Raw genomic sequence first — 57,520 nt, forward strand, 5'->3', positions numbered from 1 at the left:
CAGCAGTGTACTTACTGCGCAGCAAGTGGCGGGCCGTTAGTACTAACTGCTGGGCGTCGTCCGTGTACTCAATGCCGAGGTGCTTGACAAAGATATCGGCAATGTCAAGCTTGCTCAGGTGCATGGCCGGCGTCACAATATGGTAGGGCCGCTCGCCATTTAGTTGCACAATAAACTCGCCCAGGTCTGTTTCTACCGACTCGATACCGCGCTTGCCCAAGTACTTGTTCAGGTGAATCTCCTCGGTGGTCATGCTCTTGGCTTTCACTACCGTGCGGGCCTTGCGACGCTCCATAATCTTGCCTACCTCAAACAAGGCCTCCTCGGCGTTCTGAGCCCAAACTACCTTACCGCCCCGGGCCGTGAAGTTCTGCTCAAATTGCAGCAAGTACTGGTCAAGGTTATTGATAACCTGCGTTTTGAGGTACGACGCCCGGGACCGGGCTAACTCATGGTCTTCGTAGAAACCCAGGCCCGTTTGCACGGCCGTGTTGTACTTACCAATGTTGAAACGGATTTTACGGCGGTGCTCCAAGTCGAAGGCCTTGCGGTCGGCATCGGTCAGGAATTGGGCAGCTTTGGTAGGGGCGGTGGTCGGCTTCGGCGAGTTCATGGCGGGCAACAGGGTAGACCAGAGTTGTATACAAATATAAAACCCGCCGGACCAGATCGGGTTCGGCGGGTTCTAGAGAACGAGAAAGCCAGAAGAAAATTCTTACTTCTTGTTCGAGTCAACTACAATACGCTTGTCGCGGTTGGCTAGGTCCCAGGCGGTGTAGAACACTAGGCGGGCCCGCTTTTCCATCTTCGGAAACTCAATCTTGTCTACTTCATCTCCGGGGCCGTGGTAGTCATCGTGCACTCCATTAAAGAAGAAGGCCACCGGAATGCTGTGCTTGGCGAAGTTGTAGTGGTCGGAGCGGTAGTAGAAACGGTTTGGATCTTCCGGGTCATTGTAGCGGAAGTCCAGGTCCATCTGCGTGTACTTCTGATTAGCATTCTGCAGAATGGTGTGCAGCTCCGAGCTTAGCTTATCCGAGCCGATAACGTACACGTAGTCGCCCTTGCCTTCGTGGTCTTTATCCGTGCGGCCTACCATGTCGGTGTTCAGGTCTACCATGGTGCTGGCGAGGGGGAAAACCGGATGGTCGGTGTAGTACTCCGAGCCTAGCAAGCCTTTTTCCTCACCCGTCACCGTCAGGAACAATACGCTACGGCGGGGACCGTGGCCTTCGGCTTTGGCCTTGGTGAAGGCTTCCGCCATTTCCAGTACCGTTACCGTACCCGAGCCGTCGTCGTCGGCCCCATTATGCACCTCCCCGTTTATTACCCCAATGTGGTCGTAGTGGGCTGATAGTACCATGACCTCCTGCTTGAGGTCGGTGCCTTCCATATAACCCAGCACGTTTTCAGTAGTGAAGTCCTCGGTTTTCTTGGCGGCTTTCACCAGCATTTTAGCAGGCTTGAAAGTGCCCGCTACGGGCTTGCCTGCCTTGTCAACGCTGGCGGTGTACTTGGTTACGGCAGGGGCGGTGGTACCTAGTAGCTTATACCCAAGCGTCGGCGACACAAAGAAGGCTGTGGCGCGGTTGCCCTCGGGCTTGGCATCTTTGAAGGCAATGCTGGGGCGGCTGATGTAAGGCGTCATGCGCGCGGCCAGCTTCTGGAAGTTGCTGTTGGGGTTAAAATCCACGAAGAATACCGAGCGGGCGCCTTTCTGGCTGGCTAGCTGCAGCTTAGCACGGAAATCTTGGCCCCACTTGCTGTTCTGGCCTTCTTTGCCAAGCAGAGCGGTGCCTTTGCTGGTTTGGGGCTCTCCCAGCAGAATCAGCAAATCCCTGCCCTTCACGTCGCCCAGGGCAGCGTAGTCGGAGTAGCCTTCCTGCTCAATGCCGTATCCGGCAAATACTGGCTGTACGGCAGTTTCTTGGGCAAAGCCCGTGGTACCGTAGGCGTAGAAGTCCGTCAGCCAGGCGTAGCTCTGGCCGCCTACTTTCAGCGTAGCGCCATCGGCCCAGGTGCTGCGCACCATGGTAAAGTGCTGCAAGTAGGGATTATCGGAACCCTGTACCGGACCCGTCAGGCCCAATTCTTTAAAGCGGTTAGCAATATACTCAGCGGCCATTTTCTGGCCTTTTTCGCCGGTTTCGCGGCCTTCATACGCATCAGAGGCCAGTACGGTGAGATGCTGGCGCAAGTCGGCCTGCGTGATGGTTTCGGCGTAGTTCTGTGCCCAATCGGCCGGTACGGGGGCTTGCTTGGTAGGCCCAGCTTCCGGGGCCGTAGTAGCCGACGCTTCGGTTTTGGCCTTGCGCTTTACCTTGGTTTTGATTTTTTCGGGCGCCTGCTGGGCCATGGCGGCGGTAGTCATGCCCGCAGCCAGCAGCAGCGCCAGGAAGGAAGGTTTGTGCATATGTACGTGGGGGTATATAAGTCGGGAAAGAGGGCGGTTGTAGTTCAAGCAAGGTGCTGCATCTGCCAAAGGATAGACGCGGCCTTGCACAAATTCACCGTTTTGCCTTTTAGGGTTGCACAATCAGCACGGAAGCGTAGGCTGCAACTCCTTCGCGACGGCCCACAAAGCCTAGTTTTTCAGTGGTAGTGGCCTTAATGCTGATGTCGTCTGCGTCAATGCCCATTACCTCAGCCAGCACCCGCTGCATTTCCGGGATGTGGGGGTTTACCTTGGGCGCTTCAAGGCAGATAGTGGAGTCGATATTGGAAATGGAGTAGCCGCGCTCCTGGAGCAGGCGCACTACCTCGGCCAACAGCCGCTTGGAGTCGATGCCCTTGTACTGCGGGTCGGTATCGGGAAAGTGGAACCCAATATCGCGCAGGTTAGCGGCCCCCAGCAGGGCGTCGCAAATCACGTGAATAAGCACATCGGCATCGGAGTGGCCTAGGGCGCCGTGGGTGTGAGGAACTTGGATGCCGCCGAGCCAGAAGGGGAGGCCCGCCTGCAACTGGTGAACGTCGTAGCCGAAGCCGGTACGGATTTTCATGGAGTCGAAACGATGGGTAAACGATGGAGCAGCAAGGTACAACAACCCACGCCACTTACCGGAAACGGACTGCCCTGCGCCGTACCAAGAAAAAAAGTTGGGCTTGTCTAAAGTAAAAGGGCAGCGTGTTCGTCAGAGGAAAGAGTACGCCTCCAAGTCGGGAAATTAAATAGCAAAAAAGTGATGGAAACTTTGAACACATTAAAAGTTTCCATAGTACCTTTGCTTCCGCAGACATGGAAATAAAAGACCGAATCTTACTAGCAGCCCAGTCCCTGTTTATCCGCAATGGGATAAAGAGTGTATCGATGGATGACATAGCCACCCATCTGGGCATCTCGAAAAAGACACTGTATAAATGGTTTGACAACAAAGACCAGATTGTGTCAGCCGTTATTTCTAGCCACTTACATGGCGTGCAGGGCGAATGCGAAGGCATCATTATACAGGCGCAAAACGCCGTGGATGAGATGCTGCAAATGATGAGCTGGACGGAACGTCAATTCTCGGGAATGAACCCCACCGCTCTTCACGACCTCCGCAAATACTATCCGGTTGCTTGGGACTTATTTCACGCGCACAAGAACAAGTACATCCTCAATCAAATTCAAGCCAACCTGCGCCGGGGAGTAGCCGAAGGCCTCTACCGTTCCGACTTGGATGTAGAGGTGCTCTCACGCCTCCGTTTATCGCAAATAGATGCGCTTTTTGACCCCGATGTATTCCCACATACCGAGTTTGAACCGCTCCGAGTGCAGATGGCCTGCAACGAGCATTTCCTGCTGGGCATGGTGACTCTGAAAGGCCACAAGCTCATTAATGAGTACCGTCACGTGACGGAAGAAGAATAGAACTAGCTCCATCACCCGCTTTCCTGTATATGAAGAAGAACCTACGCGTGTTGCTGCTGGCTGCCGGGTCGGGCCTATTGGCTCCTGCTGGTACCGCCCTAGCGCAGACGCCCACGGCCACTCGGCCGGGCCTCAGCAACCAGTTAGCCGCAGTGGACAACATGCCTCTGTCGTTGCAACAGGCCGTTGATTACGCTATCAAGAACAAGTCGTCGTTGCTGGCTACCCGCCTGGGCGAGCAGACGGCTAAGGCGCGGGTAGGAGAAATTCGGTCGGCGGGCTTGCCCCAAGTAAACGTAGCCGCCAACCTGGCCGACAACTTCAAACTCCAGAAAAGCTTAGTAGACTTCGGGGCTTTTGCCGGCGGTAACTCAGCTACCACGCTCACGCCCAGTGATATTGCGGCCGCTCAAAGTGGTCAGACGGTAAACCTGGGAACAGTTACGCTACCCGCCGAGCCTGTACCCCCACAAGCTCTGGCCTTCGGACTGCGCCACGCTGGTAACACCAGTGCTTCGGTATCGCAGCTGCTGTTCGATGGCTCGTATCTGATTGGCTTGAAAGCCGCGAAGGTGTATGAGCAACTCGCGCAAAAACAAACCCAGCAGGCGGAAATTGACGTGGTGGAGCAGGTGAGCAAAGCCTACTACAGCACGCTGGTAGCTCGTGAGCGGCTGCAGTTGTTAAGCCGCAACGTGCAGCGCCTCGACACTATCCTGTACCAGACCAACCAAACCTTTAAGGCTGGTTTTGCCGAGAAGCTGGACGTGCAGCGCCTGCAAGTACAGCGCAACAACTTGGTAGTGGAGCAGCAGAAAGCTCAGCGCCTCACCGAGTTGAGCGTAGCCCTGCTGAAATTCCAGATGGGTCTGCCCCAAGATCAAACGGTACAACTCACCGACTCGCTGAGCGCAGCGGTAGTAGATGCAGGCTCTCTGCGCCAGCGCTTAGGCGTAGCCAACCTCGCCACGGGTGCAGGGGTTACGGGCTTAGGCGGGGTGCCAAATGCGCCAGCACCTACTGCAACCAACACGCCTGAGCAGAACCGCCAAGATCAACAAACGGCCCTCAGTGGTGCCCGCACTGGCCAGCTGGCCGCCGCCTTCAACTATAACAACCGTATTGAGTTTTCGACGCTGGAAACGCAGCAGGCCTTGGCTGGCCTGGACCTGGCTAACCGCCGGGCAGGCGCGTACCCCCGCCTAGTGGCTACGGCGGCCTATGGTTTTACGGGTTCGGCCAACAACCGTCGTGACTTGTTTGCTTTCCGCGGGCCCGACTCGCGGGCGGCCAACGGCTTCCCCAACCAGAATTGGTTTGGTTTCGGCAACGTGGGCCTGAGCCTAAATATTCCGGTATTTGATGGCTTCCGCCGCAAATATCTGGTGCAGCAGGCCCGTATTGCGCAGCAGACGATTGAGCGTGGCTTCGAAACCCTGCGCCAGAGCATTGATTTGCAGGATGCGCAAAGCCGCACGACGCTCATCAATGCCTTGGATGTGCTGGACAACCAGCGCGCTAACCTTGACCTAGCTGATGAAGTGGCCCGGGTGTCGCGCATCAAGTTTAAGGAAGGAGTAGGCTCCAACATTGAAGTGGTAACGGCCGAAACCTCCCTCCGCGAAGCGCAAACCAACTACTACTCTGCGCTGTACGATGTGCTGGTGGCTAAAGTAGACCGCGACAAGGCTACGGGTGAGTTGTACAACCAAGCCAAGAAATAGAAGCTAGGCGTCAGAAGCTAGGAGCTAGCAGCTTCTGACCCAGCCGTTCCGCCATCAACGTCTAGCTCCCAACTCCTTGCTATAAGCTACTAGCTTCTCCTCAAATGAAATACGCTGCTTCTGCCTTACTCCTGACTCTGGGCCTCCTGACCGCTTGCGGCGAAAAAGACCCCAAGGCCGAGTTGGCTCAGTTGAAGAAAGAACAAGCTGCCAACCAGGCAAAAATTGCCGATTTGGAAGCCAAGACTGGCGCTAAGGCCGAGGGTGCGGCCGCCCAGACTACCCCAGTGTCGGTGATTAAAGTGGCTCCCGAAAGCTTCAAGAGCTATCTAGAGTTACAGGGTCGCGTTGATTTCGACCAGAATGCCAACGTAGCGGCCCGGGCTGCTGGTACCCTCACCAGCTTGCGCGTACAGCGCGGTGACCAAGTTCGGAAGGGCCAAACCTTGGCTACCGTGGACGCCTCCGTGCTTGACGCCAGCATTGCCGAACTGCGGACCCGCATGGACCTGGCCCGTGTGGTATATGAAAAACAAGAGCGCCTCTGGAAGCAGGAAATCGGCACCGAAATCCAGTACCTGCAGGCCAAGAACAACTATCAAGCCCTGCAGCGTAACCTGGCTTCCCTGAATCAGCAGCGCGCCCTGTATAGCGTAGTGGCACCTTTTGCCGGCACCGTGGATGACGTACTGCCTAAATTAGGTGAAACGGTGGCCCCTGGTGCCCCGGTGGTGCGGCTGCTCAGCAACAGCGGTACTGGTAAAATCTTGGCCGATGTTTCCGAAGCCTATGCTTCGCGCATCAAAGCCGGAGACAAGGCCTTGGTAACTATTCCGGACCTGGGTGCCGAGGAACTCCCCGCCACGGTACGGGTGGTATCTAGCACCATTAACCCCACCAGTCGCACTTTCACCACAGAGCTGCGCTTAAGTAGCAACAAGGCCAGTCGGCTGCGCCCCAACATGGTGGCCAATGTGCGCATCCAAAACTACGACCGTCAGAACGCTACCGTACTCCCCGTAGACCTGGTACAGAAGGACGAACAGAATACTTACGTGCTGGTAGTAAGCGACAAAGGCAACCAAAAAGTGGCCGCTAAGCGCGTTATCCAGACCGGCAATACTTATAACGGTAAGGTGGAGGTGACCAGCGGCCTCCAACCCGGCGACCAAGTGATTTCAGCCGGCTACCAAACCCTGAACGAAGGCCAAATAGTGACGCTGTAACCAGCGTTACTTAACGTCAAGAATCAAAGCCATGCAGGATTTAGAGAAAGAGTTTGGGCCAACCAGTTGGTCTATCAATAACAAAACCAGCATTTACATCATTACGGTGCTGCTGTGCGTGGCGGGAATTTTTGCCTACATCAAGCTGGGCAAAGAGAAATTCCCCGACATCGTAATCCCGCGCATCATCGTGGCTACCATTTACCCTGGTACCTCGCCGGCCGACATTGAGAACCTAGTGACGCGCCAGCTTGAGAAAGAGCTGAAAAGCGTAAACGGGGTTAAGAAAATCAACTCCACCTCCAACCAGGACTACTGTATCGTTGATATTGAGTTCAACTCGGGGGTAGACGTGCAATATGCCAAGCAGCTTATCAAGGATGCGGTGGATAAGGCCGCGCCCGAACTGCCGAACGATTTGCCTTCCCCGCCCACGGTAAACGAGGTGAACATCTCGGAGCAGCCCATCATGTTCGTGAACCTGAGCGGTAACCTGCCGGCAGTACAGCTCAAGAAGTACGCCGACGACTTCCAGGACAAGATTGAGGCCCTCCCCGAAATTACCCGCGTGGATATTGTGGGTGCCCTCGACCAGCAGGTAAACGTGGATGTAGACCTAAACAAGCTACGCGCCTCACGTCTGGGCTTCTCCGACATCAGCAATGCTATTGCCCGTGAAAACGTAACTATTTCGGGCGGCTCCATTGATGTCGGCTCTCAGAAGCGTGCCGTGCGTGTGGCTGGCCAGTACGTGCGCGCCGAGGACATTGCCGACATTCAGGTAAAGAACCTCAACGGCGCTGCCGTGCGCCTCGGGGATATTGCTACCGTGCAGGATGGCTTCAAGGACCGGGAATCGTATGCTCGTCTTGATGGCAAGCCTGCCATTACTCTGAACGTAGTAAAACGCCAGGGCGAAAACCTGATTGACGCCTCCGATAAGATCAAAGCACTCATTGCCGAGTCGGAGAAAACGCTGCCCAAGGAACTGAAGGTGACCGTAACCGGCGACACCTCCAACGACACCCGCGTAACCCTGCACGACCTGATTAACACCATTGTTATCGGCTTCCTGCTAGTAACGGCCATCCTGTTGTTCTTCATGGGCACTACCAACGCTATGTTCGTGGGCCTGTCGGTGCCGATTTCGATGTTCCTAGCCTTCCTGATTATTCCGGGCTTCGACTTCTCGCTGAACATGATTGTACTCTTCGCCTTCCTACTGGCGCTGGGTATTGTAGTGGACGACGCCATTGTGGTAATTGAAAACACGCACCGCCTGCTGCACGAGCACCCTGAACTGAGTACCGAGAAGGCTGCCAAGTTTGCGGCTGGTGAAGTGTTTGTACCCGTATTGGCGGGTACGCTTACGACGGTGGCGCCCTTCGTGCCTCTCATGTTCTGGCCTGGCATTGTGGGCTCGTTCATGTACTACCTGCCCGTAACGCTCATTATTACCCTGATGTCGTCGCTGGTAGTAGCCTTCATCATGAACCCGGTGTTTGCCGTGAGCTTCATGGAGCGCGAGGAGCACTTCGAAGAAGACCTGCACAGCAAACCCAAGCTGAGCAAAGGCCTCAAAATTGCCGTAGGCGTACTGGTGGTACTGGGCATTCTGTTCAACGTGCTGGCTCTTGGAGCAACGCCTGAGGTTGGGCCCGACGGTGAAACCAGCGGCCTGCTGGGCCACTTCATCGGCAACATCTGCCTGGCCCTGGCCGGGTTCATCCTGCTCGACAAGTTTGTGCTGGTGAAGATGATTGCCTGGTTCCAAACCCGCGCCCTGCCGAAGTTTCAGAATGGCTACGCCAGCCTGGTACGTTGGTCCATCAATCACCCGGCGCTGGTAATGATTAGCGTAGTGGTGCTCTTCATCGGCTCGTTTATCGCCATCGGCATGCGCAGCCCGAAGGTGGACTTCTTCCCCAAAGGCGACCCGAAATTCATCTACACCTACCTGAAAATGCCGGTGGGTACTCGCGTAGAAATCACCGACTCTATTACCAAGGTGCTGGAAAACCGCATCTATGGCGTGATTGGGCGCAACAACCCCGATGTGGAATCGGTGATAACCAACGTGGCCATCGGCGCTGGTGACCCCGGTGACGTTTCCTCGGCGAGTGGTACGGCTATGTCGAACATGGGCAAGGTGGCCGTGGCCTTCAAAGAACTGAGCGACCGGACCGGCCCAACCACTGGCACCTACATGGATAAAATCCGGGAGGTAGTGAAAGGTATTCCCGGCGCCGAAATTTCGGTAGACCAGGAGGCCAGTGGCCCGCCTCAGCAGAAGCCTATTGCCATCGAGGTTATCGGCGATGATTACCCTACGTTGGCTAAGCTTTCGAAGAAGGTAACCCGCTACGTTGACTCGCTCAACATTGGTGGCGTAGAAGCCCTGCGTTCCAACCTGGAAGACCGCAACCCCGAAATTGCTGTGAACATCGACCGTACCCGCGCTAACCGGGAAGGCATCAGCACCGGCCAGATTGGTTTGGAAGTGCGGACGGCCATCTACGGCTCGGAAGCCAGCAAATTCAAAACCTCTGACGATGAGTATCCCGTGCAGGTGCGCTACGCCAAGCCCTACCGCAACGATGTGGACGCCATCATCAACTCCCCGCTGACCTTCCGCGACGCCACCGGCGCCGTGCGTCAAGTGCCTATTTCGTCAATTGCCCAGGTAAGCTACGGCTCCACCTACGGCGGTATCCGACGCAAGGACACGAAGCGTGTGATTACCATCTCGTCTAACGTGCTCAACGGCTACACTGGCCCCGACGTGGTAGCTAATATCCGGACGGCCCTTAAGTCGTTCCCCACGCCCGCTGGCTACACCATCAAGATGGGTGGTGCTGAAGAAGACCAAAAGGAAACGACCGACTTCCTGCCCATGGCTGGCCTAGGGGCTCTGGCCCTCATCTTCCTGATTCTGGTAACGCAGTTCAACTCGTTCAGCAAGCCGGTTATCATTCTTTCGGAAGTACTGTTCTCCATTGCGGGCGTGTTCTGGGGACTGGCCATTACGGGCATGAACATCAGTATCGTAATGACGGGCGTGGGTATCATTGCCCTGGCCGGTATTGTGGTGAAAAACGGCATTCTGTTGGTGGAATTCACCGACATTCTACGGGCTCAGGGCATGCCCCTGCGTGAAGCCATTGTGCTAGCTGGCCGCACCCGCCTCAACCCGGTAATCCTGACGGCTACGGCCGCCACACTGGGGTTGATTCCGCTGGCTATCGGTCTGAACATTGACTTCTACGAGCTGTTCGCGTCCGGCAACCCGCACTTCTTCATCGGTGGTGAGTCGGTAGTGTTCTGGGGCCCGCTGGCCTGGACTATCATCTTCGGCTTGGTGTTTGCGACTGCCGTTACCCTGTTGGTAGTGCCTGTAATGTATCTGCTGAGCGAAAGCCTGAAGCTGCGCGTGAAAAAAACGCCCGATGCTCCTGCTACTACGGATGAAGTAGAAGCCGCTAGACCTCCGGTTCTGGCCGAATACTAAATTTTGCTGCGGCGCTTGCAACCATTTCTCGGCTGTGCGGCCTCTTTCGCCCGAAAGGGCGCGGAGCCCCAGCCGGGGACCCGACGCCTACCTTTCATCGTTCTCCCCGTTTCTGTCGTTTCTCATGCTAGTTACTGCAACGACCCCCAAAACCATTCAGCAGCAGGTGCTGCGTATCATCAGCAAGCGCAAAGCCATTAAGGCGCGGCGCCTGCGTATCGGCAGCAACCTCAGCAACGAGCTGGGTTTCGACACCGTGGATGTCGTAGATATCATCTTGGAGCTGGAGCGCAATTTCCACATTACTATCCCCGACGAAGTACCCCTGGCTACTGTAGGCGACTTTGTGGATTATGTAGTATCGCACGCGAAAGCCGCGTAACACGTCCTCGCTCCTACACGCAAAAGGCCCCATAACCTAGGTTATGGGGCCTTTTGCGTGTAGGAGCGAGGACGTGCTATCGAACGTTGCCGCCAGCATCTCCGCCGCTCGGGCGAGAATCGGTGGAGGTGTTAGGCTCACGGCTGCTATCGGTGGTGTTGGCAGCAGTATCAGAATACACCGTTGCCGACGTTTCAGCATCTTCGTGCTTGCCAGGGGTAGGCTGTGAGGCCGATGGCTGCTCAACGGGAGGGGTAGCTGCCGATGTGGCTTCGGTTGGCTCGCCGGTAGTTTCTACCACTGTGGGGCGCGTCTTCTCCCACTCAGCAAACTTGTCTAGCTCTTCTTTGATCGTCGTGCTAAACCAAGCAACTAAAGCTACGTCGTCCAACAGGCCCAGTACTGGAATGAAATCTGGGATCAGGTCAATTGGGCTGAGGAAGTAGATGGTCACGGCTATAGCCGCAATTACTGTGGAATTGGGCAGGCCTGTGTACTCACCTGCTACCGATGAGCGAATCAGACGGAACATTGTCTGCAAGGTATCCCACGCTTCATGCGCTAGCGACCCAAGGTCCTTCTTCTCACTCGCTTTAGTATACGCATCGTTCAGCAACTGCTTCATGCGTGTAGGCTTCTGCAGATAGTCTTCGGCTTTGCCCAAGAACTTTTTGAACAGGGGGGAGGAGGCAATCTGGTCGCCCTGGGGATTTTGCTTATCCATGAGTACGGGAAAGTAGGGAGGAGTAGAAATGTCAAATTGAGGGCATAAGCCCAGCGGTTTGCTATACTATTTCAGGGCAAAATAGTTTTGCTGAGCTTTGAGTGCTCTTCAAGCAAAAGCCCCGTTTCAATGAAGAAACGGGGCTTTTGCTTGAAAAGTCAGGGGTACACTAGTCTAATTGCTTTCCACGCGGCCAGCGGCGTAGAAATTGCGGCTATAGTAGGCCTGTGTGAGGGAGCTTACCATAACGCCACCACCGCAAGCAGAGTGAGCAAATTTGCCATCCTTTAGATAGATGCCAACGTGGTAGATGGGCTGTCCCGGACCCCGGCGGAAGAACACTAGGTCGCCGGTTTGCATTTCGTCTTTCTGCACGTGCTTCACCTTCTCAAACATGGAGCGGGAACTGCGTTGCAGTGTAATGCCGTATACTTCCTTGAAAACCCGGGTTACAAAGCCGGAGCAGTCGGTGCCGCTCTTGCTATTACTACCGTAACGGTAAGGAGTGCCCAACCAGGAAACTACTGTAGCTAGGAGGGTCTTGTTGTCATCGTAGCTAGGCTCAATGCCCAGACGAGTCGCGTATTTAGTGTATTCTGTTGAGTCAGAAGAAGTAAGCAGGCCAGTAGCATGAGGTTCCTCGGTGGCAAAGAGGCCGCTGAGCAAAGAAGCTTGCTGGGATACTAAGGATGCCGAACTTTGAGCAGTAGTGGCAGGTGTGTTTTCGAAGAAAAAGGAGAGGACCATCGAGGCCGCGGCGAGGCAATACAGAATGCTGTTTTTCATTGTCCGTCGAGGGGTGGTAAAAAAACTAATCGGGGGCTACCGACGAGCTGAACGCGTACTACTTCTTTCGATAGGCTAAAAACCTGGGAACACGAAAAAGAAAGACAAAAAGGAGTTTCTTCTGTCGGGTTTTTGCTCCTGTTGAGCTACTTGCCGATTGTTAAAGCTAACCCTAAAGAATTGGCTAGTCCAAACTTTTAGGGTGAATTAGGTGAAAAAACATGATTATGTACAATGTTTTTGCCTAAAAATTCAAGAGGAAAATGCAACCTGGTTCGTCATCTTGCACGTATAGACTGCCCTGTTTTTTTGTATATATGGAATTCCCACGTATTGTTGAAAATTCGCCCTTTGCCCGGGTGGCTCGCCTCAAGCTACGGGCCCGTAGCGTTGCTATGGTGCTGGGACAGAGCATACATTTAAGTGGCGCTACCCGCGAAGAATTCTTGCAAGACCCCTACTGGGTAGCCCACGAAATGGAACACATTCGGCAGTTTCAGGAACATGGCAGGATGGGCTTCTTATGGCGCTACCTCCGCGACTGGGCCCGGCACGGCTATTACAATATTCCCTTTGAGGTTGCTGCCCGTGAAGCAGGGGAGCGGGACGCTCATCTGTATGCCCAAGGCCGAGCCCTGCCTACTCCAGATCAGCGCCATCCCTCACCTGCCGTAAAAAGCAAAAACAGCTAGTCCCCACCCGTCTCTGCATCAAGCAGAGTAGGCAGGAAACGAGCTGTTGTCTACTCTGCCCTATTTATCTATAGGGAAGCAAGGCGGCCTCCATCGAGCACCAGCGTTGTGCCGTTCATAAAGTTGGCTTCGGAAGAAGCAACAAAGCAGATGGCTGCGGCCAGCTCCTCCGGAGTGCCTACTTGGCCCGTTACTTTTTCCTTTCCACTTTTCACATTGGGGTTACTCCAAAGCATGGCTGTATCAACGGCTCCGGGGGCCACGGCATTGATGCGGGCATGGGTATGAGGAATTTCGAGACTTACGCCGCGGACGAAAGCCTCAATAGCTCCTTTGCTGGCAGCGTAAGGAGCCACGTTAGGAGTAGACTGGTGAGCGTGGACTGAGCTAACCGCTACAATGGCGCCGCCTTTCATGTGGGGCAGGCAAAGCTGAGTTAGTCGGAACAAGGCCCGCAGGTTAATATGCATGAGCGTATCCCACGCCTTCGGTTGGAGCTTTAGGATTGGCTCAAACGTCATCATGGCTGCATTGTTGACGAGCACATCAATTCGTTGCCACGTCTTGCAAATGCGCTCTACGGCCCGTACCAAATGAGCATCTTTGCCTACGTCGGCGCTAATGAAGATTGCTTGGCCCCCGGCCGCTCGAATAGTGCGTACTACTTCGCGGCCCTCTTGGGCATCACGCCCCAGCACAGCCACGCAACCTCCTTCTTGGGCTAGGCGCAAAGCCGTAGCCCTTCCTATACCCGCGGTACCTCCCGTAACGAGGCACACCTTGTTTTGAAAACGCTGGGGAAATGAGGGGGTAGACATAAAATCAAGCTAACGTGCAAGCACAACAGTGTGGCTTAGCAAACGTGCCTGGGCTACACTAGTTGCGCAAGCACCAATACCGCGGTTCTGTCAGTACGTATTGGCCTCACTTAGCTGCTATTGTTTTAATGACTACCAAAGTCGCATCGGGCTAGGATAGCATTGAACTTCAGAGGAAAGAAGCGAAGCAGCCACAACTTTTCGGGGCGTTTTCACGAATAGGGGAGGGGCACGCTTCTAGCGAGCCAGATATGTATTTATCAAACCTAACATTGCCACCCATCATGGAAAACAAGCAAAACCAGCCCTCGAATGGCTCTGCCCAGAATGGTTCTTCTAATAGCAAATCGGCTTCTTCGCAGCAACCAGTAAACGCCGAAGTAAATTCTGACAGCATTCCTGCTACCTCAGCCTCTACTGCCGACAGCAGCCGCGCACCTCGTCCATCAGGTAGCCGCGGTAAAGCAACAAGCACCGCAGAAACGTCGGACCAAGCTAGCAGTCAGGAAAGCCAGTCAGGTCAGCAAGGCCAGCAGAAGTCATGGCTGGATCAGCAGCAGTGGTTAAAAAATATTGACGTAAACCAGCTACCCCAGCAGCTAAAAGACATCAGCAGCAAAGCCGCTGAGCAGGTGAATAAACTCACGCCCACGCAGAAAGTGATTGGGGGCGCTATCCTGGTAAGCGGTCTGAGCTGGCTGGCTCTGCGCTCCAAGAGCAACTCATCGAAAGGAGAAATCTATCAGCCCTACCGCGGCGCTAAGGATAGCTCTTCGAAGTGGAACAGCAGCAATGAATCGGTATACCGGGGCGCTTCCCAAGGCTACGCCGACGACGATTACGCTTCCGACTTGTAAGCAACGATAGGCAATAAGCCATACAATAGCTGAGTAAAAGCCGTGGATTTAGGCAGTACTACTCGGTAAAAAGACACAAAAAAGCCCTGATAAACAGCGTTTATCAGGGCTTTTTTATCGAGAGCCTCTTATTGGACTCGAACCAACGACCTGCTCATTACGAATGAGCTGCTCTACCAGCTGAGCTAAAGAGGCATTTCCTAGCCGGCGGATCCGGTAGGGGCAGCAAAGATAGGAAGGCTGGTAAACAACACGCAAGCCGCCGCCGTATTTTTTTCGGGTCCAGACTCATTAACTACCCCCTAACTACTGGCTGGGGTTAGGTTATCAACGTAGTAGGTATATGAAAAACAAGACAACCTCCGCTCACATTGTGCAGGCACTGGGCAGCGGCTTAGCCGGAGCACTAGCTCTGAATGTAGTGCACGAAGCCATACGGCAGGTGCGCCCGCAGGATGCACCACGTATGGACATCTTAGGAAAGCGCGGCCTTCGTCGGCTACTAGCGAAGGCCAACGCCTCGCAGCCAACCGAGGACACGGCCTACGTGCTCACTATGCTAGGCGACCTAGTGAGCAATGGCTTATACTACAGCTTGGTAGGTAGCGGCCCAGGAGTATGGTGGCGCGGAGCAACTTTAGGAATAGCAGCCGGCGTGGGTGGAGTTGTGCTGCCTGGCCCCATGGGTTTAGGACAAGCTCCTAGTAACCGCACCCCTCAAACAAAAGCCATGACCGTAGCTTGGTACTTACTGGGTGGATTGGCTGCGGCTGGCGTTTCTCAGGCATGGAGCAGCAAGCGCCGCTAGCTTAGCCGCTGGCTTTACATATCAGACTTTGCGCCCTGGTACCATGTATTGTACTGCTGCACAATCTTAGCAATGTCTCGTTTGCGGTAGCGGCCAGCTCGTAAATCGGTGGCTAGGGCTGGGTAGTCGGCAAAATAGGTAGCTGCGTCTTGGCGTAAATCCCACCAGGAAACCTCTTCTAAGCGTTTTGCCCCGGCCCGGTAAGCTACTATGCAACGGTTAGAGCTTTGGGAAGCAAACTCCGCTTCCTTACGGCTTAAGGGCCCAAAAGTGGGGTATTTCTTATCCCAGCTCTGCGGAATTAGGAGCAAATCTGCTTGCCTACGAGGCCAAACCGGCAGGTACGCGTAGTCGTAGAGTTGCACCTCACCAGCAACAAGTTGTCGCAAAAAGCCGCGGGAAGGAATGTTAGACCCGTCCTGGTAGAACGGTAAGGCTACGTAGCGTATCAGCTTGTCCTGCTCGTAGTAGCAATACCCCGCCAATTGATACGCATCAAGCACCAAAACTTCTTCTCCGCGAAGAGGCACAAACTCGACGCGCATCTGCTGTAATAATCTATCGCGCAAAATGATAGCGCCCTTTAGCGTGTCGCCGCCAGCTGTAAGCACGTAGCCGAATGCCGGCTTCTGGGCCATAGCCGTGGTTCCGGCGAGGAGTAAGCAACTAAATGCGGCTGAATGAACCAGCGCGGGTAATAGCTTGGGTAACATAACGGACGGATAGAAAGGGTGACAAGAAACCAGACCTAGTATAATGCGTGCTGGTTCTGGTGGCTATATACGTGATAATGTATGGTTTTACTACAAGTTTGCCATGGTTGATTGCGTTGGGAGCGTGCACAGGCAAAGCTGATTGACTCGGCCTGGAAATGCGCCACAGCACCCATCCGCATGGCTACTCTTCCAAACGGCGTGCTGGGCGGCTATTTTTCAGTGCATAGAAGCTGTTGAGTTAGTCAAGTAAACGCAAACAACCGGATTTCAGGTGATAGGAGCAGTAGTGGGCCAATGCTAAGCCGCGCCGCCTGTTACCTTTGCCGCCGCTATGATGAAACCTCTCCGCAAACTCCTGATTCGTGCGCTTGGCTTCGAGCGGTATATCCGCTTTGTGAGCCACGTATACCTGCGGCTGGTAGGGGCTGGCTGGGGTAAGAAGCAGTACCCCGAGCTGTTTTTTCTGCAGAAGATAGTACGCCCAGGTTTCGTTTGTATTGATATCGGGGCCAACCTGGGGTACTACTCCGTCGCGCTGTCTCGCCTAGCGGGCCCAAGCGGCAGGGTGCTGGCCGTAGAGCCCATCCCCGATTTTCAGGCTATTTGGCAAGACAACGTGCGCTTAAGCGGAGTGGACAACCTTACGCTGCTACCTTATGCCCTGGGCGGACAAGCCACTATAGTACAGATGGGAACCCCGGAGCGCGACGGGCTGCTGCATCATGGCATGACGAAGGTGGCCGCAAGCAACACACAAGAGCATTATGCCCGCACCTACGACGTACCTATGCGAGTTCCAGACGAACTGTTTGGGGGCCTCGGGCGCTTAGATTTTGTGAAATGTGATGTCGAAGGCTTCGAGTTTGAGGTGTTTCGGCACATGCAGCACACGCTCCGCCGCTTTCAGCCGCTCATCCAGACGGAGCTAAACGGGCTGGAAAACCGACAGGCAGTCACTACTTTGCTTGCCGAGCTTGGCTATAAACCATTTGTGCTTTCCGAGCGTTTGGAGCTTATACCGTGTTCTGCTGCACAATTAGCCAGTGCAGTCACAGCCGATTTTTACTTTCAACCTGAATCATCCCCCATTTCCTCTGCTCGCCCATGACCACGTTTCTTTTCGTCCTCCTTGTCCTGTTCTTCCTTGCTCGCTTTGTGCTGCCGGTTGTGCTACGGCTGGTGGTGGGCAATTTCGTGAAGCAACAGGCGCGGCGCTACGGGCAAGGGTTTGGCGGCGCACAGCCGTTTGAGGGCGGCTATACTGAGCCACAGCGCCCCACCAACGGGAGCGGTTCTTCCGTGCACGTTGACTATGTGCCGCCGCGCCAGAAACCCCGTCCATCTAAAGACTTCAAGGGGGGCGAGTACGTAGAATTTGAAGAAGTCAAGTAAGACTGTTAAGAAAGCAAAAAGGGCCTTCTGCACTACGCAGGAGGCCCTTTTTTTGTATGCCATCCTGCTGCCTCCTAGAAGCCTAGACCTACCCGTACCCCGGTACCCGCCTTCTGCCCCGATTGTAGGCTGGTATAAAAATCTAGGCGCCCTACTTTTAGAATGTGCTCAATTCCTACGCCAAGCTCGAGGTAGTGACCCGCCGTGGGCGTGGTCAGGTAGTTAAGCGAGGCAACCTCTTGCCATTTCAGGCGGCGCAGCATCGGCACTTTGTTCAGGATAAACCCATTGAAATGGTGGTTATAGTGCGCTTCTAAGAACTTGTCGGCGGTGCTGAACCGGTAGTAGTCTAGCAACTGAAACTGGCTGAAGTCGGCGGCGAGGTAGGTGCGGTTGCCGCTGAAATGGTGGAAGTCCATGAACGACAAGCGCGGGGAGCCGGGAAATATACCCGCAGCAATGCGGTAGTTGCTGGTGCCCAGTAAGCCTAGGCTCACGGAATGCCGCAAGCCAGCTTCCAACATGGTGTAGCGCACATCGGAGGCCAGAATACCTCCTATTCCTTGCCGCCATCTTAGCAGCAGGGTGGGGTATTTGGAGCTTAAGTTGAACTTGCCATCCGGGCGGGTAATGAAGCGCTGCCCTGGCCGGAAGGACGCTTGCACCTCCGTAGTGAGGGCTTGATTGCGGCCAAAGCTGGTACCGTCGGGCCGCTCTAGCGCTATGGGGGCATTGGGCGTGAAAGCCTGACCCTCCCGATCTACCCACAGCTTAAAAGTGGTGTTGAACAGCTCCTGGCGGTTGAAATAGCTAGCGGATGTTTGCACTGTTAGTCCATTCAGTAGCTCCCACTGGTAGCCCAGTTCTAGCCCGTCGCGGCGGTATAGCTTGGCGTAATTGCGGTTTTCGAGCAGCGTATAGTAGCTGTTGATAAAGGGAGTGAGCTGGCTACGCGGATCGAAGTTTTCAATGATGCGGCCCGCACGAACACTTAGGCGAGCAAGCTTTACAGCATCAAACTGCCACGAAGCCGCAAGGCTGGGACTGAATAGCTTATTGGAAAAGCCGTAGCGCAGAGCAGGCGTCACAGACCACGTACGCCGGTCGTCGGTGCGTTGTGTGAAGGTGGCTTCGGGGTTAAGTACTGTGCCTTCCACCGTGTTGTAGTTCAAAATGTTGAACACAGGTGCCACGTACCACTGCTGCTTGCGGAAGGTATTGTTGTACACGTAGCCCGTAAACAAGAACTTGCCTACCGAAGGCTCATTCCGCTTGTGGTCCAGGGAATCTTGGTAGGGGCGCGAGTTTCGGATGACCTCGGTACTATCTTTCACCTGGTAGTCCTTCACTTCTTCGGCGGTGAGTGGAATAGGGCGCACTTGGGCCCAGTAGCTGGTGTCCCGCTCATTTACGCCTTTCTCTACCAGCATTACTTCCCCGCGCTTCATCTTACCTAGGCTCATGCTCTGCCCGGTAGTGTCACGGGCGGCTTGGCGGCTCTGGCGGCGCACTTCCCGGCTCAAGCCCGCTAGTTTAGGCTTCTGCCTTTTCACGTCGGCTACCGATTCGCGCGTTACGGGGGCATCCTCCGGTTCTTTGCCACTTGGTGGGGGCGGGGCTACCGTAGGGGTAGGGCGGTTGGGGAAGGTAGGCGTAACGCGGTAGTTAGACAGGATGGCGGTGATGTAGCCGCTGCCCTTAAAGCCAAACGCCGTGAACCCAACCGTCACCTTCTGGGACTGCATCACCCACACATCGGAAGAGCCAGGGGACGGGGCAAACAGCTGCTCAATGCGTAAGTTATCAACGTAGTCGAGCTGGGCGTCTTTAGTCAGGTTCAGCGCCACGGAATGTAGGCGCCAGGTGCCATCCACAATGTAGATGTGGCCGCTAAAAACGGGGTCGGTGCGGCGCCGTGGCGTCACCCGGATTTTGTGAATCAGCAGGGCACCCTGTTGGGTGCTGCCTTCTAGCTCGTAGCGGTAGAACAAGGGCGCTTTGGATGCGATAGGAGACACAAACCCCCGCTCCGAAAACCCACTCTTGAGCACATTTTGGTAGAAGTTGAGGCCCCGGCCCGCACTGGCTCGGTTGAAGCTGATGCCTTTGGTGTCGCCGCTCACGCGGGAGGAAATCATGCGTTCCTGCACCACATTGGGTTGGCGGAAGCTCATCTCCGACACAGTTTCGGATAAATAAAAAATGCCTGGCTTAAAATCGGGCCCTATCTTCACCAAACCCAAAATCTTGCCTGGCACATCTGAAAAGCGGGCCAGCGTTTTGATGTAGGCCCGAGCCTTGAAAGCGGCTACCTCGCGCTGGTGATAACGCCGCCACTGCATGGCCTGCTGCACAATAGTATAGGCGGGGTCTTTGTCGGTAGCGCGTACTACCACTTCTCGCAGCTTATAGCTTTCAGGGTCGAGCTTCACATTGAGCACTGTGGCTGTGTCGCCGCCGAACACGCGAATGCTTTCCAGATGGGGCTTGTAGCCCACGTACTGAAATACTAGCTCGTAGCGCCCGGCCGGCAGCCGCAACTGGTAATTGCCTTGCTCATTGGTAGCTGTGCTGGTTGTAGTACCCCGAATGGCCACGTTGGCAAAAGCCAGGTTCTCATTTTTTTCGTCCGTTACCCGCCCGCGCACTACTCCACCCCAAGACCACCCAACACTCAGCAGAAAAGAGCAAAAAAACAGGAAAATAGTGCGCATAAACGGAGTAGCCATAGATGGTGTCAAGATAGATATAATCTGCTACCAACCGGTTGCCTCAGTACCCCGCATTACCCACAAAAAAGAAGGACTGCTCCTGGAGCAGTCCTTCTTTTTTGTGGATGCGAAATAGGGAGTGGCCTTACACGAACAAGCCGCTGGAAGGCACCACAAAATTGCGGGCTATGGACTTCACCGTAGCGGGGTCCAGAGGCTCATCAAACGCTTCCGTAGCGGCATCCATGGTCATCGTGACGCCCGTCGTGTTCGTCATGATGTTGACGTTTGCCTGGGTGATGTTGCTTTCGGCGGGGAAGAAGAGGTCAGTGGGGCCACCTGAGGCCGGTACGCCAGCGTTGTAAACCGGTGCCGTAGATGGGTCAGTAGAAGGCGAAGGGCCACCATTCTCAATACCCGAAACCCAGTTCTTAGGCCGGCCCGTTTTGCCGCTTAGGTTAGCTAGGTCGCCCGCTATGGTAGTGGCAGCCTGCCCACTTTGGGAGGCCGACAGACCCCGGCGAATGGTGCGCACGTGCGAAGAGTGGCGTGCTTCCACAGAGTGGATATTGAGGGCTGCTTCCAACAGATCAGGATTGGGCATCAGGGTAGGAGCGCCGCCTTTATAGGCTCGCACACCAGTGTCGACAAAGGCCTGCGAAGAGCCCAAGTACAAGGCGTAGTCGTTTACCAAAGCCGGTGCGAATGGCCCCGTCATGCTACCGCGGCCACCGCTGTAATCGAAGGCCGCTGCTGTAGGATCGGGAATGGCGGCGTTGCCCAGGGCTCCGCGCAGCACCTTAATGTGCCCCGACTCGTCGTTGCGAATGGTTTCGAAGGCGGGGCGGTCGGCGGGAGCAATAAGACCGGGTGTGTTGAGGCCTTTATCGTAGAAATAGAACTCTAAGTATTCTAAGCTCAGGGCCAGGTTGAGAACCGCAACAATATCGGGTGATAGAGAGGTGGTTTGGCCGTAGGCGCGCTGGAAGATGCCGCTTACCAATCCGGGTAGTACGGCGGCAGTTACGGCTTTACCAGCCATGCCGAAGTGCTTAAATACTCGGCGGCGCGAATCGAGACGCTCGTACACTTCCGGGTCAACTTTTTCTATAGCTGAAATTATTTTGAACAGATCCATGAGAAAGGGCGACGTGATAGGTGAACTAAGGGATTATACTAGGTTATTAGCGCTTAGCTTAGACCCCTCTTTGAGGAAGGCGTTGGCGGCGTTTACTACATCGGTGGGCTTCTTTGAAATTTCTTGGCCAGTGCCTTCGCCCACTCCAGGCGTAGAGGGAGAGGATGTTGGCACAAACAGGTTGACAACATCGGAGCCAACGAAGGTATTGTACCCAATCAGGTCGCGAATCAGGGCTGCGTGGCGTGCTTCTACCGATACAATTTTGCCAGCAATAGCCAGGTAAGCCGCCGTTTTAATGTAACGCCCGGCGCCGTTGTAGGCTGCAACGCCCAGGTCTTCAAACGTCCTGGCAGCCATAAGCACGGCGGTACGGTCGTTGAAATTGATGGCCGAAAAATCAGGCTCTAGCGCTTTAATAGCATTAGAGCCTAAAACCGTTTTGAAGAAGTCGGCGTGAGCTTTTTCGTGTAGGGCCAAATCGTCAAAGATCTGCTTCTCGGCGCTGTTAGCTCCCTTGTAGTAGTCACCAGCCTGTACCCGGGCGTAGAAGGCCGCTTCTAGCTGCTCTAGAGCGTAGGCATAGTTTAATACACCGTTGTCGTCTCTACCTACGTCAATGGTAGAGCCCATATCGTCGCTGTCATCATCACAGCCAGCTAGAAGCAGGCCGCCAAGGGCGAGGCCCGTGCTGGAGTAGCGCAAAAACGAACGGCGCGCTATAGGAGAAGAAGTTGCCTCCGCAGCTTCTTGGGGTGGGGAAAGGAGTTTGGTCATAGCGCTATGTAGATGCTAGTGGAACATGCCTCGTTGTACGCCTGCCCTGGCAGCCCCGCCCAGCTTATAAGGATAAATACGTGTTAATACCCCATATAATCAGTACTTAATCGGATGTTCTAATTAGCTTACTGTTAAGCTTATACAATGCTAGAGCTAGGAAGAGCGCTCTGTTCGAACGTTTACTAGCCGGTATGCGTCGTGTAGTACTAGCTTAGAATTGTCTATTTTCCCCAAGCATGATTCAGCCCAAAAAGAAGTTCTACACCCCCGCCGAGGCACTGCAAAAAATTCTGGCTTACTGTACTTACCAAGAGCGCACGCACAAAGAGGTAGAAGCCAAACTGCGTGAGTATGGTCTTGATGAAGATGAGGCGGGCGAAATCATCATCCGGCTCGGCCGCGAGAATTTTCTTGACGAGGAGCGTTACGCCAAAAGCTTCGTGCGTGGCCACGTGCGCCAAAAGAAGTGGGGCCGTCGTCGGATCCAGCAGGAACTGAAGCAGAAAGGGTTGTCAGACTACTGCATCAAAGCAGGTATGAAGGAAATCGACGGCGACGAATACTACCAAAACCTGGTAGACCTATTGGAGAAGAAAGACCGCCAAGAAAAGGAGAGTCACCCTAGCAAGCGCCGCCAGAAATTGCAGCTATTCCTGACCGCAAAGGGCTACGAGCAAGACCTGATTCGGATAGCGCTAGAAGATCTGGGGAAAGCACCCGAGGAAGAATAAGAGGTGTAGTTGCTACTTTCCCCTGAAAGCAGGCGTACCACGGCCCACAACCACGCGTGCCTCTTTACCTGCGGGCGGGGCGCACCGGGTTTTGCATCTGACGAGTTAGTATTACCCGGCGGCCCGTCATGGTTTCCAGCATGGGCTTAAGAATTTTCTCAGCATTCTGCTCAGTTTGAGCTAAGATGCCTGACTGCAGGGCTGCCTGTCGTACGTTTTGCTCAGCGTACTTGTAGCCAGCATCCACTAGTTCAGCATCCTGAAAAAAGCCGTTTTCTACGCTATACACGCGGCTTTGTGAGTGATCAACTTGCCAGGTGCACAACTCTGGTGCTGGCAGGGCGAGGCGTACTATGGAGTCGCCTTCTAGCACTACATCCTGGGGCCGCACTTTGCGCAGGTCGAGGCAGCCCACAGCGTCGCCGGCTACAATGAGGGCAACTTTCGCATCGGGCAGGAAGCGGTACGTGCTTTTCTTGTACTCCACTACATCCTTGAAATGGTAGCGCACCAGTTCTAGCCGGCCCAAGTCCTCTACTTTTTCGAGTACCGTATTATGGGTCACAGTAACGCGCGGTTTCGGATCCAAGGGGTTTTCGAAGGTAGAGAGGGCAGGACGAACCTTTGTCCAGAGAAACCAACCTAGACCCAGTAAAAAGGCAAGGGGCAATAGGCGGCGAAGTAGGCGGGCAAGGGGCATAGCAGAGGAAACAGAACAGCAGAGTCTATGCACAACGTACGGGCCGGCGCCAATAGGGGTGCGTAGTCAGGGCAAGCAAGCGCCTTGGTACGGATAGATGGCAAACCTTTTTGCCTCTACCTTTACCCTACCGTATGCCTGCTCCCTCCCCACTGACTATGTCTTCTGCTAGCGCGCCACTACCCGCTTCAACTGCGCCCGGTCCGGCATGGCTGCAACGTTGGCACGGTTGGCTACTAGTGGGAGTATGGGTGTTAGTACAGCTTTCGTTGCTGTGGCAGCATCACGGCCCCAGGTACGTGAATGATAGTGGGCGCTACTTGGCCTACGGTACGCGCATTGCGCAGGAGTGGCACTTTGAGCACGACCACAACCTTCGCTACGTTGGCTACCCTTTGTTTATTAGCCTATGGATAAAGGTAGGGGCCGACCGGTGGGGAATTGTGCTGGGGCAAATGGCGGTGAGTGGCTTAGCTGCTTGGGCTTTCTATGCCGCACTACGCCAACTCACGCCCGACCGTACCGACTGGCGACCGGCAGCACTTGCCACCGCCGCTCTGATAGGCTGGCGTGATGTGCAGCAGTTCAACGTGTATATCCTAACAGAGTCCTTATTCTGTAGCTTAGCCATTTTGGCTTTCTGGGCCTTGGTGCGGGCCCGAGAGAGAGGAGCGTGGGGGTGGGTACTCCTTGGCGTGGTAGCAATACTAGCGGGCATCGAGCGGCCTAATGGGTTTGTAGTGGCGGGCGCAAGTGGTGTGGCGGCCTTGGTAGCGTTGCGCCAACGGCCTGATAGGCGGGCATACCGCCGGGCATGGTTAGCTATTGGGGTGCTGTCTCCACTGCTTTGGGTAGTGCTGAACAAGCTCTTGCTAACCTTCACGCTGGTAGAGACTTACTTGCGAGGTGAAATTATTTATGGGTATACGCCGTGGGTAGTAGAACCCACCGAGCCCCTTATGTTGCCACCGGCTAGCCTGGCGCCAGTCATACGATTAGCTTACTTCATTCTCGGCAATCCGGTGTACTTCGCCAAGCTCGCGTTATTGAAGGGCCTGTTGTTTATCAGCTATGTCAAGAGCTACTACTCCTGGTTTCATATCGTGATGATAGTAGTCTTTATCTATCCATGCTATTGGATGGCCTGGCGCGGAAGCCAAGTGGCCGCCGTGTGGCTGCCGGTGCGCGTGTTTCTAGTAAGTGTTATTCTACTACAGGGCCTGATTGTGATGATGACAGTAGAAGACTGGGATGTACGGTTTCTACTACCGGTTCTGCCCTGCACATTTGCATTGGCTGGGATAGGCATTGCCAACACCCCAATCTTTACCCGAAAAGGCCAGTAAGTAACAGCCTTTATACTCCTGCCCTAATGTTAAGGGTAGACCAAGCTGATGGATACGTTGCTACACGCCAAGTGGAACTATTGCTCCAAAGCCAGCCCAAGCTTGTAGTCCCCCCGTGTGCACTGCTACCACTGTGCTACTGGGTTGGAAGTATCCTTGCTCTAACAAATCTAGAATGCCTACCATCATTTTGCTGGTGTAAATGGGGTCGAGCAAAATGCCATGCCGTTGCTGAAACTCGACAATGAACTGCCGCAAAGCAGGTGAAAGACGAGCGTAGCCACCGCCGTGGTAGGCCGTCTGTAGCTCCCAGTTGGTGTAGGTGTAGCCAGTAGCGTGTTGAGTTAAGCTATGAATATCCGCGCGCAGAAAATCAGCTCCTTTTAGAGCCGCAAATCCTACGGCGTAGTGCTGATGGTGCAAGCCCGTTAGCAAGCCCGCAAGGGTGCCGCCAGTTCCACAGGCCACGCACAGGTAGTCAAACGCAGTCTGGGTTTGAAGTTCAGCTACCAGTTCGGCGCATCCGGGAAGGGCCAGTGCGTTGGAGCCTCCCTCTGGGATTACGTAGGCTGGGCCAGTTTCTCTCAACAACGCCTCCAGCACGTGCGGCTCTTGCTTACGGCGGTAGGTGGCTCGGTCCATAAACCGAAGCGCCATGCCATCGGCCGCCGCTCGGGCGAGGGTAGGGTTGGGGGGAACCGCTGCTAGTTCGTCTCCCCGCACAACCCCAATGGTACGTAGCCCAGTAAGGCGGCCCGCGGTAGCTACGGCGGCCAAGTGGTTGGAGTAGGCCCCTCCAAAGGTTAGCACAGTGTCGTAGCCCAGGCGGCGGGCCTCCTGAAGGTTGTACTTAAGCTTACGCCACTTGTTGCCGGGTAGTTCTGGGTGCGTTAGGTCGTCGCGCAGCAGAAGTAAGCGCACTCCTGCGCGCTGGGCAGCTGGCTCATTGAGGGGCTGCAGAAGCATGATAAAGCTATAGTATTAAAGAAGTACAACGTACTACGTCTTAGTACTTCTGAAAAGTAGCGAGGGGTTGAAAGTACAAAGCCCCAGGAAAAGGTACGCCGCAAAAAGCAGTCAGTACGCTCTTCCTAGGACTTTGCAGAAGCAGGTTAACCAATAGGGTTAGGCCGCTAGTAAGGTGTCCTGCACCGTATGAGGTTCTGGGCGATGCTTCAGGGCGTAGTAGAGAGCCCCCACTAGCACGAGTAGCAGCAGAATAGAAGATACCATAGAAACCGTGTTGCCGATGGCATATTGCGTAGGCTCGAAACGGAACTCAATGGTATGGGTACCGGCCGGTACTTGCATGGCCCGCAGCACATAGTTTGCCCGCACATGGGGCACCTGCTTGCCATCTAGGTAGGCGTTCCAGCCATCCTTGTAGTATATCTCCGAGAATACCACAAAGCCATCTTGGGCGGCATTGGCGCGGTACGTTAGCTTATCAGGCTCGTAGGCGGTAAGGGCAATGGTAGAGCCTGACGCCGAATAGGCTGTCTTTTCAAGCGGAAACTTAGAGGCATCTACCACCGCAGCCGTAGCAGGCGTCAGGGTACTAAGGGCTTTAATTTCTTCGTCGGGGTTTTGCACCTTTTGCACCTCGCTCACAAACCAGGCATTGCCCAAGGCGCCGGGGTTGCGCTGCACTTGTTCCGGCTGCTGGGTTTGCGGGTTGGCGGGCACAATGACGTAGCGGGCATTGAGCATGTTGAGCACGCCGGCATTGCCTTGGCTGAGTTGACGCTCAATCAGATCTTGATAGCGGCGCAGTTTGGCCCCGTGGTACCCGCCAATACTCTTATGGTAGTAAGACGTATTAGCTTCGTTAAAGGGGTTGTTCAAGTTGTACACCCGGTAGCTCAGGTCCTTGTCCTGCAGGATCTGCTGGTCGAGAGCGGTAGGGGTGAATTGCTCGGCAATGGTTTCACGTTGGAAGTTGCCATCATTGAGGTAGCGCTTATCTACTCCCCACAGGTCTACTAAGGTAAGCAAGCCTACAAGCGCGGCCGCCGTGCTAGTAGAGAGTTTGCGCCGCAGAAAAAACCACAGAACCCCACCCGTTAGAGCAACAAAAATGAGGGAGCGGAACACGTCGGTGCGCATCAAAGAGGCACGGTCGGCGCGCAGTGCATCAAGCGGGAAGCCCTGCTGCTGAAGCTGGGCATCAATGGGCGCCGCAAAGTCGGATACCATGCCGGCCAAGAATGCCAAGGCGCAAATACCCACCGTGATATACAGCGCACGCAGTACCTGCTGCTTGAGGGTAGCTGTTTCGGCGTCGTCGGTAGGCTGGGCCGTGAGGGCCGCCAGGCTGGGGTGGACACTGCCAGGCACGGCTGGCGCAGCAGCCCGGCCCCGTAGCACGCGCGCTAACGCCAGAACTGCCAACAGAGGCATAGCCAGCTGCGCTATAACCAAGGCCATACTCACGGAGCGGAACTTGTTGTACCCGGGGAAGTAGTCAAACATCAGGTTGTTGAACACCCCAAAGTTTTTGCCCCAGGCCAGTACAATCGACAAAATGGTGCCCACTAGCAACCAGATTCGGGTACGCCGGTCGGCTACCAGCAAGCCTAGCACAAATAGAAAGCACACTACGGCACCCACGTACACGGGCCCACTAGTAACGGGTTGGTCGCCCCAGTACAGGGGCATCTGGGCTAGGTAGTCGGTTAGCTGCACGGGCGGGACGCCAGCCGCAGCCAAGGCCTTCCCAGTTTCCGATGATTCGCTGAGTTTGCCTTGCGAGGCACCACCGTAGAAGTTGGGCACCAGCAGGGTAATAGTTTCGCCCACGCCATAGCTCCAGCCAAAAGCGTAATCCCGGTCCAGACCAGAGCCTACCGCATCTTCGGCCGCCGGTGCCGGCTGACCTGGGGCAGTAGGAGCCGGCGTTGTCAGCTCCGACTTGCCACGGATGCTGTACTTGCCGTATTCTAAGGTAGTATATAGGCGGCCAAAGCTGACGCCTACGGCCAGCAGGGCCCCTACGCCCAGGATAGCAGTGCGGGTTAAGAAGTCAGCCAACCGCTTTTCGCGCAACGCAAAAACCAGCTCTACCACCCCAAACACCAGTACCAGCAACAGCAGGTAGTAAGTGATTTGCAAGTGGTTGGAGCGCACGTTCATGGTAAGCCCCAGGGTAAACAAGGCTGCTCCTAGCCACCGGTTGCGCCGAAATGCTACCAGCAATCCGCCGAGTACCAGCGGCGCATACGCCAAGGCTAAGCTTTTGGTATTGTGGCCCGCCGCCAAAATGACCAGGTTGTAGCTAGTGAAACCTAGTGCTACTGCACCCACCACGGCAATCAGCGGGCGGATACCTAGCGCTATGAACAGCACGTAGCCGCACAACAACGCTAAGAATAAGTTGGCTACTACTGCCGGCAAGCCCAGTGTAAATAGGCTGTGCAGGTAGCCACTCATGTCGCCGGGGAAGCGGGTACTGATGAGGTAGGTAGGCATCCCCGAGAACATGGAGTTTGTCCAGAGGGCTTCGTGGCCGGTTTTGGCCCGCCACTCGGCTGCCTCGTGGGCACCTCCATTAAACTGCACGATGTCGTGCTGGGCCAAGGTCTTTCCATCAAAAAGGATGGGGGAAAAGTACACGGCGGCCAGCACCAGGAAAAACACAACGGCTAGCAGGTGCGGTAGCACCCGCCGCCACAGCGGCACAGTGGCCGGACGGGAAATAGTGGTCATTCGGCTTACAGAAAGTCGGAAAACTACTTGCCCGGCCCCTCGGCCCGGCAAAGCAGCCCGAAGGTAGCCGTTTTCAGGCTTTTCAAATCGGCTTATTCAACGAAATACCCATGCCCCTTGCTTGCAGCTGCACAGGTGGGGTGCGAATTTCAACTAGTGGCCTAGGTGAGGTGGCATTGCATAATGGCGTAGCGGCAGGTGCCTTTAACCGCATTAGCTGGTGGCCGGCTGCCGAAACCTGCTGTTGTAAAGAGCTACTGAAAACAGGATAACGCCATATGCAATCAGTTCGGGCGTCGTTGCTTGCTCGCCGAAGTAGAGAAATGCCAGTATAAAGCTGACCAGCGGGTTGATGTACATCCAAATGCCCACCGTGCCCGAGGGTAGCACATTGAGGGCGTACAAGTTCAGGAACAGCGGAATGATGGTGAAACCAATACTAAGTACTGTTGTCACCGAAAGCAGGTGCGCGTCGCGGAAACCGGCTACTGGGTTGGCACCCAGCAGGGGCGCTAATGGCAGAATAACCAAGGCAGCCAAGCCCAGCTGCACCGTCAGCAGCACAAGGCGGTCGTAGCCCTGCAGGCGGCGCTGGCTGATGAGGTAGGCGGCATAGGTGAAGGCTACAACCAGGCTCAGTAGCAACGTGCGAATATTGCCCGCGCCTAACAACAAGCAGCTAAGCGCGCTCAGCCCAATAGCCAGCCACTGATTGGTGCGCAGCTTTTCGCCCAGCACTGCGAAGCCTAACAAAGCTGTAAGAATAGGGCATACCAAATAAGCAAAAGAGCCCGCCTGCACACTCACTTGATTGATGACGTAAATGAACAGCAACCAGTTGGAGGTGAGCAGCAAGCCGCCAATCACCGTGCTGCTAGCTGCTTGACGCCGTTCGGTGGCGGGTGCTGCTCGCCACTGTTGCCACGTTGTCCGTACCGCATCGCGCCGAAAGATGCCGTGGATGAGTAGTAGGAACGTGAGGGAAAGCAGAATCCGGAAGAACAGAATTTGGCCGCTGGCATAGCCAGCCAACCACCGCAATGGAATGGGGAAGAAGCCCCAAATAAGAAAGGCCGCAAGAGCGGCCAGGTGATGACGCGAAAGTTTCACAATACAACTCGAAATGGCAATGAGCCCGCAAAGGTACGGTAGTCAATCCCAACTGTCGGAACTATCCGGGCTGCTGTACCTTTGCGCCGCCATGCTTCAGTTCGAAACCCTACCCGCCCTCACCGGAGGAACCCTGCTCCAAGCGCCTGCCCAGGCCGCTGCCGTACACCAATTGCTACTTGACAGCCGCCGACTAGGACAACCAGTTGGGGCGGTTTTCTTTGCCTTGCAAGGGCCGCGTCACGACGGACATCGCTACCTCTCAGAGCTGTATAGCCGCGGTGTGCGTTTGTTTGTGGTAGCGGAGGAGGCCGCAATTTCTGGGGGGTGCGCGGCCTTCCCAGAAGCCGGTTTTCTGCTGGTAGATGATACCTTGGCAGCCTTGCAGGCTCTAGCAGCGCATCACCGTCAGCAGTTTCGGCTGCCCGTAATAGGCATCACGGGGTCCAATGGCAAAACTATTGTAAAGGAATGGCTGGCCCAGTTGCTAAGCGCCGACGAGCTGATCTGCAAAAGTCCATTAAGCTTCAACTCGCAGGTAGGTGTGCCCCTGAGCGTGTGGGAACTGAACAGTACGCATACTCTCGGCATCTTTGAAGCGGGTATTTCCGAGCCCACTGAAATGGCCCGCTTGGCCCGCATTATTCAGCCCACACTAGGCGTGTTTACCAATCTTGGCACCGCTCACGACGCAGGATTTAGCTCTCCGCGGCAAAAAGTGGAGGAAAAGATGCACCTGTTTCAGGACGTAGACACCTTGTTCTACTGCGCCGACCATTCGTTGGTGCACGAGGTAGCCCGGCAGCAGCTGAGTACCCGACGAACCGTACTGTATGCCTGGACGCGCCAACGTTTTCTTTTTGACGCCCAGCAGGCCGATGTGCTTATTAGTATTCACGATGCCTCCGCCGACCGTACCGTAGTGCACGTGGAGCGTGCCCGCCCCCGGCCCCAAGAACATACGTTTACCCTCCCCTTTGCCGATGACCCTTCGGTAGAAAACGCCCTGCACTGCTTGGTAGTGCTACTATGGCGGCAAGTAGCTCCCGCAGAAATCCAGCGCCGCCTCGACCGGCTGCAGCCCGTAGCCATGCGCTTGGAGATGAAGCAGGCCCTCAACGATTGCTACGTCCTTGACGACACGTATAACAATGACTTGGCGGGCCTTACTTTGGCTCTGGACGCGCTGGCCCGGCAGCCCCGCCGTGGGCGTCGGGCCCTTATCCTCTCTGATGTGCTGGAATCTGGATTGCCAGCCGCGGAATTGTATGCCCGAGTAGCGGCCCAACTTACGGCGCGCGGGGTGGAGCGGCTTGTTGGCATCGGCCCCGAAATTAGTCAGAACGCGGCCGCCTTTACCGGACTGGAAGGAGCTTTCTTCCCGCATACCGAAGCCTTCCTAGCCGCCTTCCAGCCCGACAACTATCACCACGAAACTATCTTAGTGAAGGGTGCCCGCCGCTACGGGTTTGAGCGAATAGTAACCGCCTTCCAGGAAAAAATTCATGGTACGGTGCTGGAAGTAAACCTTGATGCACTGGTGCACAACCTCAATTTCTACCGGCGGCGGCTACAGCCTGGCGTGAAGCTCATGGTGATGGTAAAGGCCTTTGCCTATGGTAGCGGCTCCTATGAAGTAGCCAACCTACTGCAATTTCACCGCGTCGATTACTTAGCAGTAGCCTATGCTGATGAGGGGGTAGACCTACGCCAGCACGGTATCAGCTTGCCCCTGATGGTGATGAATCCGGCACCCGACGCGTTTCAGAAATTACGGCAGTACCACTTAGAACCTGAAATCTACTCTTTCGAACTGCTCAAGGCGTATCTACGTGCTGCTGAGGAGGGCCCCATGCCTGCCATTCATCTCAAGCTGGACACCGGTATGCGCCGGCTTGGTTTTGGGGAAGAAGACATACCAGAGCTGTGTCGCTATCTAAGTGAAAATGCCTTTCGCCTGCGAGTAGCTAGTGCTCTTACGCACCTGGCCGGTGCCGATGAAGAACAGCACAACGACTTTTCGCGCCAGCAGCTAGCCGCTTTTCACCGCATGACGCCGCAAGTAGAAGAGGCGTTGGGCTACCCTATTATCAAGCACGCTCTCAACTCGGCGGGCATCGTACGGTTTCCCGACGAACACATAGATATGGTACGGCTTGGTATTGGGTTGTACGGGGTAGAAGCCACTGGTCAGCAGCAAGATGCGCTCCGGCCTGTTAGTGCGCTACGTACTACTATCTCTCAAATTAAAAGGCTGCCGGCTGGCCAAACAGTAGGCTACAGCCGCCGCGGACAAGCTGTTGATTTTGAACGGCGTATAGCCACTATTGCTATCGGCTACGCCGATGGGTACGATAGGCGCTTCGGGAACGGTGCCGGGGAAGTGCTCGTGAGGGGGCAGCGGGCGCCCCTTGTTGGCAATGTGTGTATGGACATGTGCATGGTGGACGTGACAAATATTCCAGAAGCACAAGCGGGCGATGCCGCCACAATTTTTGGAGCCGGTTTGTCCCTATCCGAGTTGGCCGGTCGCATTGGCACCATTCCCTATGAGCTACTTACCAACGTAAGCGAGCGAGTTAAGCGAGTATTCGTGGCGGAGTAAAGTATAACTATCTACTTGTTGCTGTATAGTAGTACAATGTTCAGTGCTAAATACTATTTTTGGTTTTCCTGTTTTGGGAGTACTTCACTGCTATTGGATCAAAGCGAGCGTAGTGGTTTGCTAGGCGCATAGTCAACTGCTAATCCGCAGGTTGCTACTGCTTGCCCCTAGTAGTACACTAGTGTCTGCAAAACAGTAAAAGCGAAAGAGTTTTGTCGGTTAAGCAGGACTATTAAACGGCGAGTTGCTTGCGTTCAACCAGCACTAGCTGCGTCCTTTTCACTAGTATACTACTTTCGCGTCTGGTCTAATGAAGTCCCATTTTGGGTCAAGTTGGCTTGAGAAAATGCTGCTCAGTAGTAAGCTGTTGGCATCTGCTTGGCCTTTCTTCTTTCACACTTCTGCGTTATAGTATATGAGTCGTTTTATCCGCTTACCCTGGTGGCAGCGCAGCTTCCTGTGGCTACTGTTGGTATGGGGTGTTGCTACCCATTGCGCCCAGGCCGCCGATAAACCATCATTAGAAGGCTACTGGAAAGGACCACTAAAAGTACCAGGTGGAGAACTAGAAGTGATTTTCCGTTTAGTAAGCCTTTCTAATGGCACATACTTCGCCACACTCGATGTGCCACTTCAGAAGGTAAGCCGAATGCCGGTGGCAGTAACAGTACGCGGTGATACCGTGACGTTTGTTGCAGAGGAAGCCGGAAGTCAGTTTTCGGGTCAGCTAGCCGCTAGTGGCAAAGAAGTGCAAGGCGTGTGGAAGCAGCCGGGTTACGAAGTGCCAATGACGCTTAACTACGCCCCCCCCGCAATAAGCACCGCACCCAAAGCACGCCTGACTCCTCCATACCGGGAAGAAGAAGTAACCTTTAGCAACCTGACGGCCGATGTACGCTTTGCGGGTATGCTAACAGTACCCGCGGGAGAAGGACCCTTCCCGGCAGTAGTACTACTAACTAATGAAAGTGCGCAGGACCGAGAAGGCTCCTACGGTGATTACCGTTTGTTGGGTGCCTTAGGCGACTACCTTACCCGCCGCGGGGTAGCCGTGCTGCGGTATGATGGCCGTGGGGTAGGCCAATCAACGGGTGAAGCTGGCAAGGCAGGCATTCCGGGTGCCATATCTGATGTGCAGGCAGCCCTAAACTTCTTGCGTACCCGCCCCGAAATTGACTTAGGGCATTTGGGTGTTATTGGTCACGGGGAGGGCGGAAATGTAGCCTTACTAACCGCAACGCAGCCCCTTCCCCCGGCCTTTGTGGTTACGTTAGGAGCGCCTGGCCTTAGTGGCACCAATCTGGTTTTGCAGCAGCAGCAGGCCTTGCTACGTGCCCAAACTACGGACCCCGTGTTAGTAGAAGCGGGCATCAAGCGCCAACAGGCAATGCTGGACATAATTCGTCAAACCCCCGATGCAGCGCAAGCCCAAACCATTGTCGCTAACATGTTGCGGCAAAACAACCCCTCCATGGAAGCGCAAGTGGCTCAAGACAGCGCCACCCGCCTTACGTCGCCCGCGTATCGTACGTTCTTAAGTTTTGACCCGCTGGAAAAGCTAGCTGACGTTAAATGCCCAGTGTTGCTGCTCAACGGTACGGCCGACCTTACTGTGGCGGCGGAACCTAATCTGCTGGCTCTTTCCAAGGCGCTGAAGTCCGATAAAGAGGTGGCAGTGCGCAAGCTGCCGGGCGTGAATCACTTATTTCAGCCCAGCCGTACGGAGTGGCCGCTAGTAAATGGGCAGCAAAAGCCTGTTTTCTCGCCTGCCACCCAAGAGATTATTCGGGAATGGATTGTGCAACAGTCTAAAGCGAAAAAATAGACCGTAATATATTGTAGTTTATATATTAAAAAGGCCCAAATGTTTTTAACATTCGGGCTTTTTTGGCGTAAGCGCAACTTCATTCCCTCAATCTCCCATGAAAAAGCACCTTCTTTCTCTCTTTGCCGCAGCAGCTTTACTCTCGGCTTGTAATGACCTCAAAAAGCCTGAGGAAAAAGACCAACCCCAGGAAGCTACCAACGATACCGCAGTAGTATACCGCAACGGCGAAACGGCTGGTGAAGCTGCCAACGATGCCGTAGACGCTACAAAAGATGCGGCTAACAAAGTAGCCTCAGCCACCGAGAATGCTTGGGATATGACCAAGGCTAAGTTGGCTGATGTGAAGTATGAAGAAATTGACCTGCCCGAAGTAAGCGTGCGTAGCGACGACAACTATAGCGTGTATGGCTTGGAAGAAAAAGTACTGTTTGACACTGACAAAGCAGTCATTAAGCCTTCCGCCACTCGCGCTCTATCTGAAATTGGTGCCTCTATTGCCCGCCGCTACAAAGGCGCTGATGTGCGCATCATGGGTTTCGCCGACTCTCGTGGCGACAAGAGCTACAATAAAGAGCTGAGCGAGCAACGTGCTGAGGCCGTACGTAACTGGTTGCAGCAAAACGTTCACATCGAAGCATCACGCCTGAGTGTTGAGCCCATGGGTGAATCGGCGCCAGTAGCATCGAACAGCACGGCAGCTGGCCGGCAGGAAAACCGCCGCGTGGAAATTGCTGTGAAGCGCTAGGTAGCGCATCTGACTACCATACAGTTATACAAAAAGCCCCCGCTTCTTTTAGGAAGCGGGGGCTTTTTGTATAACTGTATGGTAGTTAATCTTTAATCATATCTACTTCTGCCCGAATCATAGCATTATAACGCTGTCCATTGTTTGCCAGGGTAATGAGGCTCCAGCCGCGGCCAATAGTATAGTTCCAAGTGCGGCTCTCCTTAAATTCAAACGTTGGGCGTAGAATTTGGCCGTAGGGCGTGTAGTTGTCCATGAAGTTGGTAGTGTAGAACTTATCACCACTCACAATCCACTCCATGGCTACAAAGAATCCTTCGTCGGGGGCGGTGATGTTGTAGGACGTTAAGTCAACGGTGTACCACTCACCTCCTTTGGGGGCCGATACCACAATGTTATCGGTTAGCAAGTCGGAATTGGGCGAGTTGTAGTTGCCATCGGCCTTGTACAATCGCACGCGGAAAGGCTCGCGAGGGAAGCCGTTCTCACCAATGTAGAAAGACACGGAGCGAACGTTGCCAAGCTTTTTGCCTTTGTCGTTCTTAACGAAGAAAGCATACTGGCTACCTGGCATGCCCTGGATCATTCCCTCACCCGGTGTGCTCGACTTTGAGCCCAAGTCTAGGTTTTTGATTTTGGCACTGCTGGTTACGGTTACTTCCTTCAGCGCGATTGCCCGTTTGGGAACCTCAATAATCATATCCTGCACTTTAATGCCGGGCTTAATGAGTACTGCCTTGCGGAAGTAACCCAGAGCATTAATGATAAGGGAGTCTTGAGGGTTCTTCTCGGGCATGGGCATCTGGAAGAAGCCATACTCGTTGGTCAGAGCACCGGTCATTTCTTCTCTCAAGCCTACGGAGGCAAAAGGGATGGGCTCTTTGGTCTTTTCATCCACAATGCGGCCCGAAATTTTGTTCTCCTGGGCAAAGACCAAAGCAGGAAGAAATACGGCCGAAAAGAGAAGGGATAGTACGCGTTTGAGCATATGGTAGACTATGTAAGACTGCCAAAATTACAATGAATACCCGCATGAAACGCAATAACTCCCCGAATATTTATAGTTGTGCAATTTGATGGAAGAATAATTATAAGTCAGTCAATTAGCTCAACCATGCAAGTGTATTCCTAGAAATAGTCGGATTTTGGTGAAACATAAAAGGGTGGTACCTTTGTTTGAAGTAAATCTAAATAATCCAACCCACCTGTGTCAGTCCGTTCCATCACTCCATCTGCTGCTCAGCGAAGCGTGAAAGACCTTCAACTGGGGGAAAGTGCTACGATTTGCTGCTTGAAAGACCCCGAAATGGCTCTGAAGCTCTTAGAAATGGGCTGCATTCCCGGTACGCGCGTCCGCTTAAACAGCCGCGCACCGCTTGGTTGCCCCATTACGCTAGTAGTTGGCGACGGGGAAGATTACACGCTGTCGTTACGAGTGAGTGAGGCGGCTACCATATTCTTGAAATAACAAAGGCGAATGGCAGGGGTGGAACTACTTACCGGCCGGGCCGGTGCTAGTGCATCGGCGCTGGCACTCGAAACGGCCGCCACGCGGCATCCCGGCGCACTTACGCGTATTGCTCTTATTGGAAACCCCAACTCTGGCAAAACGTCGCTCTTTAATCAGCTTACTGGCCTCAACCAGAAAGTAGGCAACTTCCCTGGGGTAACCGTAGACCGTAAAACAGGAGTCAGCCAATTGACCCCTCAGCTGCGGGCCGAAATAATTGACTTGCCGGGTACCTACTCGCTCTACCCTAAAAGCCTAGATGAGAAGGTAATTACAGACCTTCTCTACGACCGGGGCAGTGCTCAGTACCCCGATTTCGTGGTTATTACGGCTGATGCTAGCAACCTGCGTCGCAACCTGTTGCTTTTCACGCAACTTGCTGATCTTGGACTACCCGCTGTGTTGGCGCTGAACATGATGGATGTAGCTGAGCAGCACGGCGTCCATATTGATATTGCGGCCCTACAGCAGGAACTGGGCGTGCCCATCATTCCCATGAATGCCCGCAAGGGTATTGGTATTGCGGCTCTCAAAATTGTGATGGCGCAAATGCTGGGAGCACCCACGGTGCATTTTTACGAGCCGGAAGACGAACTGCTGCCCATGATTCGGCAGATTCGGTACTACTTCAACTTGCACAACGACTATCTGGCGCTGCACTACGCACACCAGTACCGTCATATCGGCTTTTTATCTCCCGATGATCGGGCCTACATTCAGGAGCTAACGGAGAAGTATGGGTTTGAGCCAACTGCTCGTCAAGCCCAAGAAACCATTGACCGCTACACGCTCATCAACCACATTCTGCTGAACGCAGTGGAGGTGACGCGCACTGAGCGTAATGAGCCGTACAGCAACCGCCTCGACCGAGTGCTCACGCATAAGGTATGGGGCTACCTGATTTTCTTTGCGGTGCTGTTTCTCCTGTTTCAGGCGGTATTTGCCTGGGCAAGCTACCCCATGGAGTTGATTGACGAGGGCGTAGCATGGATCAATAGTCTCATCCAAACTAACTTTAATGGACCGTTAGTGAGCTTGCTCACAGAAGGAGTGCTAGCTGGATTGGGAGGGGTACTCATATTCATCCCCCAAATTGCCTTGCTCTTCGCCTTTATTGCGGTACTGGAGGAAACAGGTTATATGGCCCGCGTTACCTTCATGATGGACCGCATCATGCGCAAGTTTGGACTCAACGGCAAGAGCGTTGTGCCGCTGATTTCTGGAGTTGCCTGCGCAGTGCCCGCCATCATGAGCGCACGCACAATCGAAAACTGGAAGGACCGCATCATCACCATCTTCGTAACGCCACTGATGAGCTGCTCGGCCCGGATTCCGGTGTATACCGTGCTTATTGGCCTAGTGGTGCCCGACGTGCCCGTGCTCGGAATATTTAACCTGCGCGGAGTAGCTTTAATGGGCTTGTACTTGCTGGGGTTCTTTGCGGCTATCTTATCGGCTTGGGCCATGAAGTTCCTGCTGAAGACAACGGAGCGCAGCTACTTCATCATGGAGTTTCCTGTATACCGGTGGCCGCGGTGGAAAAACGTGGGGCTAACAATTGTAGAAAAAGTAAAGACCTTCGTTTTTCAGGCTGGTAAGGTGATTCTGGCTATTTCGATCTTGCTTTGGGTGTTGGCCACGTATGGCCCGCCTGGCAAACAGGAAGGCGCCGAGCAACAGGTGCGAACTGAGCGCCAGCGCCTAGAACAAGCTCAGCCTGCTGCTACACATACCCCTACGGAAAACACCTTTGCCGACGAAACGGAGCGCTTAGTAGCATCCGCGAAGCTGGAGAACTCCTACGCCGGTATGTTTGGGCATGTGCTGGAGCCCGTTATCCGTCCGCTCGGCTTCGACTGGAAAATTGGTATTGCGCTAATCACTTCGTTTGCTGCGCGCGAAGTGTTTGTCGGCACTATCTCTACCATTTATAGCGTGGGTCAAGATGCTACTCAACAGACGGTCCAACAAAAGCTCTCTGCTGAGCGCGACGAGCAGGGGAACCCCTTCTTTACCCCCGCGCGTGCCATGTCGTTGCTGGTGTTCTACGTCTTTGCTATGCAGTGCATGAGTACCTTGGCTGCTACCTACCGCGAAACGAAAGGCTGGAAATGGCCCTTGTTGCAACTTATCTATATGACGGGGCTAGCCTACGTTTCGTCCCTGCTGGTCTACCAGGCAATGGTATAACGCTAGGTGGAGCCGGAGCTACTACTATAGAAAAAGCCCTGTCATGAAAGTGACAGGGCTTTTTCTATAGTAGTAGCTCCGGCTTTAGGACCCGATAAGGAATACGGCTGGCTGCTTATGAATCTCGGGTACGCCAGCTTTTTTCCAGCCAGCTATGGTATCGGTACGAACGTATTCTTGCGCGGCGGTAAGGCTAGCCGCAACACACAGGCGAGTACCAGGGTGGAGGGTAGTCAGTAAGTCTTCTAGCAGTTGCATGTTGCGGTAGGGAGTCTCAATGAAAAGCTGAGTTTGGTGCTGGGTAAGGGCCTGCTTTTCCAAGGCTTTCAGCGCCGCTGCGCGCTTACCCCGCTCAATGGGCAGGTAGCCATGGAAAGCAAAGCTTTGTCCGTTCATACCAGAAGCCATTAGAGCCAGTAGCAACGAAGAAGGACCTACCAGGGGCACCACGCGGATACCAAGCTGGTGTGCTCGGCGGGCCAACTCAGCTCCTGGGTCGGCAATGCCGGGGCAGCCTGCTTCGGAAATTACCCCCGCATCTTGGCCATTTACCAGCGGCTGCAAGGCGGCCTGAATCTGTGCTTCCGTGCTGTCCTTGTCAATTACACTAATTCGTAGCTCTTCAATAACGTGATGAGGAGCCATGCTTTTAATAAAGCGCCGGGCCGTGCGCGCATTTTCTACTAGAAAGTACGACAGCTCCGCTATGCGCCCCGCTATTTGGGCAGGTAATACCTGAGCAGCCGTGTCATCGGCCAGGATGGTAGGAATTAGGTAAAGAGTGCCCGTTTTCACTTAGTAGCTGGAAAGAGAAGTGGAAGTATAGCGGCTTTTCGCACGCTTAGCTGGTAGCAAAAGCCTGCACCAACTCAAATACCTCATCGGGTTTTTCAGCGTGCAGCCAGTGACCAGCATCCACCACGGTTTCTACCTGGGAGTTGGGAAACAAGGCCGGAATATGATAAAGTTTGTCTTCCGGCTGAATGTAGTCGGACTTGCCCCCACGGAGAAACAAAGCGCGCTTCAGGAACGGCTGCGGGCTCGTAATTTCAGCGCCAATAGCCGACATATTTGCCGTCAGAGCCGGCAGGTTTTGTCGCCATGCAAAGGAATTGTCGTCTTGGCGGTAAAGATTCTTCAGCAAAAACTGACGTACGCCAACCTGAGGAATATGCTGGGCCAAGGCTTCATCGGCTTGCTGGCGGCTTTCCAACGTTGCCAACGATACTGCGCTGAGGCCAGCTACGATGTCGTCCTGGTGCTCCATATCGGAGAAGCGAGGCGCAATATCTAATACTACCAAGCGGGCTAAACGCTCAGGGTGGTCGAGTGCAAAGCGCATGGCTGCCTTACCGCCCATGCTGTGCCCTAGCAAGGTGGTAGTAGCTGCATCAAGGTTTAGGTGGTCGAAAAGCGCCACCACGTCTTGGCTCATCGATTCGTAGGAGTGCTCGGGCGAATGGAAGGAGCGGCCATGGTTGCGCAAATCAACTAGGATGACGCGGTGCCCAGCATCAGCCCACCGGCGGGCTAGAGTCTGCCAGTTGTCGGAATAGCCGAACAGGCCGTGGAGGATAACCAGGGGAGCACCTTGGCCCATTTCGCGGAAGTGAAGAAGCATAAGCCGAAAATCAAAAGTAAAGTGCTGCTAAGGTCGGAAGTCGGTCGCACATGCGCGCGACTGGGCCTTATACGCTGGCTGCCGGAAGGGAAACCGATACAGTGGTGCCCTTACCTGGCAAACTCACAATGTCTAGCACGCCGCCTTGGCGCTGGGCAAACACCCGGCACAGCAGCAGCCCCAGGCCTGTACCTGACCGCGGCCCTAATGAGGCCGCCTGCGGGCTGTTAGCCGTCAGGAGGCTGGCCACTTGTTCTGCCGGAATACCGTCGCCGGTGTCTTGTACACTTATTTGCACGTCTCCGGTAGGTAGCACTTGTCCCTGCAGATGAATGCGGCCTTCGCGGGGGGTAAAATGCAACGCGTTGCTAAGAAAATTACGCAAGATGGTGCGCGTCATGTGAGGGTCAGCCCACACGGTCAGGTCGGGGGGGCAAGTTACGGCCAGCGTAACCTGCTTGGCTTCGGCGGAGGTAGCGTAGAGCGCCACGGCTTCCTCCAGTAGCTCGAGCAACAGAAGCCGCTCCGGACGAAAAGCCAGTTCCCCCGTCTGACTTACTGCCCAGTTCAGCAAGTTGTCTAGCAGACGGTTGAGATTTTGGGCTGATTGTCGCACCAAATCGGGTAGTCGGCGGAGGCCTTGCTCGTCACCGCGCTGTATGTAGAAATCTATCAGTTCCGTAACGCCCGAAAAGGACGTAACGGGCCCTCGTAAATCGTGCGCAACAATGGCGTATAATCGGTCTTTGGAAGCAGCAAGCTGGCGGAGCTCGTTGGTGGCTTCTTGCAGAGCGGCGTTATTAGCGGCCAATGCTGCCCTGCTGCGGCGGAGCTGGCCGTAGAGCAAGCCCATACCTCCCAGCCCTAACAGCAGCAGCCCTACGGCACCCCACAGCTCCCGATTTCGGTGTTGTGCCAAAATTCCGCGCTCCGTGAGAAGTCGAATCTGATTTTCTTTCTCTGCGGTTTCGTACCGGGTTTGCAGAGCCGTTAGTGTTTCCTGGCGCGACCGGCTATTGAGGCTGTCGTTGAGGTCCCGAAACATATTTTGCCACTGGTAGGCATCTTCGAAATCGCGCCGACTGGCGTTTATTTCGGCTAGCAGGCTGTAGGCATCGAGCACCCGCTCTTTATAGTTGATCTGGCGCGCGAGAAGCAAGGCCCTACGGGTCAGTTCTTCGGCCTCGCCTAACTCGTTTTTGAGCAGCAGCACCATGGCGAGCAGCTCCAAGTGGCTGGCCTCCACCCGGTACTTCTTTGCTGGCTCTACCAACATCAAGGCTTGGCGCAGCAACCCTTCGGACGTGTCCAGTTGGAGCAGCTGCATGTAGTAGGAGCCTAGGTCAGCCAAGTAGAGCGACTCCCCAGCCCGGTCGCCGGTACGCCGCGCGAGTTGCAAGGCGCGGCGAGTGTACAACAGGCCTTCTTCTCGGTGTTGCAAGTAGAAATACAGGTTGCCCAAATTGCCGAACAGCATAAGCTGGGTCCGTACACTCACATCGGGATGATACACTAGCTTAAGTGCACGCCGGTAGTTTAGCATGGCTGCGGCCGTATCGTTGCGCTCGTGGTAAACCCCGCCCATGCTCGTGTGGCTCCGCACTACGCCGTCCGTATCGTTGAGTCGCTGGGCCAACCTGAGTGCTTGCTGTTGGAGCTTAAGCGCCTGCGGTCCATCGGAAAGATTGGCGTAGCAACTGCCCAGGTACAGTAAGCTCCGTAAAAGTCCTGGTTGGTCGTTAAGTCGGCGGGCCAGCTTCATGGCCTGCTCGCCGTAGCCTATGGCTTGGGCAGGGGCGTAGTCATGTAGTTGGTAGCACAAGGTGGACAGCAGCCGCACCCGCGTTGTGTCGTCAGGCTGAGAAGCTAAGCGTTGGCGTAAGACAGCTACTTCTGGGTCTTCAACTACTTGCCCAAAGGAGGGGGTGACAACGAGCAGCAACCAGAAAAACAGAATGCGCCGTATCAAACCCTCCGTGTTATTAAATAGTACAGGGCAAATATAGAAAGCTCAAAACAACCCTTAACGGGCCAAAACCACGTTTTATCGAAAAACTGGCCGCTTGCACAAAGCACAACACTAGATGTACAATACTAGTATTTTCTGACGACTACGTGGGACGGAGTAAGTTGCTACGCAATACAAAACCATTTCTGTCGCCGTTCCATGGGCGTATTGCGCAGGAACTCGGCCACGGGGTCTAGCTTGGTTAGCAAAGAAGTAAGCGTAAGAACTTCCCCGGTGCGTAAGTGCAGCTTCATGTAGTCGTAGTGGCTCCAAAATAGCCGCTTCGATTCGCAGGTAACTCGCTCTACCCGCACTAAGTCGCTGCGGCTAAATGGTATCCGGACCCGACCTTCGTACACCTCCAATAAGTTTTTTTTGGGGTCAAAGACGAGGGTAGTATGCAGATTGCGCGCATAGTACTGGGAGTGCAGCAAAAAGGCCGGCAACGAAAACCCAAGCACTACGGCTGCCAGCGCCGTTAGCAGGACGAGCTCGAAGGCGGTGAGAGTGCCCACGTACAAGAAAGAGCCGAGAAATGGCAGTCCTACTCCCAGGCATAGCAGGGGCCAGAAAAGCAGCGCAAACTGCCGCAGAAATGTGGGCCGGTACACGCGGCTATTGCGAGCGAAAAAGCCCGTAATTACGCGTAGTCCAACAAACATGAGCGCAATAGCGGCCCCTGCTTCCAGCAGGGGCCGTAAAAATGGGAGCAGCTTCACTCGACCTACCGGACCAGAATCCAGGGTTCATCGGCTTGGTGCTCACGCAGGGTACCAAAGGGCGTGAGCGCTAAACCGTATTGCTCAAAAATAGCTTCTACTGTAGCCAGGCCGGCGGGGTCTACGCATACCAGCAGCCCACCCGATGTTTGCGGGTCGCAAAGCCAGGCGCGCTGCTCGTCAGTAAGGTTGCTGATCTTATGGCCGTAGGAATCCCAGTTGCGCACGGTGCCGCCCGGAATCGACTTTTGGGCGTAGTATTCTGCGGCTTCTGGAATGCGAGGCACTTTGCTGAAATCAACTTCCGCGGTCAGATTGCTACCCTCGCATACTTCCGAAAGGTGACCCAACAAGCCAAAGCCCGTAACGTCCGTCATGGCGCGCACGGCGGCTACTTGTCCCAAGTCGTAGCCAATCTTGTTGAGCTGCATCATGCTCTGGGGCGCTAGTTGCTCATGCTCAAGTTGCAGAATGCCGCGCTTTTGAGCGGTGGTGAGCATGCCCACGCCCAGTGGCTTGGTCAGGAACAGTTCGCAACCGGCGGTAGCGGTATCGTTTTGCTTTAGGTTGCTGATCTCAAGCATACCCGTGACAGCCAACCCAAAAATTGGCTCGGGCGAGTCGATGCTGTGGCCCCCGGCTAGCGGAATGCCCGCCTCGGCGCAAATACTGCGGCTACCCTCAATAACCCGCCGAGCTACTTCCGGTGCCAGCTTATTAATAGGCCAGCCCAGTACCGCAATAGCCATCACGGGGCGGCCGCCCATGGCATACACGTCGCTGATGGCGTTGGCCGAGGCAATGCGCCCGAAGTCGTACGCATCATCTACAATGGGCATGAAGAAGTCGGTCGTACTAATTAGGGCTTGGCCGCCGCCGATATCGTACACCGCTGCATCATCACGGGAAGAGTTGCCGACCAACAGCTTATCATCCTGGGGCTGTGGAATGCTGGTATGCAAGATTTGGTCGAGAACCTTGGGGGCAATTTTGCAGCCGCAGCCTGCACCGTGGCTGTATTGGGTCAGACGGACCTGGTCGGGGGTTTCGAAAGTAGATGGCATGGAGATGAGGCAGAGCGGTTAAATTAAAAATTCCAGGCGGCTTGTTGCAGCACTACCCGGTAGCCATCAGGGTCCTCAAAGGTGAGTCCCAGTTGATCCCAGTAAGGGTTGTAGGCTGGAACAGGCGAGTAGCCATGGGCCTGCATGCGGGCCGTGGCTGCTTGCCACTCGTGGCGGTCGGGGAAATACAACACAAGCAGGTGGTCGGCCGTTGGGGCTTTCCCTACTACGTGGCCCGGCTGGTGAGTGAATTCTAGGTGATAAGGTGACTGCGAATGTCCAAGAATAACTCCATCGAAGCCCTGGTGCGCGACGAATGAGGTTAGTACTGATAAACCTAAGCCTTCAGAATAAAACCGCACCACCGCAGCGAGCTGGTCGGTAGGGCGGGCCACGCGCAACTTAGGCACCATCTGCCAAGCTTGGGTTTGGGTTGAGCAAATCGGCCGAAGCTAGGGCCTGCTGAACAAGCACTGCATTCACTGCCGCGTCGCAAGTAGTGGACGGTACGTGAATGATGGGCCGTCCTTCCAGGCCATAGCTGTAGGTTTTGTCGTAGTAGTCGAGTACTAGGCTCACCATTTTTTCCATGTCGTCTTCGCCAATAGCCGCTAGTGCCTCCTTGGTGGCTAAGCCGCCCAGGCGCTTGCGAATTCGGAGGACAGCAGCGGCGAGGGCTGCCGGATCTTGCACCCCGTACTCCTCGGCCAGCTTGCGCACCCGCACTTCCCGTGGAATTTCTAGTACTACCAACGGAGCACGGCGCATTTGCTCAAACAAAGACGACGGTATATGGATGCTCCCTACCATGCGGCTTTCATCTTCTACCCAAACAGGCGAGGTAGTGGAAAGCTGGGCCAGCTGGGCGGCCAAATCATTTTCGAACTGTTCCTGAGTAGGTTGAGCGGGCTGTCCAATGCTGCCAAAAGCTGAGCCTTTGTGGTTAGCTAGGCCTTCTAGGTCAAGCACCGGCTGTTGGGTCGCTAATGCATGTAGCACGTCGGTTTTGCCGGAGCCAGTGAGGCCACCTAGCACTACCAAAGGGCGAGGCTTGACAAACTCTGCCAGGGCCCAATGACGGTAATCTTTGTAGCCCTTATCGAGCAAATGAACTTGGAAGCCTGCTAGCTCCAGCAGCCATAGCACGGCCCCGCTTCGCATTCCGCCCCGCCAGCAATGCACCCGTAGCTCTTTGTTGGGAGCCAGCTTTTGCGCTTGCCGTACCAGCTGGCTCATTTTTGGACCAAAGAAGTCCAGGCCAAGCAGCACGGCCTTGTCTTGGCTCATCTGCTTGTAGGTGGTGCCAATACGGGCGCGCTCCTCATCTGAAAACAGCGGAAAGCTCACCGCTCCCGGAATATGCCCCTGGGCAAACTCCACTGGAGCCCGCACGTCGAGGATAGGTAGGCTGGCGGAAGCTTGCAGAAAATCGGGGAGGGAAAGGCGAGGCACGGGCAGCAGTAGTAAAGGAATATGCGGAGAAAGGGCACCGAAGCGCCGTCAACCAAGCAGCAGAAAGGCCGGGCTAGTGTTATGACTGAGTGTCGGTTAGCTGCCTTCTGTACAACTGAATGGTATTTTCAAGACCTAAGTATAAGGCATCACAAATCAACGCGTGACCAATGCTAACCTCTGCCAGACCCGGCAGGTTCCGATGCAAGTAAGCTAGGTTATCGAGGTCGAGGTCGTGGCCAGCATTGAGCCCTAGGTTCAGTTCCTGAGCTAATTCAGCTGCTTCCCGGTAGGGGCGGATGGCTTCTTCGGGGCTGGTGGGGTAGCGGCGGGCGTAGTCTTCCGTGTAGAACTCAATGCGGTCGGTGCCGGTAGTGGCGGCGGCGCGTACCATGTCCAGGTCGGGGTCGAGGAATATGCTCACCCGGCAGCCAATGGCTTTCAAGTCGGCTACTACTTGCTGAAGATAGGCCTGGTGCTGCACCGTATCCCAGCCAGCATTAGACGTAATAGCATCGGGAGCATCGGGCACTAGCGTTACTTGCTCGGGGCGTACTTCGCGTACCAAGTCCAAAAAGTCGGGGGTAGGGTTGCCCTCCACGTTCAGCTCCGTGGTTACTACGGCTTTCAGGTCGCGCACGTCTTGGTAGCGGATATGGCGCTCATCGGGGCGGGGGTGAACAGTAATGCCTTGGGCTCCAAACTGCTCACAGTCGCGGGCGGCCTGCAACAGGTTGGGGCGATTGTGGCCACGTGCGTTCCGCAGGGTGGCTATTTTATTTATGTTTACGCTAAGCTTCGTCATATCAAAGGCGGGCTAGGGGGTAGTACATGGTCAAAGATACGTACCCAAACAGCCCACCTCATGTTCCGTTTACTTCCATGACACACGCTACTCCATTTCAGTACCGGCTAGCCGGTTGTTTTGGCCTTCTATTTCTTGGAGTGGTGGGCGTGGAAATACTGGTGGTGAACCGCCCCGATTTTAGCAGCCGGCCCATGCTGCCCGCTGCCGTCACCCTTGATTTGCTTCTGCTAGTACCTCTACTTTTTTACGGCTTGCTGGCGCGGCCTAACCGCTGGCCTCTTAATACAGTTGCGGCAGCATTTGGAGTTAGTGTAGCCGTTGCGTATTTCGTATTGCCCGCCGCACAGCACCACTATCTCTCCTGGACGCGCTACTGCGTAGCTGGTCTGGAAATAGTGTCTGTTGCAGTGGTTATCCGCCATCTGCGGCGGCTAGTGCGCGCTTTTCAACTGACCCGTGCTGTGGAAGATGGTTATGTAGAAAGCCTTACTGCTGCCTGCACGCAGGTACTTAAGCGGCCGCTTGCGGCCCTGGTGACCGAGGTAAGCATGCTATACTACGGGCTGCTAAGTTGGCGAGCCACGCCCGAGGTCCGCACTTCCGAGCAAGCTTTCAGCAGCCATCGGGAATCGGGCGTCGGAGCCTTACTAGGCACCGTGGCACTATTGTCGGTAGCCGAAATGGGTGCTGCGCACCTGTTGCTTCTGCGGTGGTGGCCCGCTGCCGCAGGCTGGGCACTACTGGTGCATGTATATGGCTTGCTGTTTTTGGTAGCGCACCTGCGCGCCATTCGGCTGCGACCTACGCTACTACAACCGAAGCAGCAGGTAGTAGTGCGAGCAAGTTTCCTGTGGTCAGTGCGAATTCCGGTAGCGCTACTAACGGACGCTCATCTGGTGACGGACGCCCCGGCACCTGCCCCTGATTTGCTTAATATGGGGCGGATGTTGCTTACGCCTCCCAACCTACTGCTCACGTGCTCTGAGCCAGTTATGGCTACGGGTCCCTATGGTATGCGTCGAACTGTGCGGCGTGTTAGTTGTTATCTAGACCAGCCAACTGCTTTTCTGGCCGCGTTGGCGGTGGGTACTTCCGTACCGCCAAACACACCCACTGGTTCGGGTGTCGGGAATAACCCGTAATCTTGCACCTTCATATTCCCCCGCATTATGGCATTAAAAGAAACCATCGACGCTGATATCAAGAAGGCCATGCTGGCCAAGGATAAGGTACGTCTTACAGCTCTGCGCAGCATTAAATCCCAGATTCTACTGGCTGAAACCGCCGAGGGTCAGCATGGTGCTGCGCTGACTGCCGACGCTGAGATGAAGCTGCTCACCAAGGCAGCCAAGCAACGTCGCGAGGCCGCCGAAACCTACCAGAAGCAGTTCCGCTCCGATTTGGAGGAGGTCGAGCTGGCCGAACTGGCTATTATTGAAGAGTATCTGCCTCAACAGCTTTCAGAAGCCGATCTGGTAGAAAAAATTGTGGGCATTATCCAGCGCGTAGGTGCTACTGGCCCTTCTGACCTAGGAAAAGTGATGGGCGTAGCCGCCCGGGAATTATCGGGCCAAGCCGATGGCCGCGTTATCTCCCAAGTGGTTAGCAACTTGCTGAATAATACCAACGTGTAACAAGTGAGGGCGGAAGCTTGCCAGACAGATGAGGCGTGGTGCATACTACGCCACTAATCTAAAAGCTTCTGCTATCCACTATCCTTGCGCCACCACATGTCCGGCTTCGATGTCATGCTGCTACTGCCTTTAGGTATTGGTGCCGTAAAGGGGTACCGCCGGGGGCTGGTGCTAGAAGTAGCGTCCTTGGTAGCCTTTGTGCTAGGAGTAGTAGGCGGCTTAGCCCTGCTAAGTGATGCCATTCCGCTGGTGCGCGACTACGTAGGCGAAGCCTTCGGACTGTTACCGTTCCTGTCGTTTGCACTCGTGTTTGCGGCCATTGTGTGGGGTATTCACCTGCTGAGCGGCTTTCTAAAAACAGCCATTCACCTGACTCCGCTTGGCTTGCTGGATAGCCTGGGCGGTGCAGCCAGTGGTATGCTCAAATGGGTGCTTGGCATGAGCCTACTACTGCATGGGATTGGCTTAGCTGGCCTCAACCTGCTGGCTCCCCAAGTAGTGGCCGAGTCGCAGGTGTTGCCGTGGGTGCAGCAGGCTACTCCGCTGGCTCTTGATGTGGTAGGGGTGGTGCTTCCCGTAGCAAGTACCTTGCTTGAGCGGCTGCGGAGCGTGTTTTAACCAATACACAGTAAGCGGGTCCCGCTGTGCTTTCTGCTTCCCAACCGTATCATCTAGGCTATGCGTTTGCTACTACTCGATAACTTCGACTCTTTTACCTACAACCTGCTCGATTATCTTCAGCAGTTGGGGTGTGAGGTTGAGGTACGCCGTAATAACGTACCGCTAGCCGAGATAGAGGGGCTGCGTTTCGACGGCATCGTGCTGTCGCCGGGTCCAGGGACCCCACGCGGAGCCGGCAACATGCTGGCCATAATTGAGCGTTGGCACCAGCAGGTACCCATGCTGGGCGTTTGCTTAGGCCATCAGGCATTGGGCGAGTTCTTTGGTGCCCCACTTGAACGCGGAGCCAAACCTATGCATGGTAAGGTGTCTGACATAGATTGGGTAGAAGCCGGCAAGCTTGCCGATGGCTTGCCCGCCCGCATGCCCGTTACGCGCTACCATTCGCTTATACTAGGTGCGCTGCCTCCCTCGTTGGAGGCGTTGGCGTATACTACTGACATGCCGCGGGAACTGATGGCCATGCGCCACCGAGAACTGCCCCTGTATGGGGTGCAGTTTCATCCCGAAGCACTTCTGACATCCTACGGCCTGGCTTTGCTAGGCAATTGGGTCAAGAATTGTATCATTGTACAGACTAATCCGGCTTTTGCCGGCCGCGTCTACCCCTGAAAAAATGGAGCTGCAGATAAAGGAAAAACATGGATTCCAGTACGTGGATGAAGGCACCGGCGAGGTGTTACTGCTTCTGCATGGCCTGTTTGGTGCGCTCAGCAACTGGCAGGATGTCGTAAGAGAATTTAGCACTAGCTACCGGGTAATCATTCCCATCCTGCCCATCTACGACATGCCGCTGACCAAGGCTGGCGTACCGGGCCTAGTGCGGTTCGTGGAAGATTTCCTCGCCGAACTAGGATTGACAGAGTCGTGTACTGTGTTAGGAAATTCGTTGGGTGGGCACATTGCCCTCGTGTATACTTTGCATAACCCTACGCGGGTGAACCGGCTGGTACTCACGGGAAGTAGCGGGCTGTTTGAAGACGGCATGGGCGGGTCGTTCCCCAAGCGCGGCAACTATGCTTATGTGCAGGAACGAGTAGCCTACACTTTCTACGACCCAGCCGTAGCTACCCGCGAGTTGGTGGATGAGGTGTTTACCGTCACCAACTCCAATGCGAAATGTCTGCGTATCATTAGCATAGCTCGCTCGGCCCAGCGGCATAATCTCTCTAAGGAATTGCAGGCTATTCAGGTGCCTACTTTACTGGTGTGGGGCCTGAACGACACCATCACTCCTCCAGTGGTAGCCCATGAGTTCAACCGACTTATTCCAGGCTCCGAACTTCGATTCCTAGATCATTGTTGCCACGCTCCCATGATGGAGCGTCCGCTGGAATTCAATGAGCTATTGCAGCAGTTTCTACACCGCACGGCGGTGGCGGCTGGTGCTACTCAGTAAGAAAGTTTAAACCAACAACTCGCTAAGAGGGTGCAACCATCGGTTGTACTCATTGACTCTTTTTGATCTATTGCAGAGAGGAAGTTGCCCGCCGAAAACCTTCTTTTGGTCTTGACGCTTATATTGCTTCTGTACCTACTGCTTCTCCACTCCGCTACCTTCTACCACTGATGCATTCAATGATTGCCGAAGATTTGCTGAACCAGATGATTCCGCCTCTCAAGGTGACGGACTCGACGGAAAAGGCTGCCCGGTGGCTGGAAGAGTTCCACGTGGGCCAACTTCCCGTAGTGGACGACCGTCAATACCGCGGCCTCATTACGGAAGCCGATATTATCGACCAGGATACGCCAGACACCTTGCTGTCGGCTCTTACCCTGGGTTTCGCGGACGTACACGTGCAGCGCAGCCAGCACTTCTACAACATTATTGAGGTGGCTGTGCAAAACAACGTGCAGCTAGTGCCAGTGCTGGATGATCAGCAGGAGTACTTAGGGGTAGTAACCATCAGCGACACCTTAGCTGCCTTCGGTAAAGTACCAGTGGCAACGGGTCAGCAGGGCATTATTGTCCTGTCTATGGAAGAACGCGACTACTCGTTAACTCAGATTAGTCGGTACGTAGAAGAGAACAATGCTAAAATCATGAGTGCCCATGTGGCCCAAGATGAGCATGATCCGTACCGTATCCGGTTGACCCTGAAGCTAAACACGCCCAGCATCACACGCATTATTGCTACCCTAGAGCGCTTCGGCTATTCTATAACGGGGCAGTTCAGTGGTACGGCTGAGGTGAGTGAGGATGAGCAGGAGCGCTTTAATGCTTTGCTACGCTACCTCAGCTTCTAATTCTAGCGCCCTTGGCATATTGCCTAGTATAGGGTAAGCGTACCGCTGCTACGAAAGGCTTTTTCTCTCTACTACTCTCGTCCTCATATCAAGTGCTAGCTTGTCTGCTAACGATGCTGCTGAGCTGGTATCCTTTGTCGTCGCGGGCTGGTGTTGCCCCGCCCGATTCGTTGCGCCGAGCTACTACTGACAGTCTGATTCAAGTTCAGTGCCCGGAGTACACCGCGCTACGAGTAGGAACCATTCTGTTTGTGGGCAATAAAGTGACGAAAGAGCAGGTATTGCGAGCAGAATTAGACTTCCATGAGGGAGATACGCTAGCAGCGGCGTCATTAGGGAAACGCTTAGAAGCCAACCGCCGCCGCATATTTAACCTGCAGCTTTTTCATCAAGTATTGGTGCAGGCAGTATGCCGAAACGGGGAGTTGAGCATCCTGTATAGTATGCAGGAGCGCTGGTATACATTTCCGATACCCATATTCTCTCTGGCTGACCGTAACTATCGTTCTTGGCTCGACCGCTCCGACCGGTGGCGACGAATAGATTATGGCGTGCACGTAGTACGCCGCAACTTTCGAGGCCGAAATGAGCAAGTGCTAGCGAATGTTCAGCTGGGCTTCAATAGAAAGTACGAACTGTTTTACGAAGCGCCCGGCTACGGCCGCCGCCGGCGTATTGGGGTAGGAGTAGGGGCCTCGTTCTACCAAAGCCATGCCTTAGACTACCAAACGCTTGACAATCGGTTAGTCAATTTTCGCCAGGATGTAGGGTTTCCTATTCAGCGTCTGTACACCACAGCGGGTATCCGCTGGCGTCGTACGGTACAGCACCGCACTGCCTTCGACGTATCATACCACCGAGAACAAATATCTGATTCAGTACACCGCCGCAACCCAACCTACTACCTAGGCGGACCCAAGCGCGAGTACCTAGAATTCAGCCTAAGCAGCATCCTTAATCAGCGCAACACCTTTGCCTACCCACTCACAGGGCGATACGCCGAGGTTGGCATTGCCTATCGTTCATTCCTGACGAATGGAAGCCCCAGCATTGTTACCCTGCGGGCGCGTTATGCCCGCTATGCTGCCCTTGGAGGCTCCTTTTACTATAGCATGGGTATAACAGGGCAGGCTCGGTTGGGGCGCCGCATCGGATACGCTGATAATCGGGCTTTAGGATATGATAGGCTGGTTAGAGGATATGATGCCTATGTAATTGATGGGCGCCATTATGCGCTAGTACAACAAGGGGTATCCTACAGGCTCTTCGATGCGGGCAGATTCCGTTTGCATGGGATAAGCAACCCTAAAATCAATAGTATCCCGCTAGTGCTGTATTTAAATACCTTTGTTGACGCAGGATACGTACGGAACCCTGCGGCTACTATGGGTAATACGCTACCTAACCGGCCACTTGCAGCTCTTGGGCTAGGCTTGCACGTGGTAACCTACTACGACTGGGTATTTACCGTAGAAGCAGCTCGCAACGTTGAAGGGCAGAACGGCCTCTTCTTCCGCACCGATTTTCCGATCTGACCTGTTCTGGACTAGGCTCAGGGATACAGTCTTATTATGAAAATAGCCATTTTGGGCAAGCCTTTCGATGAAGCGCTTGCCCCCTTCTTGCAGCAGCTTATCGATGACTTGGTGCAGCGGCAGACGGAAGTTCTCATTGTGGAGTCATTCCATACCTACTTAGATCAGCACATCACGCTACCTGGCAACATTGCGACTTTTCGGCGTGGCGACTCGCTTGAGGATGTGAAATTTGTATTAAGTATCGGGGGTGATGGTACTTTGCTCGATACCGTTACCTACGTTGGTAGCCTGCAAATTCCCATTCTTGGTATCAATACTGGACGATTAGGATTTTTAGCTACTATTGCGCCCGATAAAATAGCCCCGGCCATTGATGCTCTGTTCAAAGGACATTTTGTACTAGAAGACAGAAGCCTTATCCGAGTGGATACTGACCCTGATTCTTTTGGTTCTATCAACTTCGGGCTCAACGAGTTCAGTATTCTGAAGCGAGATACTTCGTCCATGATTGTCGTTCACACGTACATCGACGGCGAATACTTAAACTCCTACTGGGCGGATGGCCTGATTGTGTCTACCCCTACAGGCTCAACCGGGTATTCACTGAGTTGTGGCGGGCCCGTAATGTTGCCGCAAACAAACAATTTCATTATTGCTCCCGTATGCCCCCACAATCTGAACGTACGGCCCCTGATTGTTTCCGATAAAAGTGTTATTTCTTTCGAAATAGAAGGGCGTAGCAATAATTTTTTGCTCTCCCTTGATTCTCGATCTGTAACCGTGGAAGCAAACGTTCAAATTGCCGTTCGCCGAGAAAATTTCAATGCCCGTCTGGTGAAACTTAACCACGTCAACTTCCTGAGTACCTTGCGCAGTAAGTTGAATTGGGGGCTAGATCGGAGGAACCCTGCTGGAATACCTATTTGATAATATAGATTTTCAACTAAATGTTTTTTTAGTTCCCCTCAACCTCTACTTTTGTTACTGACTGCGACTATGTCCGCACGATTTTTGCACTGCAACTCCTTCGATATTCCTAACTCTCGCTCGATATGAAGCAACTCTTCACTTACACTTTGGCCACGCTACTGGTCCTCGCGCTGGTAGCGACGGAGGCGAGTGCTCAACAATTTAGCAAGCGTAAGCAGTATAACTCCGTTGGTGTTAGCCTGAACGCAATGAACTACTTCGGTGATATTACGCCGAAACCTAGCATCCCTAGCCTACGTGTTGGCGCTAGCCGCCCCAACTTGGGCCTGTCGTTCACCCGCCGCTTTACTCCCCGTATTTCGGCCCGTGCTGCTCTTGCATACGGCCGCATTACCGGTGATGACTCGAAAGCTGCGGATCAGAATGATCCAGAATACAAGTTCCGTTACAACCGGAACATGAACTTCCGCAACGATATCCTCGAGTTGTCAGCAGTGGGTATGTTCGACCTTATCGAAAACCGTAACAACTATATCCGTCGTCCTGACTTCGTGCCGTACTTGTTCGGTGGTGTGGGTGTAATTCACCACAACCCTAAAGGCCTGGTAGGCGCAAACAGCAACGGTGTTAGCGAAGGTTCTTACATTGCACTGCAGTCGCTCCGGACGGAAGGCCAATCGGAAGCCTACAGCCTAACACAAATTGTAATTCCTTTTGGTGCTGGTGCACGCTACAAGCTCAATCGTTCGTTTGATGTAGGCATCGAGTTGGGTTTCCGTAAAACCTTTACGGATTACTTGGACGATGTTAGCGGCAATTATGTAGCTAACGCCAACGTTCTACCCGAAGGTGCTTCTCGCTACTTTGGCTGGGACATCACGCGTGAACTTGCTGGAACGTACAACAAGTCTAACCAAGGTGGTGAAGTACGTGGTCATAGCTCGGAAAAAGACTGGTACACAACCCTAGGTGTTTCTGTAAACTACATCTTGCCCACGCGAGTGGCAACCCCCAAATTCCGATAGCCAGCAGCAACTGGCTGTCTAATTCAACAAACAGCTAGCCTGATGACGAATTCGAATCTCCTTAAAACACTCCTTGTTTGCCTTGGGCAAGCGGGGAGTGTTTTTTTTGTACACTCTCTTGCTGCTCAGACTACCAGTGAAGTAGGAGTAGGGATAGGTGGATTAAATTACAAGGGAGAACTGTCCCCTCACTATCAGTTCAAGAATAACCGGCCTGCCCTTACCGCATTCTACCGCAAAGATATATCAGGCCCTATTACCCTACGTGGAGGGCTTATGGGTGGACTACTGCGGGCGGATGATGGGAACGTCAAGGATATAAATGGTACTACCCCGCCTTTGTCAACTTACCGGCAGGCTAATATGAAGGGTAGTTTGTTGGAGTTGTCGGGAGCTATGGAATATAACTTCTTCGACTACCACAACAGAAAAGATAAGGTCCACTTCACTCCTTATGTATTTGTTGGTTTGGCAGGCTTCTTCGCCAATACACAAACAAGAAGTGCTGCCAATCCCCAACTAGACCGAAAGGAGTCAGTCTTGAGCTTAGCTATTCCGGCCGGTGTAGGTATTAAGTACGCGGTATCTACCCATTGGAATTTAGGAGTAGAAGCTGGTGCACGTAAAACGTTTACTGATGACCTTGACCATATAGACGGGAAAAGCCGGGGACAAACTGATCTTTTGGGAAATAGGCATGACCAGGATTGGTATTTCTATAATGGCATAAGCGTATCGTATACGTTTTACAAGATTGTGTGCCCAGATAACACAAAGCCTAGTAAGAAGTAGCATTGTCTACACCACAGCGCAGATTGCAAGGGGGACTCCAAAATATTTTGGAGTCCCCCTTGCAATCTGCGCTGTGGTATAACCGTTGAAAAGCAGGCAAGAACGAATGCAACCATTTGCGTAACTTGCAGCCTCTTTACGCAAAAAGTACTAATGGCCGCCCGGTCCGACATTGACTCCCAGAACATTCCCGCGCACGTAGCCGTCATCATGGACGGTAATGGTCGGTGGGCTAAGCAAAAAGGTGGTTTACGCATCTTTGGTCACCAGAGCGCCATTACGGCCGTGCGGGAGACGGTAGAAGCTGCTGCTGAAATAGGTGTGCGCTACCTTACTCTCTATGCCTTCTCTACTGAGAACTGGTCACGACCAGCTCATGAGGTAATGGCGCTGATGCAGCTATTGGTGCATACCATTCGACAGGAAACAGCTACCCTGCTGAAAAACGATATTCGTTTGCAAGCTATCGGGCAGATTGACAGCTTGCCTGCCTCTTGCCAACGGGAGCTAGCTGAGTCGATGGAGCTTACCAAAAATGGCTCTCGCATGACTCTCGTTTTGGCGTTGAGTTACAGTGGGCGTTGGGATTTAACCCAAGCGGCGCAAAAGCTTGCCACTGAAGTAGCAGCTGGTCGACTAGCACCAGATCAGGTAACTGAGCAAACTATCACGGGCTTTCTTGCTACAGCCGGCATGCCCGACCCTGAGTTGCTCATCCGAACTAGCGGGGAGCAGCGCATCAGTAATTTCTTGCTGTGGCAACTGGCCTACACCGAACTATTTATCACGGACTTGCTGTGGCCCGATTTCCGTCGAGAGCATTTCTATGACGCCATCCACGCTTACCAGCGGCGGGAGCGACGTTTTGGAAAAACCAGTGAGCAGCTAACCGTTTCGTAACCGCACAGAATGAGTTCTTCCTATAATACGTTTCTTCGGGCCCTTGCTGTCACCCTTACCTTAGGTGGAGGAATCAGTGGTGTGGCTCACGCACAGACTTCTCCGGCTGCTACACCCGGGGCAGAGCCTCAACGGTACACCCTAGGAGGAATTAGCATCAGCGGTGCACGTTACCTTGACTCAAATACGCTAATTGGGCTAACAGGGTTGAAAGTTGGCGACCCAATTAGTATTCCCGGTGAAGAAATTGGTAAAGCAATTCGCCGTTTGTGGGACCAAGGTATTCTAGGGGACGTGAGCGTGAGCATCGACCACGTCGAGGGTTCTCGCATTTTCCTTGATTTCAACCTCAAGGAGCGCCCTCGCTTGTCAAAATTCGAGTTCTCAGGCATTGGCAAGGGCCAGGCTGATGACTTGAAAAATAAGATCAAGCTCATTCGGGGCAAAGTGGTGACGGATGCCCTGTTGAACAATACGAAAACCCAGGTACGGAAGTTTTATACCAACAAGGGTTTCCTGGATGCAAAGGTTAGCATAACCCAACTGCCAGATTCCTCTCTGTCCAACAGCGTTGTGCTAAAGATCAACGTGGACAAAGGTCAAAAGGTCCGGATCCACGATATCGTATTCGAAGGCAATGAAGCTTTCTCAGACGGTAAGCTCAAGGGTAAATTCAAAAAGACGAAGGAGAAGAAATTTCCGAAGCTATTCAACTCGGGCAAGTTCCAGCGCACAGAGTTTGAAGAAGACAAGAAGAAGCTCATCGACTTCTATAATAGCCAAGGCTACCGGGATGCAACAGTGGTGTCGGATTCGCTGGTGCGCGATGATAAAGGGCTAGTGCTGAATGTGCGCGTTGATGAAGGACCGAAGTATTACTTCCGTCGCATCACGTGGAACGGCAATTATCTCTATGACGACAAGACTCTGGCATCGGTGCTGGCAATTCAGCCAGGTAGCGTGTATAGCAAGGAGACGCTTGATAAGCGCCTGAACTATAACCCAACGGGCCAAGACGTGACCTCGCTCTATATGAACGATGGCTACCTCTTCTTTCAGATTGAGCCCGTTGAAACCAAAGTGGAGGGCGACTCAATTGATATTGAGATGCGCATCACGGAAGGGGTACAGGCACGCATCAAGGAAATAAACATTGCTGGCAATACAAAAACGTCGGACCACGTAGTTCGTCGTGCACTATACACCTTACCAGGGGATAAGTTCAGCCGTGAGAACCTAATCCGTAGCCAACGGGAAATTGCAACCCTGGGGTATTTTGACCCAGAAAAGATTGGCCTCAACCCAGTGCCGAATCAGGCAGATGGGACGGTAGATATCAACTATACGGTTGAAGAGAAGCCTTCTGACCAAATTACCCTGTCGGGTGGTTGGGGTGGTTACGCTGGCTTTATTGGTACCGTAGGCTTAGTATTCAACAACTTCTCGTTGCGCAAAGCCAGTAGTTTACGTAACTGGACGCCTGTTCCGGCTGGTGATGGGCAGCGCTTGGCCCTTA

At 54.2% G+C, this 57,520-nt stretch carries 51 protein-coding genes, 1 tRNA gene and 1 pseudogene (2 of these 53 running past the window's edge); 29 read left to right on the plus strand and 24 right to left on the minus strand.

The window, feature by feature from the left end:
• From CHB83_RS15860 to ispF, 3 genes are all read right to left on the minus strand, one after another.
• On the minus strand, positions 1–613 hold the 5' end (the start) of the coding sequence (locus CHB83_RS15860; RefSeq protein ID WP_089333307.1) for a LutB/LldF family L-lactate oxidation iron-sulfur protein. The gene continues 788 nt to the left of window position 1, outside the view; the window shows 613 of its 1,401 coding nt (coding positions 1–613); its start codon is at positions 611–613; its stop codon lies off the left edge, out of view.
• Positions 614–715: 102 nt separating this feature from the next.
• On the minus strand, positions 716–2,413 hold the full coding sequence (locus CHB83_RS15865) for a M28 family peptidase (RefSeq protein ID WP_089333308.1): 1,698 nt from the start codon (positions 2,411–2,413) through the stop codon (positions 716–718).
• A gap of 109 nt (positions 2,414–2,522) precedes the next feature.
• Complete coding sequence (gene ispF, locus CHB83_RS15870) at positions 2,523–3,002, minus strand: 2-C-methyl-D-erythritol 2,4-cyclodiphosphate synthase (RefSeq protein WP_045688331.1); 480 nt, start codon at positions 3,000–3,002, stop codon at positions 2,523–2,525.
• Between the two features lie 236 nt (positions 3,003–3,238).
• Between ispF and CHB83_RS15875 the strand changes: the two genes are divergently transcribed.
• From CHB83_RS15875 to CHB83_RS15895, 5 genes are all read left to right on the plus strand, one after another.
• Complete coding sequence (locus CHB83_RS15875) at positions 3,239–3,853, plus strand: TetR/AcrR family transcriptional regulator (RefSeq protein WP_045688330.1); 615 nt, start codon at positions 3,239–3,241, stop codon at positions 3,851–3,853.
• A 29-nt stretch (positions 3,854–3,882) separates the two neighbouring features.
• Complete coding sequence (locus CHB83_RS15880) at positions 3,883–5,577, plus strand: TolC family protein (RefSeq protein WP_052695172.1); 1,695 nt, start codon at positions 3,883–3,885, stop codon at positions 5,575–5,577.
• Positions 5,578–5,681: 104 nt separating this feature from the next.
• On the plus strand, positions 5,682–6,803 hold the full coding sequence (locus tag CHB83_RS15885) for an efflux RND transporter periplasmic adaptor subunit (protein ID WP_089333309.1): 1,122 nt from the start codon (positions 5,682–5,684) through the stop codon (positions 6,801–6,803).
• A gap of 31 nt (positions 6,804–6,834) precedes the next feature.
• On the plus strand, positions 6,835–10,311 hold the full coding sequence (locus CHB83_RS15890; protein WP_045688329.1) for an efflux RND transporter permease subunit: 3,477 nt from the start codon (positions 6,835–6,837) through the stop codon (positions 10,309–10,311).
• A 124-nt stretch (positions 10,312–10,435) separates the two neighbouring features.
• Positions 10,436–10,693: an acyl carrier protein gene (locus CHB83_RS15895; protein ID WP_045688328.1), complete on the plus strand. Its 258-nt coding sequence runs from the start codon at positions 10,436–10,438 to the stop codon at positions 10,691–10,693.
• A 370-nt stretch (positions 10,694–11,063) separates the two neighbouring features.
• On the opposite strand, the pseudogene CHB83_RS24325 reads toward CHB83_RS15895, so the two are convergent.
• Both CHB83_RS24325 and CHB83_RS15905 read right to left on the minus strand, forming a co-directional pair.
• A pseudogene (locus CHB83_RS24325) lies at positions 11,064–11,417 on the minus strand (YkvA family protein); the annotation flags it as partial.
• Between the two features lie 174 nt (positions 11,418–11,591).
• A complete protein-coding gene (locus CHB83_RS15905) occupies positions 11,592–12,203 on the minus strand; it encodes a C40 family peptidase (protein WP_089333311.1) in 612 nt (203 codons plus the stop codon).
• Between the two features lie 317 nt (positions 12,204–12,520).
• Between CHB83_RS15905 and CHB83_RS15910 the strand changes: the two genes are divergently transcribed.
• Positions 12,521–12,895 carry a hypothetical protein gene (locus CHB83_RS15910; protein ID WP_045687979.1) on the plus strand — a complete coding sequence of 125 codons (375 nt, stop codon included), beginning with the start codon at positions 12,521–12,523 and terminating at the stop codon, positions 12,893–12,895.
• 68 nt (positions 12,896–12,963) lie between these two features.
• On the opposite strand, the gene CHB83_RS15915 is transcribed toward CHB83_RS15910, so the two are convergent.
• Positions 12,964–13,713 carry an SDR family NAD(P)-dependent oxidoreductase gene (locus tag CHB83_RS15915; protein WP_089333312.1) on the minus strand — a complete coding sequence of 250 codons (750 nt, stop codon included), beginning with the start codon at positions 13,711–13,713 and terminating at the stop codon, positions 12,964–12,966.
• 284 nt (positions 13,714–13,997) lie between these two features.
• Here CHB83_RS15915 and CHB83_RS15920 point away from each other — a divergent pair, with 284 nt between their 5' ends.
• Complete coding sequence (locus tag CHB83_RS15920) at positions 13,998–14,570, plus strand: hypothetical protein (protein ID WP_089333313.1); 573 nt, start codon at positions 13,998–14,000, stop codon at positions 14,568–14,570.
• 122 nt (positions 14,571–14,692) lie between these two features.
• Here CHB83_RS15920 and CHB83_RS15925 read toward each other — a convergent pair.
• Positions 14,693–14,765 (minus strand) — tRNA-Thr (locus CHB83_RS15925).
• 148 nt (positions 14,766–14,913) lie between these two features.
• On the opposite strand from CHB83_RS15925, the gene CHB83_RS15930 reads away from it, so the two are divergent.
• A complete protein-coding gene (locus CHB83_RS15930) occupies positions 14,914–15,378 on the plus strand; it encodes a hypothetical protein (protein WP_089333314.1) in 465 nt (154 codons plus the stop codon).
• 14 nt (positions 15,379–15,392) lie between these two features.
• On the opposite strand, the gene CHB83_RS15935 is transcribed toward CHB83_RS15930, so the two are convergent.
• Positions 15,393–16,091 (minus strand): hypothetical protein, encoded by a 699-nt coding sequence (locus tag CHB83_RS15935; protein ID WP_143437155.1) that lies wholly within the window; start codon positions 16,089–16,091, stop codon positions 15,393–15,395.
• Positions 16,092–16,425: 334 nt separating this feature from the next.
• On the opposite strand from CHB83_RS15935, the gene CHB83_RS15940 reads away from it, so the two are divergent.
• Positions 16,426–17,202 carry an FkbM family methyltransferase gene (locus CHB83_RS15940; protein ID WP_089333316.1) on the plus strand — a complete coding sequence of 259 codons (777 nt, stop codon included), beginning with the start codon at positions 16,426–16,428 and terminating at the stop codon, positions 17,200–17,202.
• Positions 17,199–17,486 carry a DUF4834 family protein gene (locus CHB83_RS15945; protein ID WP_089333317.1) on the plus strand — a complete coding sequence of 96 codons (288 nt, stop codon included), beginning with the start codon at positions 17,199–17,201 and terminating at the stop codon, positions 17,484–17,486. The genes CHB83_RS15940 and CHB83_RS15945 overlap by 4 nt, the downstream gene beginning before the upstream one ends.
• Before the next feature lie 74 nt (positions 17,487–17,560).
• Here CHB83_RS15945 and CHB83_RS15950 read toward each other — a convergent pair whose 3' ends face one another.
• From CHB83_RS15950 to CHB83_RS15960, 3 genes are all read right to left on the minus strand, one after another.
• Complete coding sequence (locus CHB83_RS15950; RefSeq protein ID WP_089333318.1) at positions 17,561–20,215, minus strand: DUF5686 and carboxypeptidase regulatory-like domain-containing protein; 2,655 nt, start codon at positions 20,213–20,215, stop codon at positions 17,561–17,563.
• Positions 20,216–20,342: 127 nt separating this feature from the next.
• Positions 20,343–21,335, minus strand: coding sequence for a ferritin-like domain-containing protein (locus CHB83_RS15955; RefSeq protein ID WP_089333319.1), 993 nt, complete (start codon positions 21,333–21,335; stop codon positions 20,343–20,345).
• Positions 21,336–21,368: 33 nt separating this feature from the next.
• The gene (locus tag CHB83_RS15960) at positions 21,369–22,112 is read right to left on the minus strand and encodes a ferritin-like domain-containing protein (protein WP_089333320.1); all 744 of its coding nucleotides are present in this window, start codon (positions 22,110–22,112) and stop codon (positions 21,369–21,371) included.
• A 239-nt stretch (positions 22,113–22,351) separates the two neighbouring features.
• Between CHB83_RS15960 and CHB83_RS15965 the strand changes: the two genes are divergently transcribed.
• Positions 22,352–22,846, plus strand: coding sequence for a regulatory protein RecX (locus CHB83_RS15965; RefSeq protein WP_045687987.1), 495 nt, complete (start codon positions 22,352–22,354; stop codon positions 22,844–22,846).
• Positions 22,847–22,910: 64 nt separating this feature from the next.
• Here the strand turns inward: CHB83_RS15965 and CHB83_RS15970 are convergent, their stop codons facing one another.
• Positions 22,911–23,546 carry a DUF4230 domain-containing protein gene (locus CHB83_RS15970; protein WP_055562289.1) on the minus strand — a complete coding sequence of 212 codons (636 nt, stop codon included), beginning with the start codon at positions 23,544–23,546 and terminating at the stop codon, positions 22,911–22,913.
• A 158-nt stretch (positions 23,547–23,704) separates the two neighbouring features.
• Between CHB83_RS15970 and CHB83_RS15975 the strand changes: the two genes are divergently transcribed.
• Positions 23,705–24,892, plus strand: coding sequence for an ArnT family glycosyltransferase (locus CHB83_RS15975; RefSeq protein ID WP_089333321.1), 1,188 nt, complete (start codon positions 23,705–23,707; stop codon positions 24,890–24,892).
• A gap of 60 nt (positions 24,893–24,952) precedes the next feature.
• Here CHB83_RS15975 and CHB83_RS15980 read toward each other — a convergent pair whose 3' ends face one another.
• From CHB83_RS15980 to CHB83_RS15990, 3 genes are all read right to left on the minus strand, one after another.
• Entirely contained in the window at positions 24,953–25,858 is a 906-nt protein-coding gene (locus CHB83_RS15980; protein ID WP_089333322.1) for a 1-aminocyclopropane-1-carboxylate deaminase/D-cysteine desulfhydrase, read from the minus strand.
• A 159-nt stretch (positions 25,859–26,017) separates the two neighbouring features.
• A complete protein-coding gene (locus CHB83_RS15985; protein WP_089333323.1) occupies positions 26,018–28,597 on the minus strand; it encodes a YfhO family protein in 2,580 nt (859 codons plus the stop codon).
• 213 nt (positions 28,598–28,810) lie between these two features.
• On the minus strand, positions 28,811–29,707 hold the full coding sequence (locus CHB83_RS15990; protein ID WP_089333324.1) for an EamA family transporter: 897 nt from the start codon (positions 29,705–29,707) through the stop codon (positions 28,811–28,813).
• A 91-nt stretch (positions 29,708–29,798) separates the two neighbouring features.
• Between CHB83_RS15990 and CHB83_RS15995 the strand changes: the two genes are divergently transcribed.
• The 3 genes from CHB83_RS15995 to CHB83_RS16005 all read left to right on the plus strand — a co-directional run bounded on the left by CHB83_RS15995 (position 29,799) and on the right by CHB83_RS16005 (position 34,885).
• On the plus strand, positions 29,799–32,312 hold the full coding sequence (locus CHB83_RS15995; protein WP_089333325.1) for a bifunctional UDP-N-acetylmuramoyl-tripeptide:D-alanyl-D-alanine ligase/alanine racemase: 2,514 nt from the start codon (positions 29,799–29,801) through the stop codon (positions 32,310–32,312).
• 415 nt (positions 32,313–32,727) lie between these two features.
• Entirely contained in the window at positions 32,728–34,137 is a 1,410-nt protein-coding gene (locus CHB83_RS16000) for an alpha/beta hydrolase family protein (RefSeq protein WP_089333326.1), read from the plus strand.
• A gap of 97 nt (positions 34,138–34,234) precedes the next feature.
• The gene (locus CHB83_RS16005) at positions 34,235–34,885 is read left to right on the plus strand and encodes an OmpA family protein (RefSeq protein WP_055562747.1); all 651 of its coding nucleotides are present in this window, start codon (positions 34,235–34,237) and stop codon (positions 34,883–34,885) included.
• Between the two features lie 85 nt (positions 34,886–34,970).
• Here the strand turns inward: CHB83_RS16005 and CHB83_RS16010 are convergent, their stop codons facing one another.
• A complete protein-coding gene (locus CHB83_RS16010; RefSeq protein ID WP_089333327.1) occupies positions 34,971–35,873 on the minus strand; it encodes a carboxypeptidase-like regulatory domain-containing protein in 903 nt (300 codons plus the stop codon).
• Between the two features lie 219 nt (positions 35,874–36,092).
• Here CHB83_RS16010 and CHB83_RS16015 point away from each other — a divergent pair, with 219 nt between their 5' ends.
• Both CHB83_RS16015 and feoB read left to right on the plus strand, forming a co-directional pair.
• Positions 36,093–36,353, plus strand: coding sequence for a FeoA family protein (locus tag CHB83_RS16015; protein ID WP_045689833.1), 261 nt, complete (start codon positions 36,093–36,095; stop codon positions 36,351–36,353).
• A gap of 18 nt (positions 36,354–36,371) precedes the next feature.
• Positions 36,372–38,585: a ferrous iron transport protein B gene (gene feoB, locus CHB83_RS16020; protein WP_394340152.1), complete on the plus strand. Its 2,214-nt coding sequence runs from the start codon at positions 36,372–36,374 to the stop codon at positions 38,583–38,585.
• 84 nt (positions 38,586–38,669) lie between these two features.
• Here feoB and CHB83_RS16025 read toward each other — a convergent pair whose 3' ends face one another.
• The 8 genes from CHB83_RS16025 to CHB83_RS16060 all read right to left on the minus strand — a co-directional run bounded on the left by CHB83_RS16025 (position 38,670) and on the right by CHB83_RS16060 (position 46,254).
• Positions 38,670–39,380 carry an SAM-dependent methyltransferase gene (locus CHB83_RS16025; protein ID WP_089333329.1) on the minus strand — a complete coding sequence of 237 codons (711 nt, stop codon included), beginning with the start codon at positions 39,378–39,380 and terminating at the stop codon, positions 38,670–38,672.
• Between the two features lie 46 nt (positions 39,381–39,426).
• On the minus strand, positions 39,427–40,206 hold the full coding sequence (locus CHB83_RS16030) for an alpha/beta fold hydrolase (RefSeq protein WP_245855372.1): 780 nt from the start codon (positions 40,204–40,206) through the stop codon (positions 39,427–39,429).
• A 67-nt stretch (positions 40,207–40,273) separates the two neighbouring features.
• The gene (locus CHB83_RS16035; protein WP_052695045.1) at positions 40,274–42,175 is read right to left on the minus strand and encodes an ATP-binding protein; all 1,902 of its coding nucleotides are present in this window, start codon (positions 42,173–42,175) and stop codon (positions 40,274–40,276) included.
• Positions 42,176–42,339: 164 nt separating this feature from the next.
• Positions 42,340–42,933, minus strand: a complete 594-nt coding sequence (locus CHB83_RS16040; protein WP_045687666.1) for a hypothetical protein — start codon at positions 42,931–42,933, stop codon at positions 42,340–42,342.
• 5 nt (positions 42,934–42,938) lie between these two features.
• Positions 42,939–43,997: a selenide, water dikinase SelD gene (gene selD, locus CHB83_RS16045; protein WP_089333331.1), complete on the minus strand. Its 1,059-nt coding sequence runs from the start codon at positions 43,995–43,997 to the stop codon at positions 42,939–42,941.
• Positions 43,998–44,020: 23 nt separating this feature from the next.
• A complete protein-coding gene (locus CHB83_RS16050; RefSeq protein WP_089333332.1) occupies positions 44,021–44,410 on the minus strand; it encodes a VOC family protein in 390 nt (129 codons plus the stop codon).
• Positions 44,400–45,449, minus strand: a complete 1,050-nt coding sequence (gene mnmH / locus CHB83_RS16055) for a tRNA 2-selenouridine(34) synthase MnmH (protein ID WP_089333333.1) — start codon at positions 45,447–45,449, stop codon at positions 44,400–44,402. The genes CHB83_RS16050 and mnmH overlap by 11 nt, the downstream gene beginning before the upstream one ends.
• Before the next feature lie 79 nt (positions 45,450–45,528).
• Positions 45,529–46,254, minus strand: a complete 726-nt coding sequence (locus tag CHB83_RS16060; RefSeq protein WP_045687670.1) for a pyridoxine 5'-phosphate synthase — start codon at positions 46,252–46,254, stop codon at positions 45,529–45,531.
• A 77-nt stretch (positions 46,255–46,331) separates the two neighbouring features.
• Between CHB83_RS16060 and CHB83_RS16065 the strand changes: the two genes are divergently transcribed.
• From CHB83_RS16065 to bamA, 12 genes are all read left to right on the plus strand, one after another.
• Entirely contained in the window at positions 46,332–47,399 is a 1,068-nt protein-coding gene (locus CHB83_RS16065) for a hypothetical protein (RefSeq protein WP_089333334.1), read from the plus strand.
• 27 nt (positions 47,400–47,426) lie between these two features.
• A complete protein-coding gene (locus CHB83_RS16070) occupies positions 47,427–47,891 on the plus strand; it encodes a GatB/YqeY domain-containing protein (RefSeq protein ID WP_089333335.1) in 465 nt (154 codons plus the stop codon).
• Positions 47,892–47,987: 96 nt separating this feature from the next.
• Entirely contained in the window at positions 47,988–48,509 is a 522-nt protein-coding gene (locus CHB83_RS16075; protein WP_089333336.1) for a CvpA family protein, read from the plus strand.
• Between the two features lie 60 nt (positions 48,510–48,569).
• Positions 48,570–49,184, plus strand: a complete 615-nt coding sequence (locus CHB83_RS16080) for an anthranilate synthase component II (protein WP_089333337.1) — start codon at positions 48,570–48,572, stop codon at positions 49,182–49,184.
• A 4-nt stretch (positions 49,185–49,188) separates the two neighbouring features.
• Positions 49,189–49,971: an alpha/beta fold hydrolase gene (locus CHB83_RS16085; protein WP_045689836.1), complete on the plus strand. Its 783-nt coding sequence runs from the start codon at positions 49,189–49,191 to the stop codon at positions 49,969–49,971.
• Between the two features lie 170 nt (positions 49,972–50,141).
• Positions 50,142–50,819 (plus strand): CBS domain-containing protein, encoded by a 678-nt coding sequence (locus CHB83_RS16090; protein ID WP_052695450.1) that lies wholly within the window; start codon positions 50,142–50,144, stop codon positions 50,817–50,819.
• 92 nt (positions 50,820–50,911) lie between these two features.
• On the plus strand, positions 50,912–52,354 hold the full coding sequence (locus tag CHB83_RS16095; protein ID WP_143437156.1) for a BamA/TamA family outer membrane protein: 1,443 nt from the start codon (positions 50,912–50,914) through the stop codon (positions 52,352–52,354).
• Positions 52,355–52,390: 36 nt separating this feature from the next.
• The gene (locus CHB83_RS16100; protein ID WP_089333339.1) at positions 52,391–53,284 is read left to right on the plus strand and encodes an NAD kinase; all 894 of its coding nucleotides are present in this window, start codon (positions 52,391–52,393) and stop codon (positions 53,282–53,284) included.
• Positions 53,285–53,409: 125 nt separating this feature from the next.
• Complete coding sequence (locus CHB83_RS24145; protein ID WP_045689839.1) at positions 53,410–54,312, plus strand: DUF6089 family protein; 903 nt, start codon at positions 53,410–53,412, stop codon at positions 54,310–54,312.
• 42 nt (positions 54,313–54,354) lie between these two features.
• Positions 54,355–55,104 carry a type IX secretion system protein PorG gene (gene porG, locus CHB83_RS16110; RefSeq protein WP_089333340.1) on the plus strand — a complete coding sequence of 250 codons (750 nt, stop codon included), beginning with the start codon at positions 54,355–54,357 and terminating at the stop codon, positions 55,102–55,104.
• A 153-nt stretch (positions 55,105–55,257) separates the two neighbouring features.
• Positions 55,258–56,004, plus strand: a complete 747-nt coding sequence (locus CHB83_RS16115; RefSeq protein WP_045687176.1) for an isoprenyl transferase — start codon at positions 55,258–55,260, stop codon at positions 56,002–56,004.
• Positions 56,005–56,013: 9 nt separating this feature from the next.
• Positions 56,014–57,520: the 5' portion of an outer membrane protein assembly factor BamA gene (bamA, locus tag CHB83_RS16120; RefSeq protein WP_055562812.1), read on the plus strand. The gene runs 1,019 nt beyond the window's last position; 1,507 of the gene's 2,526 nt are visible here — the first part of the coding sequence; the start codon lies at positions 56,014–56,016; the stop codon falls past the right edge of the window.

It is taken from the genome of Hymenobacter mucosus (assembly GCF_900188255.1).
Classification (GTDB): domain Bacteria; phylum Bacteroidota; class Bacteroidia; order Cytophagales; family Hymenobacteraceae; genus Hymenobacter; species Hymenobacter mucosus.

What these genes read in the sequence shown, in the direction of transcription:
- CHB83_RS15960 (WP_089333320.1), bottom strand. Translation starts at nt 22,112, where the DNA reads ATGACCAAACTCCTTTCCCCACCCCAAGAAGCTGCGGAGGCAACTTCT.
- CHB83_RS15905 (WP_089333311.1), bottom strand. Translation starts at nt 12,203, where the DNA reads ATGAAAAACAGCATTCTGTATTGCCTCGCCGCGGCCTCGATGGTCCTC.
- CHB83_RS16060 (WP_045687670.1), bottom strand. Translation starts at nt 46,254, where the DNA reads ATGACGAAGCTTAGCGTAAACATAAATAAAATAGCCACCCTGCGGAAC.
- CHB83_RS16010 (WP_089333327.1), bottom strand. Translation starts at nt 35,873, where the DNA reads ATGCTCAAACGCGTACTATCCCTTCTCTTTTCGGCCGTATTTCTTCCT.
- CHB83_RS16050 (WP_089333332.1), bottom strand. Translation starts at nt 44,410, where the DNA reads ATGGTGCCTAAGTTGCGCGTGGCCCGCCCTACCGACCAGCTCGCTGCG.
- CHB83_RS15995 (WP_089333325.1), top strand. Translation starts at nt 29,799, where the DNA reads ATGCTTCAGTTCGAAACCCTACCCGCCCTCACCGGAGGAACCCTGCTC.
- CHB83_RS16070 (WP_089333335.1), top strand. Translation starts at nt 47,427, where the DNA reads ATGGCATTAAAAGAAACCATCGACGCTGATATCAAGAAGGCCATGCTG.
- ispF (WP_045688331.1), bottom strand. Translation starts at nt 3,002, where the DNA reads ATGAAAATCCGTACCGGCTTCGGCTACGACGTTCACCAGTTGCAGGCG.
- CHB83_RS15910 (WP_045687979.1), top strand. Translation starts at nt 12,521, where the DNA reads ATGGAATTCCCACGTATTGTTGAAAATTCGCCCTTTGCCCGGGTGGCT.
- CHB83_RS15955 (WP_089333319.1), bottom strand. Translation starts at nt 21,335, where the DNA reads ATGGATCTGTTCAAAATAATTTCAGCTATAGAAAAAGTTGACCCGGAA.
- CHB83_RS15920 (WP_089333313.1), top strand. Translation starts at nt 13,998, where the DNA reads ATGGAAAACAAGCAAAACCAGCCCTCGAATGGCTCTGCCCAGAATGGT.
- CHB83_RS15935 (WP_143437155.1), bottom strand. Translation starts at nt 16,091, where the DNA reads ATGTTACCCAAGCTATTACCCGCGCTGGTTCATTCAGCCGCATTTAGT.
- CHB83_RS16065 (WP_089333334.1), top strand. Translation starts at nt 46,332, where the DNA reads ATGACACACGCTACTCCATTTCAGTACCGGCTAGCCGGTTGTTTTGGC.
- CHB83_RS15930 (WP_089333314.1), top strand. Translation starts at nt 14,914, where the DNA reads ATGAAAAACAAGACAACCTCCGCTCACATTGTGCAGGCACTGGGCAGC.
- CHB83_RS15950 (WP_089333318.1), bottom strand. Translation starts at nt 20,215, where the DNA reads ATGGCTACTCCGTTTATGCGCACTATTTTCCTGTTTTTTTGCTCTTTT.
- CHB83_RS15975 (WP_089333321.1), top strand. Translation starts at nt 23,705, where the DNA reads ATGTCTTCTGCTAGCGCGCCACTACCCGCTTCAACTGCGCCCGGTCCG.
- CHB83_RS15915 (WP_089333312.1), bottom strand. Translation starts at nt 13,713, where the DNA reads ATGTCTACCCCCTCATTTCCCCAGCGTTTTCAAAACAAGGTGTGCCTC.
- selD (WP_089333331.1), bottom strand. Translation starts at nt 43,997, where the DNA reads ATGCCATCTACTTTCGAAACCCCCGACCAGGTCCGTCTGACCCAATAC.
- CHB83_RS15940 (WP_089333316.1), top strand. Translation starts at nt 16,426, where the DNA reads ATGATGAAACCTCTCCGCAAACTCCTGATTCGTGCGCTTGGCTTCGAG.
- CHB83_RS16030 (WP_245855372.1), bottom strand. Translation starts at nt 40,206, where the DNA reads ATGCTTCTTCACTTCCGCGAAATGGGCCAAGGTGCTCCCCTGGTTATC.
- CHB83_RS16075 (WP_089333336.1), top strand. Translation starts at nt 47,988, where the DNA reads ATGTCCGGCTTCGATGTCATGCTGCTACTGCCTTTAGGTATTGGTGCC.
- CHB83_RS15985 (WP_089333323.1), bottom strand. Translation starts at nt 28,597, where the DNA reads ATGACCACTATTTCCCGTCCGGCCACTGTGCCGCTGTGGCGGCGGGTG.
- CHB83_RS16090 (WP_052695450.1), top strand. Translation starts at nt 50,142, where the DNA reads ATGCATTCAATGATTGCCGAAGATTTGCTGAACCAGATGATTCCGCCT.
- CHB83_RS15980 (WP_089333322.1), bottom strand. Translation starts at nt 25,858, where the DNA reads ATGCTTCTGCAGCCCCTCAATGAGCCAGCTGCCCAGCGCGCAGGAGTG.
- CHB83_RS15965 (WP_045687987.1), top strand. Translation starts at nt 22,352, where the DNA reads ATGATTCAGCCCAAAAAGAAGTTCTACACCCCCGCCGAGGCACTGCAA.
- CHB83_RS15865 (WP_089333308.1), bottom strand. Translation starts at nt 2,413, where the DNA reads ATGCACAAACCTTCCTTCCTGGCGCTGCTGCTGGCTGCGGGCATGACT.
- CHB83_RS16085 (WP_045689836.1), top strand. Translation starts at nt 49,189, where the DNA reads ATGGAGCTGCAGATAAAGGAAAAACATGGATTCCAGTACGTGGATGAA.
- CHB83_RS16000 (WP_089333326.1), top strand. Translation starts at nt 32,728, where the DNA reads ATGAGTCGTTTTATCCGCTTACCCTGGTGGCAGCGCAGCTTCCTGTGG.
- CHB83_RS15875 (WP_045688330.1), top strand. Translation starts at nt 3,239, where the DNA reads ATGGAAATAAAAGACCGAATCTTACTAGCAGCCCAGTCCCTGTTTATC.
- CHB83_RS15970 (WP_055562289.1), bottom strand. Translation starts at nt 23,546, where the DNA reads ATGCCCCTTGCCCGCCTACTTCGCCGCCTATTGCCCCTTGCCTTTTTA.
- CHB83_RS16100 (WP_089333339.1), top strand. Translation starts at nt 52,391, where the DNA reads ATGAAAATAGCCATTTTGGGCAAGCCTTTCGATGAAGCGCTTGCCCCC.
- CHB83_RS15890 (WP_045688329.1), top strand. Translation starts at nt 6,835, where the DNA reads ATGCAGGATTTAGAGAAAGAGTTTGGGCCAACCAGTTGGTCTATCAAT.
- CHB83_RS16005 (WP_055562747.1), top strand. Translation starts at nt 34,235, where the DNA reads ATGAAAAAGCACCTTCTTTCTCTCTTTGCCGCAGCAGCTTTACTCTCG.
- CHB83_RS15885 (WP_089333309.1), top strand. Translation starts at nt 5,682, where the DNA reads ATGAAATACGCTGCTTCTGCCTTACTCCTGACTCTGGGCCTCCTGACC.
- CHB83_RS15880 (WP_052695172.1), top strand. Translation starts at nt 3,883, where the DNA reads ATGAAGAAGAACCTACGCGTGTTGCTGCTGGCTGCCGGGTCGGGCCTA.
- CHB83_RS15945 (WP_089333317.1), top strand. Translation starts at nt 17,199, where the DNA reads ATGACCACGTTTCTTTTCGTCCTCCTTGTCCTGTTCTTCCTTGCTCGC.
- CHB83_RS16080 (WP_089333337.1), top strand. Translation starts at nt 48,570, where the DNA reads ATGCGTTTGCTACTACTCGATAACTTCGACTCTTTTACCTACAACCTG.
- CHB83_RS15895 (WP_045688328.1), top strand. Translation starts at nt 10,436, where the DNA reads ATGCTAGTTACTGCAACGACCCCCAAAACCATTCAGCAGCAGGTGCTG.
- CHB83_RS16115 (WP_045687176.1), top strand. Translation starts at nt 55,258, where the DNA reads ATGGCCGCCCGGTCCGACATTGACTCCCAGAACATTCCCGCGCACGTA.
- CHB83_RS24145 (WP_045689839.1), top strand. Translation starts at nt 53,410, where the DNA reads ATGAAGCAACTCTTCACTTACACTTTGGCCACGCTACTGGTCCTCGCG.
- porG (WP_089333340.1), top strand. Translation starts at nt 54,355, where the DNA reads ATGACGAATTCGAATCTCCTTAAAACACTCCTTGTTTGCCTTGGGCAA.